The 43,443-nt window shown below is 53.2% G+C and carries 36 protein-coding genes and 2 tRNA genes; 7 read left to right on the forward strand and 31 right to left on the reverse strand.

From position 1 onward, the window contains the following. Positions 1 to 16: 16 nt before the first annotated feature. The 23 genes from AQ981_RS23100 to tssB form a co-directional block, all read right to left on the reverse strand. Complete coding sequence (locus AQ981_RS23100; protein WP_058914121.1) at positions 17 to 535, reverse strand: MucR family transcriptional regulator; 519 nt, start codon at positions 533 to 535, stop codon at positions 17 to 19. A gap of 112 nt (positions 536 to 647) precedes the next feature. Beyond that, positions 648 to 2,024, reverse strand: coding sequence for a VasL domain-containing protein (locus AQ981_RS23105; RefSeq protein WP_058914122.1), 1,377 nt, complete (start codon positions 2,022 to 2,024; stop codon positions 648 to 650). Beyond that, positions 2,024 to 2,452 carry a type VI secretion system baseplate subunit TssE gene (gene tssE, locus AQ981_RS23110; protein WP_058914123.1) on the reverse strand — a complete coding sequence of 143 codons (429 nt, stop codon included), beginning with the start codon at positions 2,450 to 2,452 and terminating at the stop codon, positions 2,024 to 2,026. Before tssE ends, AQ981_RS23105 begins: the two co-directional genes overlap by 1 nt. Positions 2,453 to 2,455: 3 nt before the next feature. Next, on the reverse strand, positions 2,456 to 2,992 hold the full coding sequence (gene tssJ, locus AQ981_RS23115; protein WP_058914124.1) for a type VI secretion system lipoprotein TssJ: 537 nt from the start codon (positions 2,990 to 2,992) through the stop codon (positions 2,456 to 2,458). Next, on the reverse strand, positions 2,973 to 4,052 hold the full coding sequence (tssG, locus tag AQ981_RS23120; protein WP_058914125.1) for a type VI secretion system baseplate subunit TssG: 1,080 nt from the start codon (positions 4,050 to 4,052) through the stop codon (positions 2,973 to 2,975). The genes tssJ and tssG overlap by 20 nt, the downstream gene beginning before the upstream one ends. Then, complete coding sequence (gene tssF / locus AQ981_RS23125) at positions 4,016 to 5,776, reverse strand: type VI secretion system baseplate subunit TssF (RefSeq protein ID WP_058914126.1); 1,761 nt, start codon at positions 5,774 to 5,776, stop codon at positions 4,016 to 4,018. Before tssF ends, tssG begins: the two co-directional genes overlap by 37 nt. Before the next feature lie 211 nt (positions 5,777 to 5,987). Further along, positions 5,988 to 6,479 (reverse strand): DUF6392 family protein, encoded by a 492-nt coding sequence (locus AQ981_RS23130; protein WP_058914127.1) that lies wholly within the window; start codon positions 6,477 to 6,479, stop codon positions 5,988 to 5,990. Positions 6,480 to 6,686: 207 nt separating this feature from the next. Further along, a complete protein-coding gene (locus tag AQ981_RS23135; RefSeq protein ID WP_058914154.1) occupies positions 6,687 to 7,130 on the reverse strand; it encodes a DUF1240 domain-containing protein in 444 nt (147 codons plus the stop codon). A gap of 559 nt (positions 7,131 to 7,689) precedes the next feature. Next, entirely contained in the window at positions 7,690 to 8,607 is a 918-nt protein-coding gene (locus AQ981_RS23145) for a PAAR domain-containing protein (protein ID WP_058914155.1), read from the reverse strand. A gap of 5 nt (positions 8,608 to 8,612) precedes the next feature. Beyond that, positions 8,613 to 10,223, reverse strand: a complete 1,611-nt coding sequence (tssA, locus tag AQ981_RS23150; RefSeq protein WP_082683261.1) for a type VI secretion system protein TssA — start codon at positions 10,221 to 10,223, stop codon at positions 8,613 to 8,615. Next, complete coding sequence (locus tag AQ981_RS23155) at positions 10,216 to 13,542, reverse strand: ImcF-related family protein (protein ID WP_058914130.1); 3,327 nt, start codon at positions 13,540 to 13,542, stop codon at positions 10,216 to 10,218. The genes tssA and AQ981_RS23155 overlap by 8 nt, the downstream gene beginning before the upstream one ends. A gap of 56 nt (positions 13,543 to 13,598) precedes the next feature. After that, positions 13,599 to 14,813 carry a hypothetical protein gene (locus AQ981_RS23160; protein WP_058914131.1) on the reverse strand — a complete coding sequence of 405 codons (1,215 nt, stop codon included), beginning with the start codon at positions 14,811 to 14,813 and terminating at the stop codon, positions 13,599 to 13,601. Positions 14,814 to 15,675: 862 nt separating this feature from the next. After that, a complete protein-coding gene (locus tag AQ981_RS27445; RefSeq protein WP_058914133.1) occupies positions 15,676 to 16,020 on the reverse strand; it encodes a hypothetical protein in 345 nt (114 codons plus the stop codon). Continuing rightward, positions 16,004 to 16,417, reverse strand: a complete 414-nt coding sequence (locus AQ981_RS23180) for a hypothetical protein (RefSeq protein ID WP_058914134.1) — start codon at positions 16,415 to 16,417, stop codon at positions 16,004 to 16,006. Before AQ981_RS23180 ends, AQ981_RS27445 begins: the two co-directional genes overlap by 17 nt. 1 nt (position 16,418) lies before the next feature. After that, positions 16,419 to 17,042, reverse strand: coding sequence for a hypothetical protein (locus AQ981_RS23185; RefSeq protein ID WP_058914135.1), 624 nt, complete (start codon positions 17,040 to 17,042; stop codon positions 16,419 to 16,421). A 13-nt stretch (positions 17,043 to 17,055) separates the two neighbouring features. Then, positions 17,056 to 19,551 carry a type VI secretion system Vgr family protein gene (locus tag AQ981_RS23190; RefSeq protein ID WP_058914136.1) on the reverse strand — a complete coding sequence of 832 codons (2,496 nt, stop codon included), beginning with the start codon at positions 19,549 to 19,551 and terminating at the stop codon, positions 17,056 to 17,058. Positions 19,552 to 19,562: 11 nt separating this feature from the next. Further along, on the reverse strand, positions 19,563 to 22,208 hold the full coding sequence (gene tssH, locus AQ981_RS23195) for a type VI secretion system ATPase TssH (protein ID WP_058914137.1): 2,646 nt from the start codon (positions 22,206 to 22,208) through the stop codon (positions 19,563 to 19,565). A gap of 190 nt (positions 22,209 to 22,398) precedes the next feature. After that, on the reverse strand, positions 22,399 to 22,890 hold the full coding sequence (locus AQ981_RS23200) for an Hcp family type VI secretion system effector (RefSeq protein WP_000997070.1): 492 nt from the start codon (positions 22,888 to 22,890) through the stop codon (positions 22,399 to 22,401). Positions 22,891 to 22,947: 57 nt separating this feature from the next. Further along, on the reverse strand, positions 22,948 to 24,600 hold the full coding sequence (locus AQ981_RS23205) for an OmpA family protein (RefSeq protein WP_058914138.1): 1,653 nt from the start codon (positions 24,598 to 24,600) through the stop codon (positions 22,948 to 22,950). A 12-nt stretch (positions 24,601 to 24,612) separates the two neighbouring features. Then, positions 24,613 to 25,278 (reverse strand): type VI secretion system protein TssL, short form, encoded by a 666-nt coding sequence (tssL, locus tag AQ981_RS23210; protein ID WP_058914139.1) that lies wholly within the window; start codon positions 25,276 to 25,278, stop codon positions 24,613 to 24,615. Then, positions 25,275 to 26,612 carry a type VI secretion system baseplate subunit TssK gene (tssK, locus tag AQ981_RS23215; RefSeq protein WP_058914140.1) on the reverse strand — a complete coding sequence of 446 codons (1,338 nt, stop codon included), beginning with the start codon at positions 26,610 to 26,612 and terminating at the stop codon, positions 25,275 to 25,277. Before tssK ends, tssL begins: the two co-directional genes overlap by 4 nt. Positions 26,613 to 26,629: 17 nt before the next feature. After that, positions 26,630 to 28,168 (reverse strand): type VI secretion system contractile sheath large subunit, encoded by a 1,539-nt coding sequence (tssC, locus tag AQ981_RS23220; RefSeq protein ID WP_058914141.1) that lies wholly within the window; start codon positions 28,166 to 28,168, stop codon positions 26,630 to 26,632. 58 nt (positions 28,169 to 28,226) lie between these two features. Beyond that, a complete protein-coding gene (gene tssB, locus AQ981_RS23225; protein ID WP_004968663.1) occupies positions 28,227 to 28,727 on the reverse strand; it encodes a type VI secretion system contractile sheath small subunit in 501 nt (166 codons plus the stop codon). Between the two features lie 1,349 nt (positions 28,728 to 30,076). Between tssB and AQ981_RS23230 the strand changes: the two genes are divergently transcribed. Continuing rightward, the gene (locus tag AQ981_RS23230; protein ID WP_058914142.1) at positions 30,077 to 30,871 is read left to right on the forward strand and encodes an integrase domain-containing protein; all 795 of its coding nucleotides are present in this window, start codon (positions 30,077 to 30,079) and stop codon (positions 30,869 to 30,871) included. A 1,062-nt stretch (positions 30,872 to 31,933) separates the two neighbouring features. Here AQ981_RS23230 and AQ981_RS23235 read toward each other — a convergent pair. The 3 genes from AQ981_RS23235 to AQ981_RS23245 all read right to left on the reverse strand — a co-directional run bounded on the left by AQ981_RS23235 (position 31,934) and on the right by AQ981_RS23245 (position 33,638). Next, on the reverse strand, positions 31,934 to 33,151 hold the full coding sequence (locus tag AQ981_RS23235; RefSeq protein WP_058914143.1) for an integrase domain-containing protein: 1,218 nt from the start codon (positions 33,149 to 33,151) through the stop codon (positions 31,934 to 31,936). Between the two features lie 273 nt (positions 33,152 to 33,424). Next, a tRNA-Met gene (locus tag AQ981_RS23240) sits at positions 33,425 to 33,501 on the reverse strand. A 60-nt stretch (positions 33,502 to 33,561) separates the two neighbouring features. Beyond that, a tRNA-Met gene (locus tag AQ981_RS23245) sits at positions 33,562 to 33,638 on the reverse strand. 208 nt (positions 33,639 to 33,846) lie between these two features. On the opposite strand from AQ981_RS23245, the gene mltA reads away from it, so the two are divergent. After that, on the forward strand, positions 33,847 to 34,947 hold the full coding sequence (gene mltA, locus AQ981_RS23250) for a murein transglycosylase A (protein ID WP_058914144.1): 1,101 nt from the start codon (positions 33,847 to 33,849) through the stop codon (positions 34,945 to 34,947). Positions 34,948 to 35,085: 138 nt separating this feature from the next. Then, positions 35,086 to 35,901 (forward strand): tRNA cyclic N6-threonylcarbamoyladenosine(37) synthase TcdA, encoded by an 816-nt coding sequence (tcdA, locus tag AQ981_RS23255; protein WP_058914145.1) that lies wholly within the window; start codon positions 35,086 to 35,088, stop codon positions 35,899 to 35,901. On the opposite strand, the gene csdE is transcribed toward tcdA, so the two are convergent. Both csdE and csdA read right to left on the reverse strand, forming a co-directional pair. Next, positions 35,890 to 36,342: a cysteine desulfurase sulfur acceptor subunit CsdE gene (csdE, locus tag AQ981_RS23260; protein WP_058914146.1), complete on the reverse strand. Its 453-nt coding sequence runs from the start codon at positions 36,340 to 36,342 to the stop codon at positions 35,890 to 35,892. The two genes, tcdA and csdE, sit on opposite strands and share 12 nt — an antisense overlap. Continuing rightward, on the reverse strand, positions 36,343 to 37,548 hold the full coding sequence (gene csdA, locus AQ981_RS23265; protein ID WP_058914147.1) for a cysteine desulfurase CsdA: 1,206 nt from the start codon (positions 37,546 to 37,548) through the stop codon (positions 36,343 to 36,345). A 191-nt stretch (positions 37,549 to 37,739) separates the two neighbouring features. On the opposite strand from csdA, the gene AQ981_RS23270 reads away from it, so the two are divergent. The 4 genes from AQ981_RS23270 (at position 37,740) to rlmM (ending at position 40,816) form a co-directional block, all read left to right on the forward strand. Then, a complete protein-coding gene (locus AQ981_RS23270; protein ID WP_058914148.1) occupies positions 37,740 to 37,967 on the forward strand; it encodes a YgdI/YgdR family lipoprotein in 228 nt (75 codons plus the stop codon). Between the two features lie 394 nt (positions 37,968 to 38,361). Continuing rightward, entirely contained in the window at positions 38,362 to 39,279 is a 918-nt protein-coding gene (gene gcvA, locus AQ981_RS23275; RefSeq protein WP_058914149.1) for a glycine cleavage system transcriptional regulator GcvA, read from the forward strand. Positions 39,280 to 39,327: 48 nt separating this feature from the next. Next, entirely contained in the window at positions 39,328 to 39,723 is a 396-nt protein-coding gene (locus AQ981_RS23280) for a DUF423 domain-containing protein (protein WP_058914150.1), read from the forward strand. Further along, positions 39,716 to 40,816: a 23S rRNA (cytidine(2498)-2'-O)-methyltransferase RlmM gene (rlmM, locus tag AQ981_RS23285; RefSeq protein WP_058914151.1), complete on the forward strand. Its 1,101-nt coding sequence runs from the start codon at positions 39,716 to 39,718 to the stop codon at positions 40,814 to 40,816. Before AQ981_RS23280 ends, rlmM begins: the two co-directional genes overlap by 8 nt. 193 nt (positions 40,817 to 41,009) lie before the next feature. On the opposite strand, the gene xni is transcribed toward rlmM, so the two are convergent. The 3 genes from xni to AQ981_RS28260 form a co-directional block, all read right to left on the reverse strand. Further along, a complete protein-coding gene (gene xni, locus AQ981_RS23290) occupies positions 41,010 to 41,771 on the reverse strand; it encodes a flap endonuclease Xni (RefSeq protein WP_058914152.1) in 762 nt (253 codons plus the stop codon). A gap of 144 nt (positions 41,772 to 41,915) precedes the next feature. Continuing rightward, positions 41,916 to 43,283, reverse strand: a complete 1,368-nt coding sequence (locus tag AQ981_RS23295; protein WP_058914153.1) for an L-serine ammonia-lyase — start codon at positions 43,281 to 43,283, stop codon at positions 41,916 to 41,918. 64 nt (positions 43,284 to 43,347) lie between these two features. Next, positions 43,348 to 43,443, reverse strand: a 96-nt coding sequence (locus AQ981_RS28260) for a serine transporter (protein WP_082683251.1), incomplete at its 5' end; no start/stop codon positions are given.

A 43,443-nucleotide genomic window follows, 5' to 3' on the forward strand; every position in this document is an offset into this window, starting at 1 on the left:
GAATAACCGGTAACTGTCAGATCAGGTCTGAGCTAATACACTTTAGCCAGTGATACAATCTGCTGATAGATACGTTCAGGTCATCGGCAATATCCTGGACTTTTTCCCCGGCGACCTTCCTGTTTTTCATTCGCCTTATAGCTTCTGTTTTCAACTCCACAGAGACACTTTTTATGCCAGGAGATCTTTCCCATATCCTGTTTTTAAGGATATCTCGTCGGGCATATTGTTTCTTCAATATAGAACCGGAGCGATTACGCCAGTCAGGATCTGACTTTAGTTGCCTTCTCTTTATTCTCATCATGGCTATTTGTTCTGCGGGATCCAGTTCTCCCTTGGCTATTCTTTCCTTCATATATTCACTTTGTTTCTCCAGATATGAAATCCCTGCCAGTGCGATGTGCTTCGGTATGTTCCATTTTTCACGATATTCGTCAGCGCGTATTCCATGCACAAACCAGATATGGCGCGGTAAAAAAATGAGCAATTTGCCACACTCCAGACAGGGTATTTTTTCCCGCTCATGATATGCCAGAACCTCTTCACGCGTTTTGAATGGCCTGTTCCTCTCTTTTTTGTATACAAAGACTCCTTTTAAAAAATGGCAAGGTCACATATCCCTTATTGGTACATAAATCCCCCGACGTTTACTGACTTTGTTCCGCCTTCGTATCCAGTAAAATGACATAGCGATTCAGCAACTGATTTAACCGGGTATCAATCTGCGTCAACAGCGTCGGCGAAACCTCTCCGGTCTGTTTTTGTTCTTCCAGTTGCCTAAGCAGTTCTTCAAGTGGCGGCTCCTTTAACGACTGCCGGATGCTGTACACCGCTGTTTTTAGTTCCGAACCGGTCAGATATCGCCCCTTACGCTCATCCAGTGCATCCAGCTGCGCCGACAGGCGCTGTAGCTGGCTCTGCGCCTGTGCGTAGCCATTCAATGCCTCTGTGGACAGGGCGCTCAGCTCCCGCTGTTTACGCCACTGCGCGTTCAGCGCCCTGACCTGAGGATTATCCGGCCACAGGGCATCAAGCTGGCGTAGCTGGCGATATCCCTGCTCCAGCGGCCAGCGGGCAGGTAATTTGTTTAACTGCTCCAGTTGCATCTGACTTGCCGCAATTGTTCTGTCCTGAGCCAGCAGCGCCTTATCCTTTACATCCAGCGTTGCCAGCTCGCCGCTCTCCAGCGACTGCGGTAATGGCATGACAGACAGTTGTATTCGCTGGATTAGCGCGTCCGGCTGATTAAGCAGCGACCAGCCCCATAATCCTGTTCCGCCGAGACAGGCCATCACAACCATTCCGGCCATAAATATCGGCCATGCCCGTTGCCGGGAGATTTCAGGGGATGGCGCGGATGGACTGGCATCCTTATCGTTTTGCTGAGCGGGTCTGGTTGCAAAAACCGGCTGTGGACTTTCTTCTGACTTTTCTGGTTGCTTCATTTCCTTGCGGGGTAATTCAGGGGGAGTGATAGTGGTTTCCGCTCCCTGAGGCGCCAGCCGCTCCAGACGTAGCGCCGTATTACGAAACTGCCCGGCCAGCACATCCAGTTTCGTCATATGCCACAGTTCACACTGTTGAAGCGTGGTTTCGATGGCAGAAAGATGCTGTACACAACGGTAGATCTGCGGCAGATCCTGATACTGAATATCCAGCGTTCTCAGTGCCTGCTGCATTTTTTCTGTGACCCAGCTGAGCAGTGATATTCTGGAATGTACCTGTACCGGCCAGAAGTCGGCCCATCGCTGGAGCAGTATGTCCAGTGAACCGAGTCCGTCTGCCATCCCTGCCAGCCCCTGCCGTCTGGTTATCGCCAGTACGTAACAGACCAGCGTCTGTAATTCCACGCCATTTTGCCGGAACAGCGCGAGGCTGAGTTTTTCCACCTGACGCCAGTCCACATCCGGTCGGGCCGGGTGAGTCAGTTTACTCATTTCAGCCTGCAGTTCACCGGATTCCTTATAAGTACAGGGATCGCCGCCCATGACGAACTGGCTGATAAAATTCGCGTTACTTGCCATCAGTACGCCCGCTCCTGTTGTTTGAGATGGCGCAGAACAATTCGTCCTTCCGGAGAAAACACGCCATCAAAGCGTATCCAGCCGGTATTGGGAAGCTGCGCGTGGATCAGGTAATTAAGATGCCCCGGACGGGGCTGGGGGAGTAGCTCCACCTGTATCTGACTCAGGCGTGGTTCATAACGCAGCAGCGTTTCTTCAATCTGACGCATCAGGCCATGAATACCTGCAGCCATCCCCTGATGGATCAGACTGAGATCCGGCAGACCGTAATCCGGCAAATGCGCCAGTGTGCCTGCCCGACAGTTGATAATGCGTTGCATATTGTCCATCACGGAAAGGATAAGCTGATCCCGCTCGCTGACCTGTTCCAGCGGTAACTCGCCGCTGAAACTGAATGTCAGCATTTCATATAAGGAAGGTGTCGACATCGGTTATTTATCCTTGAGAGGCAGCAGTCGCAGGTCGCTTCTCATCAGTTCAATCGAGCGCGGCTTGTCGGCCTCCAGTTCGTCCCTTTTGATCACCAGACGCCAGCTGTCGCTTTTTTCATCAGGGTGATAAAACTGCCCAATAATGGCGACAAACTGCGTCTCTTTATCCAGCGGCACATTCAGGGATGCCGTGCCTTCTGGTTTTACCCAGACGGTGTGTTTTGCCAGTACGTCCTTCTCCAGCGTCTTCTCTTCCTGCATAAACAGGGTGTCATAATCCGCCTTATCAAAATCTTCGCGGGTTTTCAGTTGCCAGACATGCACCATCGTGGAAAGCGGCGTATCTTCCGCATCCGTATTCAGGGTGCTGCGGGAGAAGAAATCGAGATGCAGTATTTTGATTTGTTTGTAGAAAACGGCTGAGGCCACGCTTTTCGATTCATCCACCACTTTCTGAATCAGCCCGCAGCCACTCAGAACAACCGTCAGCATCGCCATACAGAGCAGCGCCGGACGTTTAAAACGAATAGGAAACATGAGTCATACTCTCCCTGTTACGAATGGAAAAAGCGGGCATTAATCCCTGATAACGCCCCAGACTGACCGTCACTGTTCCGGTCGCGGGCGCGGCAAAGGAGGCGCGAAGGATGCCGGTACGGCTAATCTGTACACGCTGTTTTCCCAGCCGGGCAGCAGGCAACAGGCTGACGGGCAGCGTCAGTTGCAGACGGGCCTGACAGCGCCAGCCCAGATAAACGCGCAGCAGCACCAGCAAATCGCTGTGCAGTTGCCCGCCGGGCAGCCAGCCACGTGCTTCTGCGGCATCTTCGGTATACAGTTTCAGCAGCAACTGGCTGTTGACGTCGGTGCCGGTACGCCCCAGCAGCGTTCGCGTTTTCAGGCTGATGGGCGAATTTTTTGACAGACCGGCAGGGGCCGGGAGAATAACAGGCTGCGGATCGTGAGGCACTACCGTCGCTTTCGTCAGCGGGGCAAGCAGTCCCACCAGTGCCGTGACGCCTTCCGCCGTGCGCGTCGGCAGGCGCATCACGCTGAGCAGGGCCAGAAAACGGGATACCGGCGTGGCGATATGGTTCTCGCTGCCGGGAATACCCAGCCCGATGAGTCCCAGCAGACAACGGGAAATGTCATCCACGGCACCTGCTTCAAACGACGCCGGGTAGTTATATTTGCGCCAGATGCGGTAATACTGAGTGATAAAGCGATGGTTAAAAATATCGAGAAACGCCATCACTGCGTCATGTCCGTCATGACGCTGGGTAATGTAGTCCAGATAGGCGGTTGGCAGTGGCGAATCCACGCCGTACAGGCCGAGAAAGGTGGTGCGCACCGTGGGTGGCGCGTCGGGATTGCCCACGTCACGTTCAACGTTCTTTAACTCGCTGACCGGAAAGCCCATTCCGGGATGGGGACGAAAGCGCACCGCATCGGTGGCGGGGCTGTCGGTACTGCCCAGTGGCGCGTTCTGCTGGCTCTGTTCCAGCAACTGGCAAAAACGGTAAAAATTGATCCGCGCAATATCCGGGGCCAGCCGGTCGGTCAGCCCGGTACGCGCTGGCTGTGATGCTCTGTCCATTGCAGGCACTTTCCTGTGGGTTGCAGAATTAAGGTCAGTTGAGTGAATAAGTGGATATCGGCATACAGTGCGAAAAAGCGGTGCAGCAGTTCACCAAACAGCGTGATATCACCTTCTCCGGCAAAGCCGTTACTGTCCAGCGTCACCTGAATATCCACGCCACGCAGCAGAAAGCCTCTTTCAAAACGCTGTATCAGGCTGTGCTGAACGTCGACAATCGCCTCCAGACGACGGCGGTTCATCTCGCTTTCGGTCCAGTCGTAAAGCGCCAGCGTTCCGCGCAGAATTTCGGCGTTATCCATCATCGATAAAAAGTTAGAACCAAGGTGACTGAGCACCCGCCAGTGGAAGCGGTCACGCGCCGGGGGATAGCAGGGCTGCGTCGGAGCACACAGGTTACGCACCCGCAGGACATTCTGTGAGGCATGAACTGGCGTATCGAGCAGCGTGCTCTGTAAGGCTTTACGGGGAAGCTGCCCGTTGGTGCCGGTCAGGCTTAAAGAGAGCGTTTCATCCTCCAGCATCCGGTCAGTATCAAACGCATCGCCGCCCAGAATCAGCCAGGTGTCATGCAGGCCGGAAGGGCCGCGCTTTACCCGCGTGTGGTAATAGCGTTCCGGCGCATCGTGGCGCAGCATCCCGCCCCGGTGACGAAAGCTGGAGAAGGGGACATACGCCTGACTGCCGGTATGGCGCGAAGAAATAATGTTGTCGACGGAATAAATCTCGGTATGCCCGTCCTGAATGCGCATCGGGCGCAGCAGAAATTCGTTTTCCAGTGGCGAAAGGTGTAACGGATCGGCTTCGAGCGGGAACAGGTTGATGACCGGCACGCAGTGCAGGCGGAGATTGTCGGTATTAAACGGCAAATCATGAGGCCAGTTTTCCGCCAGCACCACGTCAATCTCAAAGCCGGTTATCCCTTCCGGCCAGATGACGTTCTCCAGCCCGTTGAGTGCCACAAACATAAACTTCTCGCGGAAGGTGAAATACTCCAGCAGCAACTGGTAGCCGCTGAACGCCGACTCGCCTTTTGGCCAGAGCCTGTCATTATCCTCAAAGCCCAACGGGGAAAAGTGTGCGTCAAGCGTCCGGCGATCCTGCCCTGGCAGACGCAGCCAGAACTGCTGCGTACCAAGCGTTAAAGCCCGGTGCAGCGCACAGGCCACCGGACTGTCGGCATTGAGAAAGAGCGGCAGACGGGATAAATCGATCTGTGACCAGTCACCGACCAGCGGGCCGCATTCAAAGCGCAGACGGATAACCGGGCGTCCGTCCGGTTCATATTGCAATGACACGTCCGGCAACGCCAGCGGATGCAGCGTGATATCCCGCGTGGCGCTGTAGAAACAGCGCGTTCTGCGCTCGCCAACCGGACGCGACAATACCTGAAAATCGCTCAGCGTTTCGCTCTGCTTCATCTGCCGGTGATCTGTCGACAGTTCAACCACGGAAAGTGACGGGATGGTTCGCAGGTAGTGAGGCCACAGCAGGCTGACCAGCCCTTCAGTCAGTTCCGGCAGATCGTCGTCCAGCTTTTCGCGCAGGCGGCCCATTAAAAAAGCAAAGCCTTCGAACAGGCGTTCCACATAGGGATCGCGTGCGCCGGGTTTATCAAGATTAAGCATCGCAGCGCGGTCGGGGTAAGCCTGCGCAAATTCTTTCCCCGCTTCACGCAGGTAGCGCATTTCGGCTTCGTAGTAGCGTTGGGTTAAGTCGTCCATTCAGACCCTGTGATTTAATTAACGAATAATAAACGTGTTTTTTAGTTTTAAGAATGAAATGAATTGATATCAGCAAGTCGGGAATTTTAAATACACCATATTAAAATATATGGTTGAAGCGTGACACCATATTTCTGTCACGCTGAATATTTAGCATTGTTATTTTCAGTAAATTAAACGCTTACATGATGTTCGCGTCAAATACATTCAATCAGGATGAAGTTAAGTTAAAATATTGCCAGCGCAATTCTGATGTCGGCATATATGTAATACTCTTAACTAACTCATCAGAGTCATAGGCTACTCTCATCGTAACCGGAATATGAAAACCATCAATCGAAAACCGTTCAACCCATCCAAACATCGTAGTTCCTATCATCCGGGGTGGAATAGATTTGTCTGGTAAGCCAAATGTTTCATGTACCCACTTGCGTGACATTTTACTTTGCAGTGGTAAAGGTGGTTTATTAGGGAAAATCCAGTTTTTTACCTTGTCATGTTGAATATAAAGGGTCATTTCGTTGAAGATTTTCCCATCACGCCTGAATGATAAAAATAACCCTTCTTTTGCCATCTCCAGGTTGAGATTTGGGGAGCCTGCATAACCTTTAGGTTCTGTTTTGTAAGTAATGACACCATTATCAATTAGTTCGGGGTAGCTTTTTTCTAAGCTATAAATTAACGCTTCAATATTCACGGTCATTTATATAATCCCTGTTCTGAGTTTAACTTGTGTATTCTCGCTCTGGCATCTTTCAGTTGTTCTTCTGATGCTCCTTGATCTTTTAATTTTGGCTCTAATGCGTCAAAATTACGATCGACTACAGCTCTAAGGTTCCTGGCATGTTTGGCAAGATTATCAGCATTATTACGCCCGTCAAAAGTCTCTGGGTGTTACTTCTTTATTGGTTTATTTATTGCCGTTTCTTTCACATAATGATTTTTCTTTAACGTATTTCGTTGCCAGACCCGGCATCCACCCAGACGGGATACCATTACAAGCAATATAATTTCTAGATAATAATTCTTTTTTGTAAATTGAAGAAAAAATCAACATTGCGCAAATAGAGGAAGCAATAATAATCTTAATTATTAACCAAAGGCGCACCATTGTTACTTTAGATAATCGCCGCCCACTAATAGCAAAAAACAAAATCTCAAACGACATTACATATAATGTAAAAGGTAAAAAGATAATTAATATATACCCCCAGCTATATACAATAATATCATTCCATAAAAATAGTTCATAAGTAGCATAACAGCCAAAAAAAACAAAAGTTGTGGATAAAAAAAATATAAATATGGCTCCGCAAGTTAACTTTAGCTTTTCTTTTAATGCATTTATAGTCATATCTATTTCAATTCCCATTTGCTCACATTATTTAGTTTATCTTTTAAATACTCCTTTACTTCATGTTCCAGTACTTCCTTCCCTTTAATAAGCATGTGTTTTGCCCACATGGCTCCCAAATCCCTTCTTCAATCTCTCTGGCTTCCTTAATATTATTTTATTATTTACTTGATCACTAACTTCCCTGAGCATCTAATAAATAAAACAAAGTAAGAAAAATAATACCATCCCATTAGCAATGTGTTTGATATTAACGCAAGCACCTCTAGCTTATTATAAGCATCTACACCCCTGAATATTATATCTGTCAATAATAAAGCAATGAATGATAATAGACCACCTGTACAACACCCAAAGAACAAAGAATAAAAAACATTTAATTTATAAAAAATATCAGTAACAAATAAAATAACAAAGGAAAATGAAAGGTATAAAATTAGGTAAGAATACCAGTAAAAATCATGAAGTTGATGTTTGGCGTCAACTTTATAAACAAGATAAACATTAACAAATAATGATATAATAAAAAATAAAAGTAATACTATAAATCTAAATATTTTCATTTATTCTCGCCATTTAACTTTATTCTTTTTTCTTTTTCTTTAACAACCGCTTCCCATAGTGAATTTGGCAGCGTATAAATATCAAGTTCTGGGATTATATATTTTAACAATTTTGAAGACCATTCGGCACAACTAAAACTCCCCGGTTCTTCATCGCCATCATCTAATGCCAATGCAGCATTCTTTATCGTTAATAACTCTTCATTCGTTACCGGTAAAGATAATAACTTTACCTTATAGGGAAACCATTCGCTATCCAGCTTATTCTGCGTTACTTCATTCGGATTTTCTTGATAACTGATAAAATCATCCAGTTTTGCAAATTCACCACTAAATACAAAACCGGATCCTCTCTGCCCATTTCCATTTTCTAATTTTTTATAAGGATTATAGCTTCCATTAGGATCATAAAGATAAGGGCTTGATGAATCACCAGACACTTCAAAATAAATAGCTGAATGATCTCCCATTACCTCGGCATTAGTACTATATACTCTAATTGTGGATGTAATTAAAATTATTTCTGATGTATATTTTGTCTTTTTCTGAGTGTTATCTCCTCGAACATCCGTCCATTCTTTATTTAACCTATTCTGATCTATTCCTGCTATCTGGTTATCTGTTCCTGAACCTTCTTCGGTCTCATACGTATCATCCATCATTGACGCAATAAATCGCGCCTTACACGGGCAACTGCTCTGACTGTCCAGCGATCCCGCCATCAGCCTGCCGTGAATATCCGTTTCCGGCACGCCGCCGACGATAATAAACATCCCCGAATGTTTACCGCAGGTCACTCTGTCCATATCCCGCGCCTGCGGGATACCCATGATCGTATGGTCGTCCGCCCCTTCAATAATTTTGCCGCCGCAGGTGGTCTTATCGCCCCTGACCAGAAAATAGCCTCTTCCCATCGTCATCACTCCTTATGTTGCGTATCACACAATACCGCTGCCCGTACCGGATCGATTGTCACCAGCGTTCCCAGCAGGATTTCCATTTTTCGGTTCAGCAGGGCTTTATCCGCATAGCGGTGCGCCCGCAGGCGCAGCAGTTTCAGTTGTCGGGCTTTTACCTCAAACAGCAGGTCCGGCTCCCACTGCGTCAGCGTCAGCCCCTGTGCGGCGGTATCCAGTTCTTCCAGCAGCAGGAGCGCCATTTCGTTTTTACCGTACTGTTCCGCCACCCGCGCCATCAGCAGTCGCAATAACAGGCGCTGGCGTGCCGTGGTGATGCCCGGACGGGTCTGTATCCAGCCCAGAGCCGCTTCCACGCCCTGACTGTCTGCCATCTCCAGTGCTTCCGGCTCCAGCGCCAGTACGTCATTTGTGGCGTCGTCTGTCGGTACAGCGGCTTTCCCTGCAAGCCATGCGCCGTCTTCCCGCATCATGACCTGCTGCGCTATCCAGTTGCGCGTCACCTCGTCGGCGAACGGTGTGCCGTCGTTCCATGCCAGATTTTCCAGCCCTGGCAGACGTTCCAGCAGCAGCGCCAGGTCCTGACGGATAACGGCTGTCCACCTGTCCCACGGTGCGCCCGCCTTAGTCAGCGCCTGATGCAGATACCACTGGATATCCAGCCAGAAATGGCTGACGCCGGTGCTGAACATCAGGTCGGCCTGCTCCAGCAGTTCCGTCCAGTTCTGCTGCGCATACAGCCGCTTAAGCTGGTTGCGTGACTCGGTGCGCGGCGGGGCCAGCCGGGTTTTGCCGTCCACGTCCGGCGGCAGTTCATGCACCGTGTCCCAGCGCAGGGTTTTCATCAGCCGGTGTGCCGAAAGCCAGCCCTGCGGCTGTTCGTTCAGATAACGGGCCAGCACTTTCGCCTGGTCGAGCAGGTCACGCCCGGAGGTGATGGTCTGTACCTGTGGCGCATCCACCGGGGATGACGGTGCAGGAACGCTGCTGCTGTTTTGCGGCACCACCGCGTTCATCCCACCCGACTGCGCCAGACGCGATTCCAGTGCGTTAATCAGCGGCATCAGGGAGGGAGACTGTTGCTCCTCGGGCCATGCGGCGAAGAAAACCGTCAGTTGACTGAGGGCAGCAACAATGTTCGCAAAATCCTCTTTTGCCACTTCCGGGTAGCGGGCAAGACTGTCGAGCATCTTTTCCCCCGCCAGCCACTCCAGCGCCATTTTCCGGCTGGCCGGACGTGAGGGCAGCAGTTGCGTACCGAAGCGTTCCACCAGTCCGGCCAGCAGCGCCAGCCCCTCAGCCAGTCCGCGCTCACCGTCGCGGTGCAGTCGCGCCCAGATGTAGTAAGTGGCGATGCGCACGTCTTTTGCCTGCGTCAGCAGCAGGGATTCGGCAAGCTGGCAGATGAGGTCCGTATCCGCGCCGGAAAGTTTGTTCATCTCGTCGCGGATACGCAGAAAATCGTCGTGGTAGCCGGGGTCTTCCCCGACCGGCGTATCTGCCGTCACCGGCAGCAGCCATGTCTGCCACAGCGCCGCCTGTGTTCGCGCCACATCCAGTGCATCCCGGTCGGCAAAACAGCTACGGGTCAGCTTTTGCAACAGTTCACTCATCGGCGTCTTCCCCGTATTCTTCCGCATCCTTCATACTCCTGCCGGTCAGAAATACCTGTCCCGGCAGGCGGAAATTTTTCAGCTCCAGTAGCGCCAGCGGCCCTTTACCCTGTTCAACCCGCAGCAGGTAATTCAGCGGCAGGCCGTCCTGCGCTTTCCACACCACTTTAAAGGTACTGCTGTCCACCGGGGTCACCTGCGCCTGTTCCAGCAGACGAATAAGGCTCCAGCTTCCCCGGTAATCCGCCAGTATACGTTCCATCGCCTGCGTGCTGGTCCAGCTCAGCGATGCGCCGGGTTGCCACTGTTCATCCGGCCAGTTAAAACGCTGCCAGCGTTCCTTCTGGTTGAAATACTCCAGTTCCTGCCCGTCAATCACCAGATGTGTTTTCATCACGTCTCGGGCCGGTTTTGCCCGCAGTTCAAAATGTATCCCGGCATCGCCGCTGGCAAAGGCGGTGTCGGCCACATCGCGCAGGCGGTTCAGGGCGCGGATAAAGTCCGGGTTGACCGTCAGCCCCTGCGTGTTCATGGCGTCAGCCACCCAGTAGCGGCCTTCACGTTTCAGTACGCCGGAAAGGTTGGCGGCAATAAACTGGTTGATGCGCCCGTCATCGCGCAGGTACTGCGCCAGCAGGGGGAGGGAGGCATCATTCTGTGAGGCTTTGAACGGATAGCGACCGGCGAAGTCCTGATTCCAGTGGCTGACAATCGCCCGCTGCCACTGGCGGTTCAGGCTGTCCGCCGCAGGCGTCAGCACCTGCCGCCACGACTGTTCCACCGGGCGGACGAACAGCGCCTGACCGAAGCCACTCCATTCCTCGCCCAGACTGGCGGCGATTAACCGTCCGTAGTCGCGGGTGTCGGTGAGGTCAACGGTTTTGCCCTGTAAAACCGTCTGCGCCAGTTGCTGGGTCATCTCCTGCGGGTCGGGGGCGTTGGTCACCTGTTGCAGTTTGAGGCGTACGCGGGTGACGCGGGTGAGGTAGGTCTGCAGACTCAGCTGGCTGTCGCCGCCTCCGGCCTTATCGCCCAGCAAACGCAGCAGCGGAGCGAAGGTTTTATCCAGCGGCCCGACAGGCACGTCGCCTTCACGCGATTGCTGCGGCGTTTTCTCCTTACCGTTAAACAGTTCCTGTGCCGATTTCGCCAGCGAGTCTGACAGGCCACGGTTTTCCCTGCCAGCCGCTGCCTGCCATGCGAGGGTGTCCGTCAGCGCAATCAGTGGCGACTGACGGGCATCGGCCATCAGTGTCAGCTGGTCGAGAATGCCGGAGAGTGAGTCTTCCTTTTTCCAGCGAATGCTGTTGAGAAACGCCAGCCAGCTTCCGGCAAAGTCGGTAAAGTAGCGTGAGGTGAGACGGTTACGCAGCGTATCCGGTGAGATATCCGCAGAGGTATCCTGCTGGCGGTCGCTGAGTACCCAGTCGATTTCCTCGCGCCGCGCCGTCACCACCTGCTCGATGGCTTCCCTGACCTGTCCTTCCCACGCCTGACGGGTGAACATCCCCGGCACCGTCTGTTCCGTACTGAAAAGAGATTCGGTGAGCGTATCCCCGGTCATGTCCGCCAGCGTCATATCGGCGTAGTTGCGGGACACCTGTTGCAGCACGTTCTGGTAGAGGGTGTTTTCGGCATTGCGCACACCAATCTGGCGCAGCAGGATTTTACGCACCGCGCCGGTCAGTTCCGGTGGCGGCGAGGTTTTCCACTGCGGGTGTTCCGGCAGGTTCGCCATCCAGAAGGTCAGCAGTGACGGCAACACGCTCTGACGCACACCTTCCGGGATATTTTCATAGCGCAGGCCGTCCGCCATCAGCGTGGTACTGAAAAAGGCAGCGTCGGCCTTTTCCGGGCGGGAAGTCATCAGCAATGCCTTAAGCTGCTTATAACGTTGTTCACCGGTGGCGGTACGCTGAGGACTGTTGGGCGGCAGGGCGACAAAGGCGTTCAGTTGCTGTTGCAGATGGTCAACGGCCACGTCGCGCACCAGCCGGTTTGCCGCCTGCGCATAGCCGGGAAAAGCGGCGGCGAGCAGTTGTTGGTTACGTTCAAGGCCAAAACGCTGATACCACGGCGCACCTTCGCGGATACGATATTGCAGGCGTTCCAGTTCGCCCTGCAGGGTATGCAGCGCCACCAGTTGTTCAGACAGCGGCAGGCGGGTATCGAGCGCCCGCGCCGTCTGGATACCGGTTTCCTGAACAAGCGCGCGGTTGGCGAAGAACGAGGTCGTCATTCCGGCCCCCCATATCGCCAGCATGCAGATGCCGGTTATCAGCGAGGCGCGTAGCCACGGAAAGCCCACCGTGCGCCCGCGCGCGTTATCGCCGGTCACGCCCGCCCAGACCGGTGACGGCAGCCACGCATGAGGTGCGGCTTCCGGCACGGCGGTAAGCGGCGGGCTGAACATCAGGCCGCGCAGGCGCAGGGAAGAAAATGCGCCGCCTGCCAGCAGCGGTTTCAGGACGCTTTGCCAGTGAGCGATACCCCGCTCTGCAAGGGTATGGGCCAGACGCAGCAGAAAATCATGGCGGTTATCGGTCAGCAGCTGCGACATGCCCTGTTCCGTCAGAGGCGGGGTTTGTGCTTCCAGCATTACAGCCAGTTGTTCCGGGGTACAGCGTTCCGGCAGCAGGCAGCCGACGCTTTGCAGGGGGCATCCGGTCTGATAATCACCGTTGTCACAGACCTGCCACAAATAGAGTGGGGCCTGGAAACCGAGTCGCTTACTGCCGTTAACCAGCTCGCGCCAGCCTTTGTCGAGTTGCGCTGTCTGACGGCTCTGTTCTTCTGTCAGTGGCCAGATGATGCCATCCAGCGGACGGCTGCGGCGCAGTTTTTTTAAGGCGGTCAGCAGTGTGACATCAGGCTCCGCTGATGGCCTGCCGCCATATATCAGCACCGTGTGGTCGCCCTCCAGCCAGTGTTGCCCGGTCAGCCCCGGCGCGATGGCTTCTGCCTGTTCAGGCTCGCCGGTCACCAGCAGCAGGCGGACGTTACGCCGCCAGAACGGACCGTAGCGGTCGCGCAGGAAGGCGGCGAGTTCCACCATTGCCGGATGACGGCTGTCGGCTTTCTTTGTCGTCACCGCACGATAGTCATCTCCGGCGGCAAGCTGTCTGCGGAGTTCAAAGTTCTGTACGGCAGCGTGGCGGTTCAGCAGATGATAAACCCCCATGATAATCAAAAAGACCACGCCTGCGGCAATCACGCCAGCCATCCAGTACATTTGCTGTGAGCTACCCGGTTCAACGCCCAGCAATGCCGGTTTACGGTGAATAAACGTGCAAAGCGCAACCACAACAGCCACGGTCATGACGATGGCAGGCCCTGAAACAGAACGGGGCCGGAGACGGTTTAATCCCGGAACCACTATGATGCCTCCTGTGGGGAAACGAATGGCGACACCACGGTCGCCCATGAATAATGCCCGCCCTGAACGCCGCTGAGCGTCAGTTGGGGGTGTTGTGATTGTATTGCCGCCAGCGTTGCCGCAGCGACGGACAGCCACGGCGCTGCCGGGCCGGAGCGCCCCAGAAAGGCATCCAGCTCGTACATCAGGGCTTCCTGAGTAAACGGCTGGTTAAGGCTTAACAACGCGGTACGCTGTTCCCTGTCCAGTTCGGCAGTCCATATGCCGGATATGGCATCTGGCTGCACCGGCATCCAGTCCAGCGCCTGTGCAATGCCTGACGCCATCATCTCTGTATCAGTGATACGTTCAGGACGATGCAGCAGGGCCAGCGGCGTCAGCGCTATTTGCGTCAGTCGGTTTGCCAGCAACAGCGCGGTGGCGGATTCTGCCGTCCGTTCCGGGTTCTTCGGTTCCAGACGCACGGAAATCACCAGCAGTACGGCCTTTTCCTGAATAAAGTTGTCCAGCCAGTCGTCCACGGCGGCCAGCCCCGGCTCCGGGCCGGAAAACAGACGGGCTTCGGGAAGTCCGGCTTTTTGCCATTCGTCCTGCCAGATAGCCATAACCGTTGACTCAGAAAGCGGCGCATCAATTTCCAATAGTACGTTGATATGAAAATCAGGGGGCAGCAGAAACAATTGCGGTCTGATATCAATAAAAAGGCGGGAAATAATTTCGGATAAACGCCCGGTAACCGGTTTATTGGTTAATACGGGAATGACACTGCGACGCACGGTATCTTCTCCGCGCAAATCAGCGTAAGTATTCAACACCTGCTGACGCGCCAGAAATGCTGTTGTAGTTTCTGCAACGGAATCACCATTCAGCGCGGTTTGTACGGAAAAACTAAGTATCTGCAACGCCCGTCGTCCCCGGCGCGTTTCCTGCAAAATCACCTCTTCCCGGCGCTTATTCCAGGCATCAGCCCGAATGTACTGCGTGATAAAAAACAGCCAGCGAACTGAAGCAACCAGCGACCAGATAAAGGCAGGCACACCGCAGGCCAGCCCCCAGAAATGCGGGCCGTTTTTTGCCAGTTCATCGCTGGCGAATAATGAGGTTATTGCCACACCAACAGACAGCATCAGTAATAAGGCTGACAGCCATTTAATGCAGGCTGGCGGTGCGGGATAGGATTCTGCGTCGGGAATGGTATTAAGTCGGACAGGCATCAGTACATCCCTTTATTTTGCATTTCCATTCAGGAGTTAATAACCTAATAAATTAGGAGGCTATAGCCTCAACTAATATCCATCAAATAAATGTATATTGATTCATTTCTGTCAACATACTTTGGTTATTATAAAATTAACGCCATGTTTATTGTCATTATTTTTAATCTAACCGCCGCTAATATAGAATCATGTTATTTCATTATTGAAAGATCAATTGAAACATTAAGTTTTTTTGTTTTTATATTTGCAGCATCAGAAACAGAGTGGCTAGTGTATTATTCATGAAGTGAGTAAATGCTTGCTGTTTCGTATTTTCCCCATCCCATCCTCGCATCCCACACTCATATTTTATAACAGCTAAATCATTAGCTTTTGCCTGAAATGAAATCAAGAAGAAAATCAATACAATTTTCAAACTCAAAGAAAAAGTAGAATAACTCATCTTATATATCTTATGGGATGCCATATAAAAGATAGCAATACGCTAATTAATTAAATTTATGATTTAGTTATCATATAATGAGTGAATATCATTCTCATCAATATCAATCACAACTTGATTAGTTCTAATGTTAAAATATATTTTCTCAAGCCCTCCATTCAAACCAAGTCGCAACAATAAATATTCAATATCGATTGAATCCTCATCTTCAGACTCGCAATAACTATTATCCGTTTGAAAAAGATAATCTCCGTCTAGTTGACTACCGTATATGCCAATCCGAAACTTCATTATATCAAACAGCGATCTATATGTTTTTCCTTTCTAATCCATCTAGCATCAGTAAAATAATACCAAAAAATCGATGTAATAACCATGAGAGCGCGCTATGTGTTAGAGTCTACACACCCAAATACATTATCTTTTATCTCTGATATTAAGAAAACTACCATCCTTTATCCCAATGCCATTTCTTTCATCATATGAAATAATATCATAATTATCTAACTTATCATCATTCTTAAAATTAACGTATCCTTCCATAGTTAACCCACCATTCTTATTTCTTATTTCAACAGAATAAACATTTTGAGTTAATCTAAACACTTCCACATATACACCATTAACAAGCCGGGCATCCGGATAGCAAGTCAGTTGATGTTTTTGTATACTTGAGTTACCGTTATATAACAAAACAATCAGTCCCACACCACTGCCAAAAAGAATACTTAAAATAACCTTTTTACTACTTATCCTTACCATCTAAAAATTCCTTTTCCTGTTGAGGTACAACACTCAAAATACTATTATCCTTCATTTTTATAAACCATGATTCAATATTACTCTCATTGTATTCATTTTTTATATCAGAAATTAAACTAAAGTCTAATCTGCTCCCAATAAATAAAACTCCTCCCTTAAACAATAGAGAACCATTCTCATTATAAGCAGTCACATAGTAATGAGGTGCTTTCTCATGCTTGATATCCAGAAAGAAACCTCCATCACTTCCACCAAACCAGCGAGCATTAGGACTACAATGCAGTGACCATTCCGTATGCTCGGTAGTACCAGAGAAAACGGATAAAACTAGAGGTATTTTCTGTATAAATACAAATGACACAAAAATAACCAATATGTATATGATTTTACTAACCATATTAATAATCTACCTCTAACTTGTCATCTTTATATTTATATGTCAGATCTCTCGCTCTCCACTGTAGACTTTTCATATATTCAATAGGGGTAGAATATGATGATATTACCGAAGGTAAATCCAGATACTCCAGTAACTCATCAACAAACGTCGCGCAATTATTATCATATAATGTATATGGTGGTCTATCCTTATTTTTATTTTCTTTTTTCCGCTCCTCCAACCATGATATTGCTTTACTATAGACATTTTCCTTTCGAAAAATAGCACCCGATACATCTCCACTTTGCCCACTATTAACAGATAAACCGCGCAACATTTTTTTAAAAGAAGAAACAACTATTGAACCTCCTTTCATTCTTACATTTGCAACGCCTGTAGTCCGTACGATACCTAAATCAGCAGCATCATATCTTCCATACTCATAATATTTAGCTCCGCCAGATCCACCTTTAATTAATAACACGCCCGCATGACCTAAATAAGGAGCCTTATAACCACCCACTCCTATTTTATAATCAGGAAAAACCACTGGTATAATATAATCTTCCGTACCTGTTATATAAGCGGTTTCGACAGAATCTTCATCCTTCTTCAAATCTGAAGATGTGGTAGCTTTCCCCATCTTTTACCTCCCATTATTCATCAATGAAATATTTCTGCTCCACGAATAAATCCACCCTATTTGGTTTTTCAGAAAAAACACTTTCTGTTCTACCATTTGCATCAGTTACACCTTCAAGAACAGTTCCATCTGTTAGTCTTAATGTATATTTTATATCTTTCATCACATCACCTGTTTGCTGATCTTTTAGAATAAAAGATAAATTAAACATTCCGGAATCAATCACCGGAAACGCCATAACTTCCGGCGTCAGCTTCGCCTTTGGTTTACGCCCGTAATATCCGGCCTTAACGTTATATTCTCCCGGCGTTCCCGCTTCTATCCCGCAGGCATCCAGCCGGATGTAGCTGCCACCGCCGTTAAGGGTGATTTTCTTCTTCGCGGTGATCTTGATCTCATCTTCCGTACTGGTGATCTCTATCGATTGCTGTGCCAACAGTTCCATCAGATCGTTCTGTGCCTGTACCGAGATCGCCCCTTTATTGGCAAACAGTTTGATACCCGCTTTGCGTACAAACACGCTCAGCGCCTGACCCACACCGATAAACATATTCTTCACGACACCGATATCAGCGTGATTTCCTGCGTTCGCGATCAGGTTTTTCGATGCGGCCAGTTGCAGGTGCTCGCCGCTGGCGATCGCCACGCCCTTGGGTGCGCTTAGCAGGATCGCAGCCTGGTTCAGATCTTTTACGCTCTGTTGCAACAACGCAATCTGCGATGACAGATCTGCCGGATCGGCATTCGCCGTCTGCGCATCAGTGGACAGCGACTTCATCTGTGACTGTGCGCCATCCAGTATCGCCATTGCCGGAGCCATTTCGCACACCTGACCCTGCGCCTTGTCCTGCGCATCGGCGCTGATAAAAATCCCTTTCTTCGCCCGCACCGCGCCCCACATATCGGTACGCAGTTCAAAGCCTTCCCCGCGCTGCTGTTTCCCGGCATCCACCAGATGACCGAGGTTTAGCTGGCTCTTGCCGCCGTACTCGGTACTGACCTTGATATGCTCTTTGCCGCGCTCATCATCCAGCCGGATTTTGTTATTGGCCGGGGTGCGCAGAACGTTGCGCTTGTAGTTCTGAATGGTCACATGGCCAGTGTGTGCCGAGTCGTGTTTTACGCCTGCAATATAAGGTCGGTCCGGGTTGCCTTCCTCAAAGGCGATGCTGACTTCCGTTCCCGCCAGCAGCGGCAGGTGCAGGCCGTAGGTGTCTCCCGCATACGGGCGCGACTGGCGTACCCACAGGCTTTCATAACCCGGTTTCCACGTATCGCGGTCAAAGTCGAGGTTGACCCGGTAGCGCCCGTCCTTGTCGATATGGGCATAGATATCGTTTTTCACCGTGCTGGTGACCCGCGCCGGGAGCGTTCCGGCCATTACGGGGCGGGGGATAAGCGCCGGGCGGTAGCCATAGCGTTCTGAGTAGGGGATGGCAGTAAACGTCAGTTCATAGCTGCGGTCACGCGCCGCGCTGGCCGTCACGCCGGTAATCAGTACGCCCCTGAGGAACACCGCTGGCGCGTCGTCGCCCTGAACCCTGATTTCCAGCCCCGGCATCAGCAGTGAACTGGTGCTCTGGCCTTTGAGAATGGCCTGTTCATTCAGGTAGCGTTCGTGGCGGATACGGGCGTAAAACGCGCCGCTTTCCGCTGCCTCTTTATCGCCTTTTTGCAGGAAGTTGTCGGCATAGTGGTAGGCTTCGCCGTAGGTGGTGTTATCGCCCCCGGTGGCGTCATGCTGCTCTGTCATCATCTCCGCTGTGGCTTCACGGTAGTTGTAGTCCCGCGTGGTGACGCTTTTTTCCACCACGCTGTATGCCGTGTTCAGCCCCCATACGGCTTCCGTTTCACCATCAAACAGCCCTGAAGGATGGCGAAGCGGCAGCGTCAGTCCGCGCTCATAGCCGCTCTGGTCGTCGTAAAACTCGATAACCTCAATTTTCAGCCGCGCGTCGGTGGCGAAGCGAAACCAGATACCCACTTCCGACAGCAGGCGTGAGACAAACGTCAGGTCGTCCTCACCGTACTGCATCACCTGTTCGCGGGACGGGTATTCGCTTTTGAGGTTAAACACGAAGTCCTGACCGCGCATCTGGTGCCGCTCGCGCAGGATTTTTTCGACGATTTGTGGCACCGTCAAATTCTGGTAGATGGCGTTCTGGCGACTGCGGGCCAGCAGCGCCATACGGGGTTCAAGACGTACTTCGTAACGGGCTTCATCCTGTGACGATGACAGGTGTTTAAAGCCGGTGATGACCCCGTACAGGGTGCGCAGGACAGCCTGCACCGACATTCCCTGTACCGGTGGTGCCGTCAGGCTGAATGCGCCGTCCTGCATCAGTACCAACTCCGGCGCGATGGCTTTATCGCTGCTGGTAAACTGAATGTCGTAGCGGAACGGGGTACTCAGTTGTTCGCGACCTTCGAAGGTCAGCACATCCACCGGACTTTGCAGGCCGCGAATTTTGAGCTTGTGGTGTGAATGATCGAAATTCTGAATACCCATGACAGCCTCCGTTATTGCATCTCTTCCGTAGCGAACTCCAGTACAATCCCGTCTTCCTCATCCCAGCCAAGCCGCAGCCGGGCTGGCTTGTGGTGCGCAGCCTGCTGCGCCAGCAACTGCTGACTTAGTACCGGCAGGATTTGCTGGTTCAGCAGGCTGTCGATATTACGCGCACCGGTGTCCGGCAGCAGGCAGGCGGCGGTCAGCGCGTCATACAGGCTGTCGTTGATTTCCGTTTCCAGCCCATAGTGCTGACGAAGACGACGAACCACCTGCGCCAGTTTCATTTCCACAATGGTGCGCATCGCCTCCTGTCCCAGCGGGCGGTAAATCACCGTCTGAAAACGCGCCATCAGTGCAGGCTGGAAGTGCTCGCGCAGCAGGGGGTACAGCAGTTCATGCAGGTCTGCGTCCGTGGCGTCCGGTTTTTCCTCCAGCAACTGCATGATGTGGTCGCTGCCCAGATTAGCCGTCATCAGAATCACGGTGTTGCGGAAGTCAATTTCCCGCCCTTCGCCGTCGCGCATAAAGCCCCGGTCAAATACCTGATAGAACAGGTTCATTACGTCGCGGTGCGCCTTTTCCACTTCGTCGAGCAGCACCACGCTGTACGGGCGTTTGCGAACGGCTTCGGTGAGTACGCCGCCCTGACCGTAACCAACGTAGCCCGGAGGCGAACCTTTCAATTGGGAAACGGTATGCGGTTCCTGATATTCGGAGAGGTTGATGGTGATAAGGGATTTTTCACCGCCAAACAGGGTGTCGGCCAGTGTGAGCGCAGTTTCGGTTTTACCGGTGCCGCTGGGGCCGGTCAGCAGGAATACCCCCTGCGGGCCGTTCTCCGGCGTGAGGCCTGTTTTAGCCGCCCGCAGCCGCTGTGCGATGGCGCAGAGCGCCGGGCGTTGCCCGACAATGCGGTTTTCAAGGCTTTGTTCCATACTGAGCAGGTCGCTCTGCTCGTCCCTGAGCAGGGAAGAGAGCGGGATGCCGGTCCAGTCCGCCACCACAGTGGCGACGGCGCGGGCGTCCACATCCAGTGCCAGCAGTGGTGCAAAGCCCTGATGCGTCCGCAGTTGCTGTTGCAGTTCAGTGCTGTCTGTCCCTTCCTGACGCAACGTCATAATCTGCTGCGCCAGTGCCTTTTCCTGCTGATACTGCGCTTCCAGATGACCGGCTTCTGCCTGTAGCTCATCATGCAAATCGGTCAGTTCCGCCAGCCGCTCCGGGCTGGTTTTGGGATAAAACACGCTGTCCTGCTCAATCGCCTCCCGCTCGATATCCAGCGCCGCCAGTCGCGCATGAAGCTGCGTCAACGGTTCCGGGAGAGTGTCAAGGCTCATGCGGACTCTTGCTCCGGCGGTATCCAGCAAATCAACCGCTTTGTCCGGCAGCTGGCGTCCGGTCAGATAGCGGCGCGACAGGCGCACGGCGGTCTGAATGGCGCTGTCCAGCATATGCACGCCGTGGTGCTGTGCATAGCGGGCTTTCAGCCCCCTGAGCATCAGGCAGGCGGTGTCATCATCCGGCTCGTCGACTTTCACCATCTGGAAGCGGCGTTCCAGCGCGGCGTCGCGCTCAAAATACTGTTTGTATTCGCTCCACGTGGTTGCCGCGATGGTGCGCAGCTCGCCCCTTGCCAGCGCCGGTTTCAGCAGGTTCGCCGCATCCGCGCCGCCCGCCTGATTACCCGCGCCGATAATGGTATGGGCTTCATCAATAAACAGCAGTACCGGCTCCGGCGATTTCTGTACCGCATCAATCACGTTTTTCAGCCGCTGTTCAAATTCACCTTTAACACCCGCGCCAGCCTGTAACAGACCGAGGTCCAGCGTGCGGATATGCACCGTTTTCAGGCTGTCCGGCACGTTGCCTTCGGCGATACGCAGCGCCAGCCCTTCCACCAGTGCGGTTTTGCCCACACCCGGTTCTCCCACCAGAATCGGGTTGTTTTTACGGCGGCGGGAGAGGATATCGACCATCTGGCGAATTTCCGTGTCGCGCCCGAATACCGGATCGATTCGCCCGCTGCGGGCTTTTTCCGTCACGTCTTCGGTAAAGCGGTTAAGTACCGCCAGCAGGGCGTCATCCTGTTTCCCCGTCAGCGTGTTTGCCGGTGCGTCCGTCGTTGCCTCCTCTGGTTGCGTGGATGTCAGCGGTTCGGTGACCTGTGGCTGACGTGCCGGACATTCATCCGACTGCGCATCCAGCAGGGGACGCAGCCGCTCAAGCTGCACACGGCTCAGGCTCAGCAATACCCACAGGTCATTACAGGCGGGCAGCATCGGTTTTTCTGTCAGCGCCATCAGCAGGTGCTGGCTGCGGATTTGCGGGTCGTCGCCTTCCAGCGAGGCAATCAGCCACGCCTGTCTGATAAGCGCCGTCAGGGGTTCAGAAAGCTGCGGACGTTCGCGGACCGAGCGGGGTAAGGTGTCCAGATGTGCCAGCAGAGACTGCCAGAGCGTGTCGATATCCCATTCATAGCGGCGGGCAATCACCGTGATATCGCCTTCTCCCTGCTCCAGCAGTTTCAGCAGCCAGTGTTCAATGGTTATCTCTGCATGGGCGCGGGTCTGACACAGTGAGGCGGCAGCGTCCAGCGCCCGCGCACAGTACGGGTTAAGGCGACGCAGCAGCGCGGCGGGGTGATTTCCGGTCATAGAAGGTTTCCTTATCGTGTTCTGTATTCCTGCGATCTGCGTTCAGGTACGCTACCGCCCATAGCCGTTACCTCACTCAGGCCCATCAGGTATCACCAGATTGTGGGTATGCTTTGCTCAGTACCGGTGCCTGCGGCACTGGGCAAAGCACACAACAGAAAGGCAGACAGTTTCCTGTCTGCCACGGTTATCAGGCGGAAGGACGTTCATTCCACGAGTCGGAATGAATGATGTTGCCGTCTTTGTAAGTCCAGGTGATTTTCTCGTAGCGGAACTCAATGCGTTCCAGGTGGTTATGCTTCTCTTTGGAAGGCTCCTTGATGTCGTGCATCAGCGGAGCGACTCTGACCAGCTTGACGTTATCCAGCGTGATGTTGAAGTACTCCACTTCCTGACCGGCGTCGTTGATGCGGTAAAACTTAAATTCCGCCGTTTTCAGGGTCTGGCCGGTGGTGACTGCTTTGTAGAGATACGGGCTGGACGCATCGATTTCTTTGGTAAACGTAAAGGGCTTGTGAGTACGGGTACCGGTCAGTTTGCCGGTGTTGTTGTCGGTCGGGATGTACACATCGTGATCCAGCGCCACCACTTCGATGCTGCCTTCGCGCCCTTGGACGTCTACGGAACCTTTGATATCTGCGCCGCCGTCATCTTTCAGCCAGAGATAAGCAGGAATAGCCATGAGAATTACTCTCCTTGTTAGTGTGATTGAAGCACCGCCTTCTTCCGGCGGTATGTTTTATTTCACGTCCTGACAGGCGTCAGAACGCGGAACAAGACTGATTTCGACGCGCCGGTTGACTGCCCGGCCCTGTGGCGTATCGTTGGTCGCCGCAGGCTGGCTCTCACCCAGTCCCTGTACGGCAAAACAGGTGGCCGGGATGTCGCTGGTCTGCAGCATCCAGTTACGCACCGCTTCGGCACGTCGCAGCGATAACTGCTGATTGCTTTTTTCGTCGCCGGTGGCGTCGGTATATCCGGCCACGAGGATAAGCCAGCCCGGTTTTGCCCGGATGTTCACCAGTGCGTCCACCAGCACTTTTGTCGAGCCGTCTTTCAGGCGGGCCTGTCCGACGTCAAACAGCGACATACTGTCAAGACGTACGGTCTGCGCCTGAAGCGAGGCTGTCACTTCCATTTTTTGCTCAGGCGGACGCCAGTCACGAATGGCGCGTAATACCGGCTGGCGGATTTGTTCGCCGGGGTATAACCCCAGACCGAGACGCAGTGGCTCTCCTTCCCGGTAATACCCATCGAGCATGACCGCATCGTCTTTCAGCACCGACAGACGACGGGCTTTGGTGATAAATTCCTCCGCCGGAACGGCATAAAACTGGTGCAGATCGTCACCGATATGCCGTAATAACTGGCGATTTGCCGTGGCTGACAGGCACAACATGGTGATACCCGCCACGGTGGTGATGCCCAGCATGGTCACGCAGGCTCGTCGCAGCGGGGTAAAGCCCGACTGACGCGGCAACCGCCGTAACAGGGCATCCGGAAACGGCAGCTTGGCGTCTGTGCCGGTGTCCGCGATATCCGTCGTCAGGCCGGTTCTGGCGGTGATCCACACTTGCCACAGGTTGTTATCCACCGCTGGCAACGAGGTGACCAGCCCCACGGCCATCGCCAGTGGCGGGCATTTCGCCTCCGGGCCGTTCAGTGCCGTCAGCACATTAAGATTCAGCCACTGCATCAGGCTTTCAGCTTTCAGCAGGTAACAGAGTCGCTGACTGCGCTCCTGTACGCCGGATTGTGCAATCCACTGCGCGGGCATCGCGTTCTCTGTGGATGTTGCTACCTGAACTTCGTCTCCGGTACAGATAAACCACGGTGAATTCGCTCTCTCCGGCAACGGCGAGCCGGACAGCCCGCTCCAGAGAAGCCAGGGGACGTTTACGCCCGCCCGGCGACGCACTGTCGCCATACTGTGGGCGAACCGGCGCAGTTGTCCGGTCAGAACCGCCGCATCCCGGTACATGCCGGGCATGACGGTATACGCCACGGCAAGCTGCGATGCCCACGCCGGGCGAAGGGTCAGTAATCGCTCCGCCTGCGCCACAAGCTGTTCTTCATCAGAAACATGCAGATACAGCCCTTCTGAAACCTGCCGGACCGGGCTGTCAGTGAACAGATGCGCCGACATATCGCCACAGACCAGCACTACCGGTTGTCGGTACGTTTCCGGCGGCAGCGATAACAACCCGGCATCGCCGGTCATCTCCGTCCACGCCTGCCTGCGCCGGTAAATCAGCAACGCGGCAACCGTCAGAACGATAGCCGCCGCCCCGGCCCATCTCAGTACGCCAGACGGACTGATAAACACCGACCACAGCACCAGCAGTAACACCATTCCCCACAGCACGACGACCTGTTTCAGCGTGTTCCTCACTCACGACTCCCTTTACCGCAGGCTTTGCGGCAGCAATTCATCCACCAGCACGTTCAGCCAGTGGTGCAGTCCCCACCAGACACCGGCCAGTAGCAGCGTCAGTGTTACCAGCCAGAAAAACGGCGAATGCAGCAAAGGGTGCTGACGGGGGGATAACGGCACGTTCAGTACCGCCGTTTCCGGCAGCACGCCAAATGGCGCGACCAGCCCGTTGAGCGTCGAAATAAGTTGGTCACGCTCCGGGGCCACCGGATCCTGATAACGCCCGCGAAATCCCAGCAGCAGGACACGGTGAAAGCAGGTCAGCACTGCCTGTGCAGGCGCGGGCTCCTGCAACACCTGCTTCATCCGCTCGTACAGCAGCTCGCCTGCCTGCAGGGTGTTGAAGAAATGCGACTGGAGTGGATCCTTCATCCAGATGGCCTGACCGTCGTCCATGCCGCTGCGACTCAGGACTGTTTCGTCCAGCAGGGCGCACTGTGCGTAAGTAATGTGCTCCACGTTCTCCCGGCTGAACCCGGCATCTTTCAGGCGTTCGCGGACCCCCTCCACCTGCCGCTGGCAGTGGCGATACAGCTCCATACCGTGACGCACGGTGGTTCCCTGACGCAGTTCCACCACCGTCAGAAACGTGTCGCGCAGCAGCGCGTCGATATTGATATCCGTCTCTTTTTTCATGTGCGCAGCACCGCAAACAGTTCAGGTTTCAGGTCGCCCATTGTTCCCGGCGCATAAATCATGCAGCACCCGGACTCCAGCATCGATTTAGCCGCGTCACTGTGCATATCCAGCGCAAAATACTGGTTCTCCAGTCGCAGCGGCAGCGCCGCCGGAACTGAGGTCAGTGGCACCAGTGGAACACCGTTCAGCGCCACATTGATAAGCAGCGTGACGTCATCAGGCGCACCGATTTTGCAGACCAGCGGTAGCTGGTGCAGTACCTGATGCGCAGGCAGAGAGGAACGGACGGACAGGTAAAAATCGGCCTCTTCCCGCAGGCGCGGATCGTGCAGGTCTGCTTTCCAGCGGTTGCCCGGCAGGGATTCCAGATCCAGCGCGATCACCCGTGACGGCAGGCTGGCTTCCAGCAGTTCGCTGAGCAGGGAGAAAAGTGGCGGAAAGACAGTGGACGGCGATTCGTGGACATAGGGCGGGACGGCGCTGACGTTATGTTCAAGGGAAAACGTCAGCAGCGCCCCGGCAAGCCTCGCCAGCTCCCGCCAGACCAGTTCGGGATGAACTGCCGGGTAGCGCAGGAAATCACTCAGCACCGGCTCAGCGGAATTAAGCGCGTTAAGCAGCCAGAACAGGGAGACATCGGCGACGGCAAAGTCCGCCATGCGCTGGTTGCTTTCCCGGCGCATCGCCATCAGACGCTGGCACTTCGCCCGCAACTGCAACAGCAGCGTGTCCAGACGCTGTACCAGTCCGTCATGGGCGTTAAACGCCAGCAATGGCGGAATATAGCCCTCATCCTGTTTCCAGTTGCCCTGAACATCCCGCACCAGACGCGCCAGTGGGCAGGTGATGTAATCCTGATTGTTATCATGAGCAAAGCGCAGGGACAGCGCATGACGCTCAACGGCCATATCTTCACTGTCACTACCGTAGATATCCTGCACCTTTTGCCATTCCTGACGATAGCGCAGCGGTCTTTCAGTCTGCTCACCCTGACCGAGATTACCGCCGTTACCATGCGCAAGCGGGAGCGCCAGCAGAACAACCGCGCTGTCGTTCGTCAGCGCGCGCAGATCGCAGGCGAGCGGCAGAACATCGCTCACGTCAGAATCGATCAGCGTGCCATCAGCAAAACGCAGGCGTACTGCCTGCGTTTTCAGCTTTCCGAGCGTCAGGGCATCGCGGTCAAAGATCACATTCGCGATCCCCCACGGATGACGAATACAAAGTTGTGCAATGCTGTCATTACTGAACGCTTCCCAGCGGGCCTGCTGCTGAAACTGCTGAGAAGACAGGAATGTCCCCTCAGCCCACAGTGGTCGATGAATTTTCATATCACACCACGGCCCGGTCAGGCTTTCGCTTTCGGCATCTGGGAAACCAGTGACAGGTTGATATCCATCCCTTCAATCTGGAAATGCGGCACGGCAAAGAGTCTGACGCGGAAGAAGCCCGGATTGTCCTCAATATCTTCCACGATAACCTTACCGTCGCGCAGCGGGTGAGAAGCCTGCAGTTCATCTCCCGGATCGGTCATCTCCGTCACCAGCGTGCGGATCCAGGTGTTCAGTTCCAGTTCCAGCACGCGTCTGTCTTTGGTGGTACCGATATTCTCGCGCTGGATGATTTTCAGGTAATGCGCAATGCGGGACAGCAGGAAGATGTAGGGCAAACGGGCGTTAATACGGCTGTTGGCAGTGGCGTCAGCGGTATCATACAACGCCGGTTTCTGGGCGGAGTTTGCCGAGAAGAAGCAGGCGTAATCGCGATTCTTATAATAAGAGAGCGGAATAAAGCCAAGGTTGGCAAATTCAAATTCGCGGGTTTCCGGGATCATCACTTCGGACGGAATTTTGACCTGATTGCCGGTGCCGAGATCGTAAAGATGGATTGGCAGATCGGCCACTGCGCCACCTGCCTGTGGACCACGGATCTGCACACACCAGCCATTATTCACAAAGCTCTTCACCATATTGGCGGCAAAAGCGAACGAGGCGTTTGTCCACAGGTACTTTTCGTGATCCGGACCTTTGACTTCTTCCACATAGTTAAAGCTGCGTACCGGCACCGTGTCCGGCCCGTACGGCAGACGCCCCAGTACGCGCGGCATCACTAATCCCACGTAGCGGCTGTCATCCGTATCGCGGAACGATTTCCATTTAATATATTCTGCGCGGTCAAAGTAGTTGCCGATATCTTTAATCGCGGCGACTTCTTCCATCGAGTTTTTAAGGAAGAATTTCGGTCCGACGGAACCGATAAAAGGCATATGGGAAGCGGCAGACACTCTGGAAATATTGCGCAGCAGGGCAATATCCTGCGGGCTGTTATCAAATTCATAGCTGGAAATTAATGAGGCAACAGGTTCGCCACCCGGCGTATCGTACTCCTGAATGTATGTATGACGATATAAACCGCTCTGAATGATTTCCGGGGAGTCGTCGAAATCCTGACGCAGATGCTCTTTGCTGATATCCAGCAATTCAATTCTGACATTTTTGCGAAAATCAGTGCGCTGTACGACGAACCATGTGCCGCGCCACAGCGACTCGACTTTCTGGAATTCAGGATGGTGCATGACCGCATCAAGCTGCTTACTGATTTTCTGATCCAAATCGTCGATATGAAAATCCAGCAGGCTCTTGTCGAGCTTGACCACGTTCTCGCCTGATTTCGCCAGACAGGAAAGCAGAACGTGAATCGCCGCTGTCACGCGCTCATCGGGTGAGGCATCCGCCAGTGTTTCGCTGTTTTGCCATGAATCTATTTCCTGAATGAAAGACACCGGGGTTAAATTAATTTTATCAAACAGGGACTGATAAACGCCGCCGGACTCAGTGGTGGTCAGTGTTGCAGTTTCAGAGGTGGCATGTTCTTGTTGTACAGACATCAGCATTTCCTTTTCAGTGATCCTTTCTTCTCCGGTTTAACCTGAATATCACTTCGGGTTAAACGTTCTCCTGCGGCGCAATTTTCGCCAGCTCATCACGCAGTTCTGAACTGAGCGTTGGGTCTTTCAGGATATTTTCCAGTTCACGACGAAACGTCGCGTTATCCAGCAGATTGGATTTCAGGTCACGTAATAAATTGCGCATAGCGAGTAATACACGAAGCTGTGGGATATTTTTTGCTACCTGTTCGGGTTCAAAATCTTTCAGGCTTTTAAATTCAAGCGCGATATTTTGTTCATTACCGGTTCCACTTAGAGTGTCCTCTACTGTTAAATTAACTGCAGGCGAGAACTCAGCCATAACGCTGTTGAAGTTGTTTTTATTGATATCAACCTTGTCCCGTTCGGACAGCGGACGTTGCTCTTTCCCGTTACTGTAATCGCCAACAGCAAGAAGCTTGAGGGGGAGTTCAACTTTCTTTTTGGCATTGCCTGTATGCAGGTCAAGCTTGATATTTACACGAGCGGCGGGAACTTCATTCTGGAAACTGTCGGCCATATCCTTTTCCTCATCATCCACTTTCATCAGGAGTGCGAAATAATCACGCGTGTGACTACCCCATAAGGATTATGACTATATAAAGATAAAAAACAAGAACAAATATAGAGACAGAAATATCATTTATAACCTCGGTGAATATTTTAAACTCGTATCTCAGAATAATATTATTTGAGAATAATATCTCATTCTTAGATATTTCAATCTGTTAACCGGGTGGTTAAGTTGGATCATGCATATGCCGGCATAAAAATATGGAAAAATAAGCAGATATACATCTCAAAATTTTATTTTTCAGAATGCGGAAGGGCCATTAATTCGCTTGGATGTATTTGTCATGTGAATGTATTTTTCGGACCCAATAAAAAATGATGTTTACGTATAAATTAATATAGTGAATGTGGTGGCTGCAAAAACATAAAAATAAAGTATGGTACACGGATTAGACCGTGTTATGCAAAAGATATTGGTGCAATACCCCGATTTATTTCATTTTTACAAACTTCTTAAACGAGTAGTGGTTTGTTTGTGATATTAAAATCTAATCCATTCAGTGGTGGAGACCTTAAAGCCGGTTTGTTTACAGGGTGAAACTTGTGGAATTTTTTTCAGACAAGAACAGTTTTTCCTTTCTGTACCCGTTGCATTCAGGTAATTTTGCTTTCGCAACGAACTGCCCTTCGGGCAGCCCTTACGCTTCATGACCTGCAAGAAGCGCCTGATGAATCAGGACGGTCGCCTTTACCGGTGCAGACCTCAGAAAACGCCGGCCGCGGTTCACTGCGACAGAGGCTTAGCGATACAAAAACAAATCCCTTTAACCGTGCCAGTTTGCTGGTCAAAATTTCTACAGCACCGGAAACATCCCGGTCAATTCGCACATTTGCTAACAGCCAGTGTCTTCTGTCTTTACGGGCTGCGGCCTGCATTGCCGTAAGGCTTTGCTGCCGCGTGGCCGTAAAACTGCACCAGAAACGCAATGTTAAAACACTGCACCAGTGCCAGTGCGTCACTTTAACCGCGCAGAGCGGGAAAGTGACGCACGCAAGCCCTTTCGACCTGCACCAGAAAACTCAACTGCGCCAGCTCATGGCTGGATTCTGACACCGGCTTTTCAGGCCATTTACCCATAAGGAGAACATGAACCGATACCGGGGCGGATCAGGACGATCCGGGGGATGACCCGCGCAAGCGGGCGGCTGCTCTGAGAGCACAACCGAAGCCCCACCACACCTCAACGGCTGCCGCCCCGACAAAAAACAGGGGCTATCGGCCTGTGCGCCGGGGAAAGCTGTATCAGTGTTGAGTTTTTGGGGGTGAGTTTGCGGCAATCATGAAAGGGGGAGAATATGGGGATTCTGGAGCAGGAAATGAAGCGACTGGCACAGCAGGCAAGCGGCAGCCATAAGACCGTTCACGACCGCATTAAGCTGGCGCAGCGGTTTTGTGAACGTCTGGTTCTGGCGCAGAACGTACAAATCCGCCGGGTGGAGCAGCTTAAGGCGCGGCATATTGAAGGCTATGTCCGTGAACGACTGGCGCAGAGTGAGCGACTGAATAACCGCTCGCTGGGCCTGTCTGGCGCATCCCGTGACGGTACGAAGCAGGCCATAATGCCGGAACATTACCACCATGTGCTGGAAACCGCCCATGCAAAAGATCCGGGGATGGCAGCGGCGCTGGAACTCTCAAGGCTGATGGGCCTGCGTTCGCAGGAGGTGGTGCAAAACGTACAGTCGCTGAAAACGTGGAAACAGGTGCTGGATCGCGGTGAGTCCCGGTTAATGGTGGTTTTCGGCACCAAAGGTGGACGGCCCCGCGAGACAATTATTCTTGATGCTGTCGCTGTCAGAAAAGCGCTGGATAATGCGCTGGCTGTGTCAGAAGATCACCACGGCAGGCTGATAGATAAACCCGACCTGAAAAGCGCGATGAAATACTGGCACAGCCAGGCGGCGGGCCTTGGTTTAACTGGCGCATATCCCCCGCACTCGTTGCGCTATGCCTGGGCGCAGGATGCGATCCGTCACTATCTGGCGCAGGGTTACAGCGAAAAAGAAGCGCTGGCGATGACGGCGATGGATCTGGGCCATGGCGACGGGCGCGGGCGGTATGTGGCGCAGGTTTACGGGAGGAGAGATTGATTGACAAACAATAATAGTTTTTAACTCGTAAAATATGATTATTAATCGGTATATGGGTGATTTTATGACAGTTGTCATAAAATATACGGACAAGCAGGCGCGGCTAATTGATAGTCGTTACCTTGAAGAGATTGTGTTATTCATCGATTTTCACCCCAAATTATTTGCCACAAATAATTTGGGGTGATTTCCTATTAATTTTGCGTTATTCATCGGTTTTCGTACAAAAAATTTTGGAGGCAAAATTTTTTGTACGCTTTCCTATCAACACTGACAGGAACAATAATCACTGACTATTAAGATCGTAATTATTTATGATAGATCAATTAGTTATGTTTATGTGAATCATTTTTAATAGCCATCACGTTATAAAATACCTTTTATTCATCGTTTTTCACCGAAAAAATTTCTACGTAGAAATTTTTTGTACAGTTTCCTCTCAATAACTCCCCTTGTGAACGGTTTAGACTATTAACAGGTCTCTGGTGCAGCAGTATATTGATTTTACTGATGATTGCGCCAGTAAAAGGGAAAGGCCGGAAAGGGTAAGGGGCGGGTTAAGGGTAACAGCGCCAGACCGGAAAAGGCCAAAGGGCTTAAAAGGCTAAAGCTGGCGCAGATTGTATATCCGATGATGCCTGGCGCAGTCCTGCCGTATACGGCGATGGCATGCTGGTGCAGATAAACTGTGACAGTGAACTGGTGCAACTCTGATGTGCTGGTGAGTCAGTTTCTGGTGCAGATTGTCTGGCTGTGCTCACCAGAAATTCTTTATCATGAATAATTTTTGATACTTACCTGTTGATTCGTGAAATATTGATAGGTTTTCATGCAAAATTATTCTACATCGAATAATTTTGTACGCTTTCCGATTAATAACTAAAAAATTGAAGGAAAAACCGTTCAATACAAAAAGCAGATCCGGATTCAATCAGGATCTGCTTTTTCATTATTCAACAAATGACGCAATGGCAGGCTCAGGCCACCTTACGCTGCTGCGCATAAATATATAGCGCAGCGTCCCCCTCGCAGCTCACGTCCAGATAAGGCGAGTCACTTTGTTCATTTGTTTACCCCATACATTGCGGGTAAAGTCGAACTTACCTGTTTTCCCCACCATACCATTACTTCAACCCGTTGCTCAAGGTAGGTCGAGCGGTTATAAGCTGCGCGTGTTTTGTCACTTTGAACATGAGCAAGTACAGCTTCGATAACATCAGGGGAAAAACCGGCTTCATTCATGGCGGTACTACCGATAGCCCGAAAACCATGTGACACCAGTTCTCCCTTATAGCCGATCCGTTTAAGCGCAGCGTTAACAGTCTGGCGATGCATTGAACGATCAAGGTGAATACGGCCTGGAAACAAAAAGCGCGAATTCTGACTCAGCGGTTTTAATTGCTCTAGAATCCATAGTGCTTCTGGCAATAATGGGATCTGGTGTTCACGGCGTTTCTTCATCCGTTCTTTAGGAATTGTCCAGACCTTTTTGCCCATATCAATTTCCGACCATTCGGCTTCTGCCGCTTCAACAGGACGTGTTAATGTCAGTAACTGCCATTTAATCAGATATCGGGTTAACAGCCCCAAATTGGTTGTTTCAATTCGACGTGTTAGCTCAGGTATACGTTCAGGGCGGATAGTCGGCATATGCTCTGTCTGCGGTTTTTTAAACACCTGTCCAACACGAGAAAGCGGGTTAGCTTCTATAAGCCTCAGATTGACAGCAAACTCCATAATTTCGTTAACGCGTTGTATAAGGCGGCTCAGGGTTTCAAGTGCTCCCCGAACTTCGACGGGTTTTAACGCTGTAATTAATGTTGGTGCTTTTATCTCGGCTACGGATAGGTCACCAAGCGCAGGAAATACATCACGCTCCAGCGATGACCAGATTTGCGTGGCGTGTTTTTCTGAAACAACCTCCCGTTTAACGTCATGCCATTTTCTAGCCACAACTGAGAAGCGGCTCTCTTCAGTTATTTTGGCCTGTGTTTTTGCTTCGCGTTCGAGATCTTTTGGGTCAATGCCTTTAGCCAGTAAAGAAAGATATTTCTGATGTTCAATACGTGCATCAGCAAGAGTAAGTTCGGGATAGGATCCCAGACTGACTTCTGTGCCTTTACCTGTTGATGGACGCGTATAGCGAAATCGCCAGTATTTTTTGCCGGAAGGTTTCATTTGTAGGCACAAACCTTTGCCGTCAAACAGAAGATAGGGCTTGGTAGAGGGCTTTGCTTTCTGGATCTCAGAAGCGGAAAGTGGACGGGTTACAATTGCCATCTTAACTCCTTAGAAAGATTCGGCCAGAGGCCGGTTTCAGAAGAACAGATAGCTTGTAGGCTCCAGAATTTAATGAATTTTTTCCGCAAACAATTCAAAATGAGTGTATGAAATTAGTGGATCTCAACGGTACACTCATTCGTCTACTCATTGTCTCTGGCTTCCCTGAAACGGGTAAGGAAGTATAAGAACGAAAAAAAAACCGCAAGCCGTTTATAGCTACGCGGCTTCTTATATTCTAAGGACTTGTACGGACGCCTTAAAACAACGAGTTGGTTGCGGGGGCCGGATTTGAACCGACGACCTTCGGGTTATGAGCCCGACGAGCTACCAGGCTGCTCCACCCCGCGTCCGTCTTTATACCTGATGTGGTTTGCGCCACCGGTATAAACTTCTCAAATTGTCTTAATTGGTTGCGGGGGCCGGATTTGAACCGACGACCTTCGGGTTATGAGCCCGACGAGCTACCAGGCTGCTCCACCCCGCGTCCGTGGGTGCGCAATATACTCTGCTGACTCGTCAATGCAACCTTTTTTTAAAATAATTCGCTGATTTCAGGTTCAAATGCTGAAATATAACCCTGATTGGCGTTTTTTTATGCGACCCGCACACTTCCGGGCGGAACGCATTTCAATAGCCGCACGGGTTTGCTATCTTCGCGAAGCATCTGCTGTAACTGATATGACGAGAGAATAATGAAAGGACGTTGGCTTAACTACCTGTTTACTGGCGCGATGATTGCTGTTCTGGCCGCCTGTTCCTCCAAACCGACCGATCGCGGCCAGCAATATAAAGATGGCAAACTGACCCAGCCTTTCTCGCTGGTGAACCAGCCTGACGCCGTCGGCGTGCCGATTAACGCCGGTGATTTTGTCGAGCAGGTGAGGCAGATTCGCAGCGCATCCCCGCGGCTCTATAATAACCAGAACAGTGTCTACAGCGCCGTTCAGGAGTGGCTGCGCGCTGGCGGCGACACCCGTAGTCTGCGCCAGTTTGGCCTTGACGCCTGGCAGATGGAAGGCGCCGATAACTACGGCAACGTCCAGTTTACCGGTTACTACACGCCGGTTATTGAAGCGCGTCGCACCCGGCAGGGCGCATTCCAGTATCCCATCTACCGTATGCCGCCGAAACGTGGCCGCCTGCCTTCCCGGGCGCAGATTTATGCCGGCGCTCTGAGCGATAAGTATATTCTGGCGTACAGCAATTCGCTGATGGATAACTTTATTATGGATGTCCAGGGCAGCGGCTATGTCGATTTTGGCGATGGTACCCCGCTGACCTTCTTTGGCTATGCCGGGAAAAACGGCCACGGCTATTACAGTATTGGTAAGGTGTTGATCGATCGCGGCGAAGTAAAGCGCGAAGATATGTCGATGCAGGCCATCCGCCACTGGGGCGAAACCCACAGCGAGGCCGAAGTGCGCGAGCTGCTGGAGCAGAATCCGTCATTTGTGTTCTTTAAACCAGAAGTGTATGCGCCGGTGAAAGGCGCCAGCGCCGTGCCGCTGGTTGGCCGCGCATCGGTGGCGTCGGATCGTTCGATTATTCCGGCCGGCACTACGCTGCTGACCGAAGTACCGCTGCTGGATAACAACGGCAAATTTACCGGGCAGTACGAGCTGCGAGTAATGGTGGCGCTGGATGTCGGCGGCGCGATTAAAGGGCAGCACTTCGATATTTACCAGGGGATTGGCCCGGAAGCCGGACATCGTGCCGGCTGGTATAATCACTATGGCCGCGTCTGGGTGCTGAAAACGGCGCCGGGAGCCGGCACCAGCGTATTTAACGGTTAACTTTTACGTCTGACGGGGCAGCGACTGTCCCGTCGGCGTTACTATCCTGTCTCCATGCCTTTCTGACGGCGCGTGCCGCCAGAGGGGGCGTCATGTATAATCAGCCGGTTTTTTCATTGCTCTTTTCCGAGGTTTATCATGTCCGCACCGCTTTCCGATGCCTGGCTGCAGCGTTTTGGCGGCACCGCCCGCCTGTATGGCAACGACGCGCTGGCGCTTTTTGCCGCTTCCCATATTTGCGTTATTGGTATTGGCGGGGTGGGATCCTGGGCGGCTGAGGCGCTGGCGCGTACCGGGATTGGCGCGATTACGCTGATTGATATGGACGATGTCTGCGTAACCAATACCAATCGCCAGATCCATGCCCTGAGCGGTAATGTCGGGCTGGCGAAGGCTGAGGTGATGGCCGAACGTATCCGCCTGATTAACCCTGAATGCGTCGTTACGGTGATCGACGACTTTGTGACGGCGGACAATGTGGCGCAATATCTGGATCGCGGGTTCAGCTATGTGATTGATGCTATTGATAGCGTGCGCCCCAAGGCGGCGCTGATCGCCTGGTGCCGACGCAACAAGATCCCGCTGGTAACCACGGGTGGAGCGGGGGGGCAGATCGATCCTACGCAGATCCAGGTGGCCGATCTGGCGAAAACCATTCAGGATCCGCTGGCGGCGAAACTGCGTGAAAGGCTGAAGAGCGATTTTGGCGTAGTGAAGAACAGCAAAGGGAAACTGGGGGTAGACTGTGTTTTCTCGACGGAAGCGCTGGTTTACCCGCAGGCGGATGGCTCAGTGTGCGCGGCGAAGAGCACCGCAGAGGGGCCAAAGCGGATGGACTGCGCCTCCGGCTTTGGCGCGGCCACGATGGTGACCGCCAGCTTTGGTTTTGTGGCGGTATCCCATGCCCTGAAGAAAATGATGGCGAAGTCGCAGCGCCAGCAATCAGCCGCCTGACGCCGCTTGCGCTGCCCGGCGAACGGCGTCGGCCAGCGCCGCCAGCCCCTGGCTGCGCGATGCGCTGAGCTGCCCCTGCAGTCCCAGTTCGTTGAATAACGCCAGCGGATCTGTCGCCGCAATCTGCGATGCCGTTTTGCCCTCCACGGCGGTCAGCAGTACTGCCAGCAGCCCACGAACAATACGCCCTTCACTGTCGCCGTAGAAGTGCAGTCGCCCGTCAGGCCGACGCTGCCAGCCGAGCCAGACGCGGTTTTCGCATCCAGACACCTCTATTGATGGGGTTTTGAGTTCCGGCGCCAGCGCCGGGAGCTGTTTACCCAGCAGAATCAACTGGCGGTATTTTTCTTCCCACTGTTGTGCCGCGCAGAAGGTCTGGCGTAGCGTCTGGTCGGTAATTGTGCTGCCGAACGGATGTTCGGTTGAGTTGGCATGGGTCATTCAGTCCACCAGTAAATCAAGCGCCCGGTCGACGGCATCCACTAATGCCTCGACATCCTGGCGGGTGTTCCAGGGTGCAAAAGAAGCGCGTAGTGTACCACTTAGCCCGAGCGCCGCCAGCAGCGGTTGAGCGCAGTGCTGCCCGGCACGCAGCGCGATACCTGCTTCGGCCAGCAGCGTCGCCATATCGCCATGGTGAACGCCATCGAAGTTGAAGGCCAGCAGGCTGGCATCCTGACAGCGCAGGCTACGGAAGCCCGGGCGCAGGGCCAGGGCCTCTTCCGCCAGGGTGGCCAGCCCGCGGCAATACTGCTCCGCCTGGGCCATGTCGATACCGGCAAGCCACTCCAGCGCCGCATTCAGGCCAATTACGCCGGCGATGTTCGGCGTACCTGCCTCAAATCGCCACGGGGCTTCCCGGGGAGTAAAACCGTCAAAACTGACCTGGCTGAGCATTTTTCCGCCTCCCTGCCAGGGCGGCATCTCATCGAGCAGCGCCTGTTTGGCGTATAACACGCCAATACCGGTCGGGCCGTAAAGTTTATGGCCGGAAAAGGCGTAGAAATCGATATCCAGCGCCTGCACATCCGGGGCATGGTGAACCGCGCCCTGGGCGCCATCCACGACCACTACGGCGCCGGCGGCGTGCGCCAGAGCGATGGCCCGCGGCAGATCCGGGCAGCCTCCGGTGACGTTGGACATTTGCCCCAGCGCCAGAATGCGGCTGCGGGAATTCAGCAGCGCCGGCAGACGTTGCAGATCGGGCAGACGATCGCCGCCCAGGGGAAGTTTCACCACTCTGGCGCCGGTCTGCTGCGCGACCATCAGCCAGGGCACCAGATTGGCATGGTGTTCCGCCTCGCTGACGATAATCTCATCGCCGGGTTGCAGGCGCTCCCGGGCGTAGCTGCTGGCCACCAGATTGAGAGATTCCGTGGTGCCGCGGGTCCAGATAATTTCATGCGCCGAACGAGCGTTAAGCCACGCGGCAACGGTTTGCCGGGCGGCTTCGTAACGATCCGTCAGGCTGCGGGCATGGGGGGACTGGCCACGATGCACGCTACCGCTTTCCTGAAGATAGAAATCGCGGGTCGCGTCGAAAACCGCCTGTGGTTTCAAGGCCGTGGCGGCGATGTCCAGATAAACCCCGGCGTCGGCCAGGGCCGGAAAGGCGGCCCGAAACAGGGTGGGATTAAATGCTTTCATGAATATCCTCGCGTCGATGGCCGATCGTGGCCTATTTTCAGACGGCGGACAAGAGCCGGTGATGGTTCGGAATCGTCTGTTTCTGCGGGCAGTATGTAATCAGTTTGTTATGCTATTTATTGTCGGGCGTTTGATTTGCCCTGTTAATAAATGAGAGCTGCATAGCATTAATCACTACAAGGAGAACAACGATGAACAAGACTGCCGCTGTAATTTCTGCCTGTATGATGACCTTCGCGCTTGCCGCCTGTTCAGGCTCTAACTATGTCATGCACACCAATGACGGGCGGACCATTGTTGCGGATGGTAAACCGACGACGGACGACGATACCGGTATGATCAAGTATAAAGACGCCAATGGCAACCAGCAGCAAATTAACCGTTCTGATGTGAAAGAGATGGTTGAACTCAATAACTAACGCCGCTTTTTGACATAAAAATGGTTACCGGCGCCCCTCTGTGGGCGCCGGTTGCGTTTTGCGGGCAAAAAAAAGCACCGCGAAAGCGGTGCTACATTAATCACTATGGACAGACAGGGTAAATGTACAGGAAGTGAAATAAGGTAGCCTTGCTACCGGGGTCTGAATCGCCAGACCAATTTGCAAACACAACAACACAACATCACAACCGTAAGCCAAAAGCCCTTCAGGCCACGCCTGAAACACTTTTCGTTCCGGCTCAGGAAGTGGCGCCACTATAGGTATTTGCTGGTGCATCCACAACGGACAATTTATAATGCCTCAGATAAAAAAAACTAATAGGTTAATGGCTTAATCTATTTGTTAAATTCCTTAACATTCGAACCACACAATCATGTCCAAGCGATTGCCTCCACTTAATGCATTACGTGCGTTTGACGCCGCGGCCCGCCACTTGAGTTTTACCCGGGCGGCGGAAGAGTTGTTTGTGACTCAGGCTGCGGTCAGCCATCAGATCAAATCCCTGGAGGATTTTCTGGGGCTGAAATTGTTCCGACGGCGCAACCGTTCGCTGTTGCTCACAGAGGAGGGGCAGAGCTATTTTCTCGAAATCAAAGAGATCTTCTCACTATTGACCGAAGCTACCCGCAAACTGCAGGCGCGCAGCGCCAAAGGGGCATTGACGGTGAGTCTACTGCCCAGCTTCGCTATTCACTGGCTGGTGCCGCGTCTGGCCAGTTTTAATAACGCCTGGCCCGGCATTGATGTGCGTATCCAGGCCGTCGATCGTCAGGAAGATAAACTGGCGGATGATGTGGACGTGGCGATTTTCTATGGCCGCGGCAACTGGCCGGGGCTACGGGTGGAAAAGCTGTATGCTGAATATTTGCTGCCAGTCTGTTCGCCGCTATTGTTAACCGGCGACAAACCCCTGAAGCGTCCGGAGGATCTGGCGCGCCAGACGCTGTTGCATGACGCCTCGCGGCGCGACTGGCAGGCCTATACTCGCCAATTGGGCCTGGCGCATATAAATGTTCAGCAGGGGCCGATTTTCAGCCACAGCGCAATGGTGCTGCAGGCGGCTATCCACGGCCAGGGCGTGGCGCTGGCGAACAATGTGATGGCCCAGTCAGAAATCGAAGCCGGGCGACTGGTGTGCCCGTTCAATGATGTTCTGGTAAGTAAAAACGCTTTTTATCTGGTTTGTCATGACAGCCAGGCAGAACTGGGTAAAATAGCGGCCTTCCGGCAATGGATTCTGGCGAAAGCAGCCAGCGAGCAGGAAAAATTTCGCTTTCGCTATGAGCAATAGATACTGTTTTCGCGCCTCCTGCGGCGCGCATGACTTTAGGGTTCCATCATGACCAGCCGTTTTATGCTGATATTTGCCGCCATCAGCGGCTTCATTTTTGTTGCGCTGGGCGCTTTTGGCGCTCATGTTCTCAGTAAATCCCTTGGCGCCGTGGAAATGGCCTGGTTACGTACCGGACTCGAGTATCAGGCGTTTCATACCCTGGCGATTCTCGGGCTGGCGGTGGCCATGCAGCGCCGTATTAGCATCTGGTTCTACTGGAGCAGCGTGTTTCTGGCGCTGGGAACGGTGCTGTTCAGCGGCAGTTTGTACTGCCTGGCGCTTTCTCATCTGCGCCTGTGGGCGTTTGTCACCCCGGTTGGGGGCGTCAGTTTTCTGGTCGGCTGGGTGTTGATGTTTATTGGTGCGCTGCGCCTGAAACGTAAAGGCGTGGGTAATGAATAAGGTCATTCTGTACTGCCGTCCAGGGTTTGAAAAAGAGTGCGCGGCAGAGATTACTGACAAAGCCGCGCAGCGCGAGGTATATGGTTTTGCCCGGGTAAAAGAGCATTCCGGCTATGTTATTTTTGAATGTTACCAGCCTGGCGAGGCGGATAAACTGGGGCGCGAACTGCCTTTCAGCTCGCTGATCTTTGCCCGCCAGATGATCGTTGCCGGCGAACTGCTCAAAGATCTGCCGCCGGAAGATCGTATTACGCCGATCGTCGCAGCGCTACAGGGTGCCGTGGAAAAAGGCGGCGAGCTGCGCGTTGAAGTGGCGGATACCAATGAAAGCAAAGAGCTGATGAAGTTCTGCCGCAAGTTTACTGTGCCGCTGCGCGCGGCGCTGCGCGATGCGAAGATCCTGACCTCTTACGAAACCGCGAAGCGGCCAGTGGTGCATCTGTTTTTTATCGCCCCGGGCTGCTGCTATGCGGGCTATTCCTACAGCAATAATAATTCGCCCTTCTATATGGGGATTCCGCGCCTGAAGTTTCCATCCGACGCGCCGAGCCGCTCAACGCTGAAACTGGAAGAGGCGTTTCATGTATTTATTCCCGCTGATGAGTGGGATGAGCGTCTGGCGAACGGGATGTATGCCGTGGATCTCGGTGCCTGTCCCGGCGGCTGGACCTATCAACTGGTGAAGCGCAACATGTGGGTTTACTCCATTGATAACGGGCCGATGGCGCAAAGTCTGATGGATACCGGGCAGGTGACCTGGCTGCGCGAGGATGGTTTCAGGTATCGTCCGACGCGCAGCAATATCTCCTGGATGGTGTGCGATATGGTGGAAAGGCCGGCGAAGGTCACCGCGCGGATGGCGGAGTGGCTGGTCAACGGCTGGTGCCGGGAGACTATTTTTAACCTCAAACTGCCGATGAAAAAGCGCTATGAGGAGCTGTCGAACAACCTGGCGTCGCTGCGTGAGCAACTGGAAAAGCACGGTATTAATGCGCAGATTCAGGCCCGGCAGTTGTACCACGATCGTGAAGAGGTCACGGTACATGTGCGTCGTATCTGGGCCGCTGTAGGAGGGCGCCGGGATGAGCGGTAGAGTTTGCTCAGGCTTGTAACGTGCTGCTATCTGCCGTTAGCCGGTAACTAACAGAAGAAAGGGGGCTCATGATAGCCTCTTTTTTTATTTATTGCGGAACAGGAGCTTGCTGAGCAGCAAAGGCGGAGCGCCGGCCACAGTGGTAAAAACCACTATCGTCGCCGGGGCCGGCTGCCGGGTGTGCAGGGCAAAATCACGCCTCGCGATGGAGCCGCAACTGCTGCAAATTGCCGTCCATGGTTAAATCTGTCTGTAGCCGGGCGACCCGGCGGCAAATAAATGCCATCTCCTGATGGGTTTCCAGCTTCGAGCGCCATTTCTCCGGCACCTCGTCAAGGTGTTGATAGAGGGTCTCAAGAGTGCTGAACTGGCCGAGAAGCTGAGCGGCGCTCTTCGGACCGATGCCGGCTACCCCGGGAATTTTACTGCTGCTGATACCTGTCAGCCCCCAGTAATCCGGCAGTTGCGCGGGCGTCACGCCGAACTCCCGGGCGATGAAAGGGGCATCGAGCCAGCGCTTCTGAAAGTAGTCACGGATTTGGATGGTCGGGGAAAGCAACTGGCAATAGCCTTTGTCGGTCGAAACAATGGTCGCCGTATGGCCCGCCCGGGCCACTTTCACCGCCAGGGTTGCCGCCAGATCGTCCGCCTCGTCGCCGGGAGAGAACCAGCAGGCCACTCCCCGGCGCTGGAAGGTCTCCTTTAGCGCCGGCAGCTCTTCAGCCAGGGATTCCGGCATTGGCGGTCTGCCGGCTTTGTAATCCGGCAGTATCTGATGCCGCCAGCCCTCGCGGCGGGACTCATCGTCAAAGACCGCCACTGCATGGGTTGGCTGGCTGTGGGCAATCAACTGTTCCAGCGCGTGGCGACAGGTTTCACTACACGGCGACCCCTGTACCGCGTGAATACGGCGAATCAGATTCAGGGCATCAACAATCAATAAATGGACGGTCATGGCATACGGGTCTGGTGGTTGGGTGTGGGTACCCTACCATTAGCTGGCGGTAGCGACCATGACCTGGTCGGGAATCGGGAAGACACTTCGCAAAAAAACGCCCCGGGGCGGGGCGCAAGTACAGCATACTCAAAGCAGGCATGATTAATCGCAGGCGACAATCTTCATCGCCAGACCGCCCTGTGACGTTTCGCGGTATTTGGCATTCATGTCTTTACCGGTTTCGTACATGGTTTCAATCACTTTATCCAGGCACACCCGCGGCTCGCTGGTGCGGCGCAGCGCCATACGGGCGGCGTTTACCGCTTTAACCGCGGCGATCGCGTTACGTTCGATACAGGGAACCTGCACCTGGCCGGCGACCGGATCGCAGGTTAGCCCCAGGTTATGCTCCATGCCGATTTCCGCCGCAATGCAAACCTGCGCCGGACTACCGCCCAGCAGTTCCGCCAGCCCGGCGGCGGCCATTGAACAGGCGACGCCGACCTCCCCCTGACAGCCGACTTCCGCGCCGGAAATGGAGGCGTTCATCTTGTACAGCGAGCCGATAGCGCTGGCCGCCAGCAGGTAGCGGGCAATGGAGTTGGCATTCACTTCACGGATAAACTTGTCGTAATAGGCGAGGACGGCGGGAACTATACCGCAGGCGCCATTGGTCGGAGCGGTGACTACGCGCCCGCCGGCGGCATTTTCTTCGTTTACCGCCAGAGCGAACATATTGATCCAGTCCACCACGCTCATCGGGTCGACGGTGGTCTTATCGCTGGTGACCAGCATGCGGCGCAGCGCCGCTGCCCGACGCGGTACGCGCATTTTCCCCGGCAGTACGCCCTCGGTGCTGATCCCACGTTCAATCCCAGCGCGCATCACTTCCCACACCTGCATCAGATGCTGGTTGAGCGCCTGCTGGCTGTGTATAGCCAGCTCATTTTTCATGACCAGCCCGGAAAGCGAGAGGCCGGTCTCTTTACAGTGGCGCTGCAAATCCGCCGCGTTTTTATAAGGATAGGGCACGGTAATATCAGAGGCCGCAGTCTGACCGAAGTGCGCTTCATCGACAATAAAACCGCCGCCGATCGAGTAATAGGTCTGGCTGTAGAGTGCGGTGTCGCCCGCCAGGGCAGTGATACGCATCCCGTTTTCATGCAGGGAAAGGTTGTCAGCATGGAAATTCATACTGGTCGCAACCGAGAAGTCGACTTCGTGACCGCCACCCGCCAGCAGCAGGCGACCGTGGGTGTTGACGTCCTGAATAAAATCGCCAATCCCGTCAATGTCGACGCTGTCTGGTAGGTTGCCCGCCAGGCCCATAATAATAGCGATATCGGTGTGGTGCCCTTTGCCGGTCAGCGATAGTGAACCGTAAACGTCCACCACTATGCGGGTAACATCGTGCAATATTCCCTGTTCAATCAGGTCGTCGGTAAATTGCTTGCCCGCTTTCATCGGTCCAACGGTATGGGAGCTGGAAGGTCCGATACCGATCTTGAAAATATCAAAAACGCTAATCATGTAGCATCCATTCAGGGTTCAGAGAATGAAACGGCGCGCCGCCCGGCTGAGCGGCGCAGTGCTGTTAGCTGAACAGCGAGTAGAAGATGGCGGAGATGGCGATAAGCCCCATCAACACCACAAAGGCGTTGCTGATATGGCCGCTGTATTTGCGCATCGC

Source organism: Entomohabitans teleogrylli (genome assembly GCF_001484765.1).
GTDB classification, from domain to species: domain Bacteria; phylum Pseudomonadota; class Gammaproteobacteria; order Enterobacterales; family Enterobacteriaceae; genus Entomohabitans; species Entomohabitans teleogrylli.

Bases quoted from the DNA above. Each gene is read 5' to 3' on its own strand.
- AQ981_RS23105 (WP_058914122.1), bottom strand. From the start codon at position 2,024: ATGGCAAGTAACGCGAATTTTATCAGCCAGTTCGTCATGGGCGGCGAT.
- tssE (WP_058914123.1), bottom strand. From the start codon at position 2,452: ATGTCGACACCTTCCTTATATGAAATGCTGACATTCAGTTTCAGCGGC.
- tssJ (WP_058914124.1), bottom strand. From the start codon at position 2,992: ATGTTTCCTATTCGTTTTAAACGTCCGGCGCTGCTCTGTATGGCGATG.
- tssG (WP_058914125.1), bottom strand. From the start codon at position 4,052: ATGGACAGAGCATCACAGCCAGCGCGTACCGGGCTGACCGACCGGCTG.
- tssF (WP_058914126.1), bottom strand. From the start codon at position 5,776: ATGGACGACTTAACCCAACGCTACTACGAAGCCGAAATGCGCTACCTG.
- AQ981_RS23130 (WP_058914127.1), bottom strand. From the start codon at position 6,479: ATGACCGTGAATATTGAAGCGTTAATTTATAGCTTAGAAAAAAGCTAC.
- AQ981_RS23135 (WP_058914154.1), bottom strand. From the start codon at position 7,130: ATGACTATAAATGCATTAAAAGAAAAGCTAAAGTTAACTTGCGGAGCC.
- AQ981_RS23145 (WP_058914155.1), bottom strand. From the start codon at position 8,607: ATGGGAAGAGGCTATTTTCTGGTCAGGGGCGATAAGACCACCTGCGGC.
- tssA (WP_082683261.1), bottom strand. From the start codon at position 10,223: ATGAGTGAACTGTTGCAAAAGCTGACCCGTAGCTGTTTTGCCGACCGG.
- AQ981_RS23155 (WP_058914130.1), bottom strand. From the start codon at position 13,542: ATGACCGTGGCTGTTGTGGTTGCGCTTTGCACGTTTATTCACCGTAAA.
- AQ981_RS23160 (WP_058914131.1), bottom strand. From the start codon at position 14,813: ATGCCTGTCCGACTTAATACCATTCCCGACGCAGAATCCTATCCCGCA.
- AQ981_RS27445 (WP_058914133.1), bottom strand. From the start codon at position 16,020: ATGGTAAGGATAAGTAGTAAAAAGGTTATTTTAAGTATTCTTTTTGGC.
- AQ981_RS23180 (WP_058914134.1), bottom strand. From the start codon at position 16,417: ATGGTTAGTAAAATCATATACATATTGGTTATTTTTGTGTCATTTGTA.
- AQ981_RS23185 (WP_058914135.1), bottom strand. From the start codon at position 17,042: ATGGGGAAAGCTACCACATCTTCAGATTTGAAGAAGGATGAAGATTCT.
- AQ981_RS23190 (WP_058914136.1), bottom strand. From the start codon at position 19,551: ATGGGTATTCAGAATTTCGATCATTCACACCACAAGCTCAAAATTCGC.
- tssH (WP_058914137.1), bottom strand. From the start codon at position 22,208: ATGACCGGAAATCACCCCGCCGCGCTGCTGCGTCGCCTTAACCCGTAC.
- AQ981_RS23200 (WP_000997070.1), bottom strand. From the start codon at position 22,890: ATGGCTATTCCTGCTTATCTCTGGCTGAAAGATGACGGCGGCGCAGAT.
- tssL (WP_058914139.1), bottom strand. From the start codon at position 25,278: ATGAAAAAAGAGACGGATATCAATATCGACGCGCTGCTGCGCGACACG.
- tssK (WP_058914140.1), bottom strand. From the start codon at position 26,612: ATGAAAATTCATCGACCACTGTGGGCTGAGGGGACATTCCTGTCTTCT.
- tssC (WP_058914141.1), bottom strand. From the start codon at position 28,168: ATGTCTGTACAACAAGAACATGCCACCTCTGAAACTGCAACACTGACC.
- tssB (WP_004968663.1), bottom strand. From the start codon at position 28,727: ATGGCCGACAGTTTCCAGAATGAAGTTCCCGCCGCTCGTGTAAATATC.
- AQ981_RS23230 (WP_058914142.1), top strand. From the start codon at position 30,077: ATGGGGATTCTGGAGCAGGAAATGAAGCGACTGGCACAGCAGGCAAGC.
- AQ981_RS23235 (WP_058914143.1), bottom strand. From the start codon at position 33,151: ATGGCAATTGTAACCCGTCCACTTTCCGCTTCTGAGATCCAGAAAGCA.
- mltA (WP_058914144.1), top strand. From the start codon at position 33,847: ATGAAAGGACGTTGGCTTAACTACCTGTTTACTGGCGCGATGATTGCT.
- tcdA (WP_058914145.1), top strand. From the start codon at position 35,086: ATGTCCGCACCGCTTTCCGATGCCTGGCTGCAGCGTTTTGGCGGCACC.
- csdE (WP_058914146.1), bottom strand. From the start codon at position 36,342: ATGACCCATGCCAACTCAACCGAACATCCGTTCGGCAGCACAATTACC.
- csdA (WP_058914147.1), bottom strand. From the start codon at position 37,548: ATGAAAGCATTTAATCCCACCCTGTTTCGGGCCGCCTTTCCGGCCCTG.
- AQ981_RS23270 (WP_058914148.1), top strand. From the start codon at position 37,740: ATGAACAAGACTGCCGCTGTAATTTCTGCCTGTATGATGACCTTCGCG.
- gcvA (WP_058914149.1), top strand. From the start codon at position 38,362: ATGTCCAAGCGATTGCCTCCACTTAATGCATTACGTGCGTTTGACGCC.
- AQ981_RS23280 (WP_058914150.1), top strand. From the start codon at position 39,328: ATGACCAGCCGTTTTATGCTGATATTTGCCGCCATCAGCGGCTTCATT.
- rlmM (WP_058914151.1), top strand. From the start codon at position 39,716: ATGAATAAGGTCATTCTGTACTGCCGTCCAGGGTTTGAAAAAGAGTGC.
- xni (WP_058914152.1), bottom strand. From the start codon at position 41,771: ATGACCGTCCATTTATTGATTGTTGATGCCCTGAATCTGATTCGCCGT.
- AQ981_RS23295 (WP_058914153.1), bottom strand. From the start codon at position 43,283: ATGATTAGCGTTTTTGATATTTTCAAGATCGGTATCGGACCTTCCAGC.